55 protein-coding genes and 1 pseudogene (1 of these 56 running past the window's edge) are annotated in these 46,079 nt (G+C 55.3%); 21 read left to right on the top strand and 35 right to left on the bottom strand.

Going from position 1 to position 46,079, the window contains the following annotated elements; genetic code table 11:
• Nucleotides 1-343: 343 nt before the first annotated feature.
• The 8 genes from KTE_RS28255 to KTE_RS28225 form a co-directional block, all read right to left on the bottom strand.
• Nucleotides 344-616, bottom strand: coding sequence for a hypothetical protein (locus KTE_RS28255; RefSeq protein ID WP_201386896.1), 273 nt, complete (start codon nucleotides 614-616; stop codon nucleotides 344-346).
• 17 nt (nucleotides 617-633) lie between these two features.
• Nucleotides 634-885, bottom strand: a complete 252-nt coding sequence (locus KTE_RS28250) for a hypothetical protein (protein WP_201386895.1) — start codon at nucleotides 883-885, stop codon at nucleotides 634-636.
• Nucleotides 886-944: 59 nt separating this feature from the next.
• Nucleotides 945-1,262: a protelomerase family protein gene (locus KTE_RS49000; protein WP_201386894.1), complete on the bottom strand. Its 318-nt coding sequence runs from the start codon at nucleotides 1,260-1,262 to the stop codon at nucleotides 945-947.
• Nucleotides 1,263-1,267: 5 nt separating this feature from the next.
• Nucleotides 1,268-1,504, bottom strand: a complete 237-nt coding sequence (locus tag KTE_RS48995; protein WP_201386893.1) for a protelomerase family protein — start codon at nucleotides 1,502-1,504, stop codon at nucleotides 1,268-1,270.
• Nucleotides 1,420-1,890 carry a hypothetical protein gene (locus KTE_RS28235; RefSeq protein WP_201386892.1) on the bottom strand — a complete coding sequence of 157 codons (471 nt, stop codon included), beginning with the start codon at nucleotides 1,888-1,890 and terminating at the stop codon, nucleotides 1,420-1,422. Before KTE_RS28235 ends, KTE_RS48995 begins: the two co-directional genes overlap by 85 nt.
• A gap of 539 nt (nucleotides 1,891-2,429) precedes the next feature.
• Nucleotides 2,430-2,774 (bottom strand): hypothetical protein, encoded by a 345-nt coding sequence (locus KTE_RS47935; protein ID WP_236600624.1) that lies wholly within the window; start codon nucleotides 2,772-2,774, stop codon nucleotides 2,430-2,432.
• Nucleotides 2,765-3,052, bottom strand: coding sequence for a hypothetical protein (locus KTE_RS47930; RefSeq protein WP_236600623.1), 288 nt, complete (start codon nucleotides 3,050-3,052; stop codon nucleotides 2,765-2,767). Before KTE_RS47930 ends, KTE_RS47935 begins: the two co-directional genes overlap by 10 nt.
• Nucleotides 3,053-4,350: 1,298 nt before the next feature.
• The gene (locus tag KTE_RS28225) at nucleotides 4,351-4,620 is read right to left on the bottom strand and encodes a hypothetical protein (RefSeq protein WP_201377114.1); all 270 of its coding nucleotides are present in this window, start codon (nucleotides 4,618-4,620) and stop codon (nucleotides 4,351-4,353) included.
• A 17-nt stretch (nucleotides 4,621-4,637) separates the two neighbouring features.
• On the opposite strand from KTE_RS28225, the gene KTE_RS28220 reads away from it, so the two are divergent.
• Nucleotides 4,638-4,844, top strand: a complete 207-nt coding sequence (locus tag KTE_RS28220; RefSeq protein ID WP_201377115.1) for a hypothetical protein — start codon at nucleotides 4,638-4,640, stop codon at nucleotides 4,842-4,844.
• Nucleotides 4,845-4,912: 68 nt separating this feature from the next.
• On the opposite strand, the gene KTE_RS28215 is transcribed toward KTE_RS28220, so the two are convergent.
• The 5 genes and pseudogenes from KTE_RS28215 to KTE_RS28195 all read right to left on the bottom strand — a co-directional run bounded on the left by KTE_RS28215 (nucleotide 4,913) and on the right by KTE_RS28195 (nucleotide 6,688).
• Nucleotides 4,913-5,170 (bottom strand): hypothetical protein, encoded by a 258-nt coding sequence (locus KTE_RS28215; protein WP_201377116.1) that lies wholly within the window; start codon nucleotides 5,168-5,170, stop codon nucleotides 4,913-4,915.
• The gene (locus tag KTE_RS28210) at nucleotides 5,163-5,309 is read right to left on the bottom strand and encodes a hypothetical protein (RefSeq protein ID WP_201377117.1); all 147 of its coding nucleotides are present in this window, start codon (nucleotides 5,307-5,309) and stop codon (nucleotides 5,163-5,165) included. Before KTE_RS28210 ends, KTE_RS28215 begins: the two co-directional genes overlap by 8 nt.
• Before the next feature lie 204 nt (nucleotides 5,310-5,513).
• Nucleotides 5,514-5,795 (bottom strand): annotated as a pseudogene (locus KTE_RS28205) (transposase); the annotation flags it as partial.
• A gap of 185 nt (nucleotides 5,796-5,980) precedes the next feature.
• A complete protein-coding gene (locus KTE_RS28200; protein WP_201377118.1) occupies nucleotides 5,981-6,169 on the bottom strand; it encodes a hypothetical protein in 189 nt (62 codons plus the stop codon).
• A gap of 234 nt (nucleotides 6,170-6,403) precedes the next feature.
• On the bottom strand, nucleotides 6,404-6,688 hold the full coding sequence (locus tag KTE_RS28195) for a hypothetical protein (RefSeq protein ID WP_201386891.1): 285 nt from the start codon (nucleotides 6,686-6,688) through the stop codon (nucleotides 6,404-6,406).
• Between the two features lie 68 nt (nucleotides 6,689-6,756).
• Between KTE_RS28195 and KTE_RS28190 the strand changes: the two genes are divergently transcribed.
• On the top strand, nucleotides 6,757-7,767 hold the full coding sequence (locus KTE_RS28190) for an integrase core domain-containing protein (RefSeq protein WP_201386890.1): 1,011 nt from the start codon (nucleotides 6,757-6,759) through the stop codon (nucleotides 7,765-7,767).
• A 66-nt stretch (nucleotides 7,768-7,833) separates the two neighbouring features.
• Here the strand turns inward: KTE_RS28190 and KTE_RS28185 are convergent, their stop codons facing one another.
• The 4 genes from KTE_RS28185 to KTE_RS28170 all read right to left on the bottom strand — a co-directional run bounded on the left by KTE_RS28185 (nucleotide 7,834) and on the right by KTE_RS28170 (nucleotide 9,555).
• The gene (locus tag KTE_RS28185) at nucleotides 7,834-8,025 is read right to left on the bottom strand and encodes an NAD(P)/FAD-dependent oxidoreductase (RefSeq protein ID WP_201377121.1); all 192 of its coding nucleotides are present in this window, start codon (nucleotides 8,023-8,025) and stop codon (nucleotides 7,834-7,836) included.
• 117 nt (nucleotides 8,026-8,142) lie between these two features.
• Nucleotides 8,143-8,370, bottom strand: coding sequence for a hypothetical protein (locus tag KTE_RS28180; protein ID WP_201377122.1), 228 nt, complete (start codon nucleotides 8,368-8,370; stop codon nucleotides 8,143-8,145).
• Between the two features lie 118 nt (nucleotides 8,371-8,488).
• Nucleotides 8,489-8,749, bottom strand: a complete 261-nt coding sequence (locus tag KTE_RS28175) for a response regulator transcription factor (protein WP_236600622.1) — start codon at nucleotides 8,747-8,749, stop codon at nucleotides 8,489-8,491.
• On the bottom strand, nucleotides 8,746-9,555 hold the full coding sequence (locus tag KTE_RS28170; RefSeq protein ID WP_201386889.1) for a hypothetical protein: 810 nt from the start codon (nucleotides 9,553-9,555) through the stop codon (nucleotides 8,746-8,748). The genes KTE_RS28175 and KTE_RS28170 overlap by 4 nt, the downstream gene beginning before the upstream one ends.
• A gap of 44 nt (nucleotides 9,556-9,599) precedes the next feature.
• Here KTE_RS28170 and KTE_RS28165 point away from each other — a divergent pair, with 44 nt between their 5' ends.
• On the top strand, nucleotides 9,600-9,854 hold the full coding sequence (locus tag KTE_RS28165) for a transposase (protein WP_236600621.1): 255 nt from the start codon (nucleotides 9,600-9,602) through the stop codon (nucleotides 9,852-9,854).
• 86 nt (nucleotides 9,855-9,940) lie between these two features.
• Complete coding sequence (locus KTE_RS28160) at nucleotides 9,941-10,084, top strand: hypothetical protein (protein ID WP_236600620.1); 144 nt, start codon at nucleotides 9,941-9,943, stop codon at nucleotides 10,082-10,084.
• Between the two features lie 121 nt (nucleotides 10,085-10,205).
• Here KTE_RS28160 and KTE_RS48990 read toward each other — a convergent pair whose 3' ends face one another.
• From KTE_RS48990 to KTE_RS28140, 4 genes are all read right to left on the bottom strand, one after another.
• Entirely contained in the window at nucleotides 10,206-10,397 is a 192-nt protein-coding gene (locus KTE_RS48990) for a zinc-binding dehydrogenase (RefSeq protein WP_201386888.1), read from the bottom strand.
• The gene (locus KTE_RS28150) at nucleotides 10,394-11,020 is read right to left on the bottom strand and encodes an NADP-dependent oxidoreductase (RefSeq protein ID WP_201386887.1); all 627 of its coding nucleotides are present in this window, start codon (nucleotides 11,018-11,020) and stop codon (nucleotides 10,394-10,396) included. Before KTE_RS28150 ends, KTE_RS48990 begins: the two co-directional genes overlap by 4 nt.
• A protein-coding gene (locus tag KTE_RS28145) for an IS1 family transposase (RefSeq protein WP_201386885.1) occupies nucleotides 11,017-11,756 on the bottom strand; the annotation gives its coding sequence in 2 pieces (ribosomal slippage) (nucleotides 11,017-11,501 and nucleotides 11,501-11,756; 741 coding nt in all). The genes KTE_RS28150 and KTE_RS28145 overlap by 4 nt, the downstream gene beginning before the upstream one ends.
• Before the next feature lie 134 nt (nucleotides 11,757-11,890).
• Nucleotides 11,891-12,328: a CU044_2847 family protein gene (locus tag KTE_RS28140; RefSeq protein ID WP_201386884.1), complete on the bottom strand. Its 438-nt coding sequence runs from the start codon at nucleotides 12,326-12,328 to the stop codon at nucleotides 11,891-11,893.
• 221 nt (nucleotides 12,329-12,549) lie between these two features.
• Between KTE_RS28140 and KTE_RS28135 the strand changes: the two genes are divergently transcribed.
• Both KTE_RS28135 and KTE_RS28130 read left to right on the top strand, forming a co-directional pair.
• Nucleotides 12,550-15,393, top strand: coding sequence for a tetratricopeptide repeat protein (locus tag KTE_RS28135; protein ID WP_201386883.1), 2,844 nt, complete (start codon nucleotides 12,550-12,552; stop codon nucleotides 15,391-15,393).
• Nucleotides 15,394-15,466: 73 nt separating this feature from the next.
• Complete coding sequence (locus KTE_RS28130; RefSeq protein ID WP_201386882.1) at nucleotides 15,467-16,021, top strand: GNAT family N-acetyltransferase; 555 nt, start codon at nucleotides 15,467-15,469, stop codon at nucleotides 16,019-16,021.
• Nucleotides 16,022-16,075: 54 nt separating this feature from the next.
• Here KTE_RS28130 and KTE_RS28125 read toward each other — a convergent pair whose 3' ends face one another.
• A complete protein-coding gene (locus KTE_RS28125; RefSeq protein WP_201386881.1) occupies nucleotides 16,076-16,297 on the bottom strand; it encodes a hypothetical protein in 222 nt (73 codons plus the stop codon).
• Nucleotides 16,298-16,390: 93 nt separating this feature from the next.
• On the opposite strand from KTE_RS28125, the gene KTE_RS28120 reads away from it, so the two are divergent.
• The 4 genes from KTE_RS28120 to KTE_RS28105 all read left to right on the top strand — a co-directional run bounded on the left by KTE_RS28120 (nucleotide 16,391) and on the right by KTE_RS28105 (nucleotide 20,670).
• Nucleotides 16,391-16,693 (top strand): hypothetical protein, encoded by a 303-nt coding sequence (locus KTE_RS28120; RefSeq protein ID WP_201386880.1) that lies wholly within the window; start codon nucleotides 16,391-16,393, stop codon nucleotides 16,691-16,693.
• Between the two features lie 258 nt (nucleotides 16,694-16,951).
• Nucleotides 16,952-18,403, top strand: a complete 1,452-nt coding sequence (atpD, locus tag KTE_RS28115) for a F0F1 ATP synthase subunit beta (RefSeq protein WP_201386879.1) — start codon at nucleotides 16,952-16,954, stop codon at nucleotides 18,401-18,403.
• Between the two features lie 54 nt (nucleotides 18,404-18,457).
• Nucleotides 18,458-19,813, top strand: coding sequence for a cytochrome P450 (locus KTE_RS28110; protein ID WP_201386877.1), 1,356 nt, complete (start codon nucleotides 18,458-18,460; stop codon nucleotides 19,811-19,813).
• Between the two features lie 68 nt (nucleotides 19,814-19,881).
• The gene (locus KTE_RS28105; protein ID WP_201386869.1) at nucleotides 19,882-20,670 is read left to right on the top strand and encodes a hypothetical protein; all 789 of its coding nucleotides are present in this window, start codon (nucleotides 19,882-19,884) and stop codon (nucleotides 20,668-20,670) included.
• A 98-nt stretch (nucleotides 20,671-20,768) separates the two neighbouring features.
• Here the strand turns inward: KTE_RS28105 and KTE_RS28100 are convergent, their stop codons facing one another.
• Together KTE_RS28100 and KTE_RS28095 are read right to left on the bottom strand one after the other, a co-directional pair.
• Nucleotides 20,769-21,407: a DinB family protein gene (locus KTE_RS28100; protein WP_201386868.1), complete on the bottom strand. Its 639-nt coding sequence runs from the start codon at nucleotides 21,405-21,407 to the stop codon at nucleotides 20,769-20,771.
• Between the two features lie 15 nt (nucleotides 21,408-21,422).
• Nucleotides 21,423-21,812, bottom strand: a complete 390-nt coding sequence (locus KTE_RS28095; RefSeq protein WP_201386867.1) for a VOC family protein — start codon at nucleotides 21,810-21,812, stop codon at nucleotides 21,423-21,425.
• 312 nt (nucleotides 21,813-22,124) lie between these two features.
• Between KTE_RS28095 and KTE_RS28090 the strand changes: the two genes are divergently transcribed.
• The 7 genes from KTE_RS28090 to KTE_RS28060 all read left to right on the top strand — a co-directional run bounded on the left by KTE_RS28090 (nucleotide 22,125) and on the right by KTE_RS28060 (nucleotide 26,773).
• Nucleotides 22,125-22,271, top strand: a complete 147-nt coding sequence (locus KTE_RS28090; RefSeq protein WP_201386866.1) for a hypothetical protein — start codon at nucleotides 22,125-22,127, stop codon at nucleotides 22,269-22,271.
• Entirely contained in the window at nucleotides 22,268-22,363 is a 96-nt protein-coding gene (locus KTE_RS49835; RefSeq protein ID WP_201386865.1) for a WD40 repeat domain-containing protein, read from the top strand. Before KTE_RS28090 ends, KTE_RS49835 begins: the two co-directional genes overlap by 4 nt.
• A gap of 277 nt (nucleotides 22,364-22,640) precedes the next feature.
• Entirely contained in the window at nucleotides 22,641-23,879 is a 1,239-nt protein-coding gene (locus tag KTE_RS28080; protein ID WP_201386864.1) for a PLP-dependent aminotransferase family protein, read from the top strand.
• Between the two features lie 77 nt (nucleotides 23,880-23,956).
• Nucleotides 23,957-24,415 carry a hypothetical protein gene (locus KTE_RS28075; protein ID WP_201386862.1) on the top strand — a complete coding sequence of 153 codons (459 nt, stop codon included), beginning with the start codon at nucleotides 23,957-23,959 and terminating at the stop codon, nucleotides 24,413-24,415.
• Nucleotides 24,416-24,441: 26 nt separating this feature from the next.
• Nucleotides 24,442-25,065 carry an IS607 family transposase gene (locus KTE_RS28070; protein WP_201386861.1) on the top strand — a complete coding sequence of 208 codons (624 nt, stop codon included), beginning with the start codon at nucleotides 24,442-24,444 and terminating at the stop codon, nucleotides 25,063-25,065.
• Entirely contained in the window at nucleotides 25,028-26,272 is a 1,245-nt protein-coding gene (locus KTE_RS28065) for an RNA-guided endonuclease TnpB family protein (protein WP_201386860.1), read from the top strand. Before KTE_RS28070 ends, KTE_RS28065 begins: the two co-directional genes overlap by 38 nt.
• Nucleotides 26,273-26,305: 33 nt before the next feature.
• Nucleotides 26,306-26,773 carry a phosphotransferase family protein gene (locus KTE_RS28060; protein ID WP_201386859.1) on the top strand — a complete coding sequence of 156 codons (468 nt, stop codon included), beginning with the start codon at nucleotides 26,306-26,308 and terminating at the stop codon, nucleotides 26,771-26,773.
• A 120-nt stretch (nucleotides 26,774-26,893) separates the two neighbouring features.
• On the opposite strand, the gene KTE_RS28055 is transcribed toward KTE_RS28060, so the two are convergent.
• Nucleotides 26,894-27,394 carry a MarR family winged helix-turn-helix transcriptional regulator gene (locus tag KTE_RS28055; RefSeq protein ID WP_201386858.1) on the bottom strand — a complete coding sequence of 167 codons (501 nt, stop codon included), beginning with the start codon at nucleotides 27,392-27,394 and terminating at the stop codon, nucleotides 26,894-26,896.
• A 135-nt stretch (nucleotides 27,395-27,529) separates the two neighbouring features.
• Between KTE_RS28055 and KTE_RS28050 the strand changes: the two genes are divergently transcribed.
• Both KTE_RS28050 and KTE_RS28045 read left to right on the top strand, forming a co-directional pair.
• Complete coding sequence (locus KTE_RS28050; protein WP_201386857.1) at nucleotides 27,530-28,063, top strand: cupin domain-containing protein; 534 nt, start codon at nucleotides 27,530-27,532, stop codon at nucleotides 28,061-28,063.
• Between the two features lie 91 nt (nucleotides 28,064-28,154).
• Nucleotides 28,155-28,670 carry a tetratricopeptide repeat protein gene (locus KTE_RS28045; RefSeq protein WP_201386855.1) on the top strand — a complete coding sequence of 172 codons (516 nt, stop codon included), beginning with the start codon at nucleotides 28,155-28,157 and terminating at the stop codon, nucleotides 28,668-28,670.
• Nucleotides 28,671-28,738: 68 nt separating this feature from the next.
• Here KTE_RS28045 and KTE_RS28040 read toward each other — a convergent pair whose 3' ends face one another.
• The 5 genes from KTE_RS28040 to KTE_RS28020 form a co-directional block, all read right to left on the bottom strand.
• The gene (locus tag KTE_RS28040; RefSeq protein ID WP_201386853.1) at nucleotides 28,739-29,929 is read right to left on the bottom strand and encodes an NAD(P)/FAD-dependent oxidoreductase; all 1,191 of its coding nucleotides are present in this window, start codon (nucleotides 29,927-29,929) and stop codon (nucleotides 28,739-28,741) included.
• Nucleotides 29,930-30,079: 150 nt separating this feature from the next.
• Complete coding sequence (locus KTE_RS28035) at nucleotides 30,080-31,309, bottom strand: RNA-guided endonuclease TnpB family protein (protein WP_201386851.1); 1,230 nt, start codon at nucleotides 31,307-31,309, stop codon at nucleotides 30,080-30,082.
• Nucleotides 31,310-31,518: 209 nt separating this feature from the next.
• Complete coding sequence (locus KTE_RS28030; RefSeq protein ID WP_201386850.1) at nucleotides 31,519-32,337, bottom strand: ABC transporter permease; 819 nt, start codon at nucleotides 32,335-32,337, stop codon at nucleotides 31,519-31,521.
• Between the two features lie 14 nt (nucleotides 32,338-32,351).
• Nucleotides 32,352-33,338 carry an ATP-binding cassette domain-containing protein gene (locus tag KTE_RS28025; protein WP_201386847.1) on the bottom strand — a complete coding sequence of 329 codons (987 nt, stop codon included), beginning with the start codon at nucleotides 33,336-33,338 and terminating at the stop codon, nucleotides 32,352-32,354.
• Nucleotides 33,322-33,825, bottom strand: a complete 504-nt coding sequence (locus tag KTE_RS28020; RefSeq protein ID WP_201386844.1) for a MarR family transcriptional regulator — start codon at nucleotides 33,823-33,825, stop codon at nucleotides 33,322-33,324. The genes KTE_RS28025 and KTE_RS28020 overlap by 17 nt, the downstream gene beginning before the upstream one ends.
• A 282-nt stretch (nucleotides 33,826-34,107) precedes the next feature.
• Between KTE_RS28020 and KTE_RS28015 the strand changes: the two genes are divergently transcribed.
• A complete protein-coding gene (locus KTE_RS28015; protein ID WP_201386842.1) occupies nucleotides 34,108-34,761 on the top strand; it encodes a hypothetical protein in 654 nt (217 codons plus the stop codon).
• A gap of 131 nt (nucleotides 34,762-34,892) precedes the next feature.
• On the opposite strand, the gene KTE_RS28010 is transcribed toward KTE_RS28015, so the two are convergent.
• The 5 genes from KTE_RS28010 to KTE_RS27990 all read right to left on the bottom strand — a co-directional run bounded on the left by KTE_RS28010 (nucleotide 34,893) and on the right by KTE_RS27990 (nucleotide 44,910).
• The gene (locus KTE_RS28010) at nucleotides 34,893-37,361 is read right to left on the bottom strand and encodes a glycoside hydrolase family 31 protein (RefSeq protein WP_201386840.1); all 2,469 of its coding nucleotides are present in this window, start codon (nucleotides 37,359-37,361) and stop codon (nucleotides 34,893-34,895) included.
• 176 nt (nucleotides 37,362-37,537) lie between these two features.
• Nucleotides 37,538-41,008, bottom strand: coding sequence for a malectin domain-containing carbohydrate-binding protein (locus tag KTE_RS28005; protein ID WP_201386838.1), 3,471 nt, complete (start codon nucleotides 41,006-41,008; stop codon nucleotides 37,538-37,540).
• A gap of 455 nt (nucleotides 41,009-41,463) precedes the next feature.
• Nucleotides 41,464-42,435 (bottom strand): carbohydrate ABC transporter permease, encoded by a 972-nt coding sequence (locus KTE_RS28000; protein ID WP_201386836.1) that lies wholly within the window; start codon nucleotides 42,433-42,435, stop codon nucleotides 41,464-41,466.
• 3 nt (nucleotides 42,436-42,438) lie between these two features.
• A complete protein-coding gene (locus KTE_RS27995) occupies nucleotides 42,439-43,437 on the bottom strand; it encodes a carbohydrate ABC transporter permease (protein ID WP_201386834.1) in 999 nt (332 codons plus the stop codon).
• A 93-nt stretch (nucleotides 43,438-43,530) separates the two neighbouring features.
• Nucleotides 43,531-44,910 carry a substrate-binding domain-containing protein gene (locus KTE_RS27990; protein ID WP_201386831.1) on the bottom strand — a complete coding sequence of 460 codons (1,380 nt, stop codon included), beginning with the start codon at nucleotides 44,908-44,910 and terminating at the stop codon, nucleotides 43,531-43,533.
• Nucleotides 44,911-45,542: 632 nt separating this feature from the next.
• On the opposite strand from KTE_RS27990, the gene KTE_RS27985 reads away from it, so the two are divergent.
• Nucleotides 45,543-46,079 carry the 5' portion of a LacI family DNA-binding transcriptional regulator gene (locus tag KTE_RS27985; protein ID WP_201386823.1) on the top strand. Its footprint extends 510 nt past the window's final position, so only the first 537 of its 1,047 coding nucleotides appear in the window; its start codon is at nucleotides 45,543-45,545; the stop codon falls past the right edge of the window.

The following is a 46,079-nucleotide window of genomic DNA, read 5'->3' as shown; positions in this document are numbered from 1 at the left end:
TTACAAGCCAGAGAGCAGATTTCCTCTGGCTTGCTCCTTCTCTCGCTCTTTGCCAACCAGGTCACGACTCCCCAACGGGTTGAGCTTGCCCCCAGGGGAAAGCTTCCGGCTCCTCAGCAATATGAATCATCTCCGTGATGGGTTCAGGCTTTCGGTTGAAGGAAGGCTTGATCTCCAGACGCTCATGATGGGCCTTGATCTCATCCTCATGCGTCTCGAGATAGCGTTAATGGCTTCCTTGCGACCACCGACCAGTTTCTGGATCGCCAGAGTCGTAATATACCAGCGCTCTAACGGACGGTGTGCCTCGTTCCATTGCGTTAAGGTATACACCGCACGACGATTAGCGCTCATTGCCCGCTTCAGGTGCCTTCATCCCTGCGAGTTTGGAGGTGGGCAGAGCAGCATAGCGTTCACTGTCATGTCGTCTCGCCTGACTGCGCAATTGGCGCGCCTCCCGCTCGCCTGCTGCCAGGAGATAGGTCAACACATCGGAGGCACCCGTCTGAGCCATCCCTTCCCGTAACAAGGCCGTCGTCTCTGCGGGAGGTTGAGCTGCTCCAAGGAGAGCGAGACCTTCCCATCCTGTCGCACCACACTCCCTGTACCTGGTCACCCAGGTGTTCCTGCTTCTCATACGCCGCAAAGGCCGCGCAAAAGTTCATCGTCCTTGACTTCGCGCTTGACATGACGCGCGATCTCTTCCCGCAGATCATCTCCCCAGGCTCGCGTCTGGATGGTCGGCTTGAAGTCGAATACCCGTTTTGTTCTCTTTGGCCGCTTTCTTTCGCCCTTCTTCAGCACAGACGTGGGCTGAATCTGGTCTGGATGCGCCTTCTCCACCCACTGCTCATACTCCTTGCGAAAGACATCGAGGACCGTCACGCCAGGCTGCCCCAGGCGCGCGCCCTGGCGCCGTCAATGTTACCGTCTTATCAGCAATCTTATAATCCGCAGTAATTGGCATGACTGGCATAGTTGAGGCGGATCTTCTCCACCTCTTCCTCTGCCATCCCAGCTTCCACGCGCGGCTCCAGCACAAACCGATGCCCTTGAATCTGCGCCATGTAGGAGATGTCGGCCACCGTCGGCGGCGCATACCAGAAACAGGCAATGCGAGCATACATCCCACGGAAGTTATGCACGCTCACTTTCTCGCGCGTGGCACGCACCAGCTCCTCCAGATCGCCATAGCGGCGCTCAACTGCCTCGTTCACCGCCTTGCCATACTTCTGGCTCACCTGCTCGATCTCCAGGCCCATGGTGTCTACCAGCCACGCAAACGCTGCGCCGCCTCCACCACCAGGAACGCCCGCACCAGCGTCGGGATCTCATAGCGCTCTGGCTCGCGCCCTCTTCCCTTCACCTGCCCCTCAAACCACACCGTCGACGCCTCCTTCACCGTGAAGCGTCCCGTCTTCATGATCTCGGCCAGCCGACGACCCGTACACACCGCGATGCCCACGACCAGGTCGGACCACTCCGGCGAAAATAATAACGACAAGGCCCGCTCGACCAACGCATCTGGGTCTTCAGTAACACCTGCTGCGTGAGTCGATCCTGCGTCACGCCCTGCGTACGCGCATTCATCTGCACCCACTCCCCCTCCGAGAGGTTGAACACCCGCAGCCCGATATGCTCTGGCTCCCCCGTCCGCGGATTCTCCCAGCTATTCTCCTCCGTGACAGGCAGCCCTTTGATCAAGTGCCGCACCTGCGTGATCGGTTTGCGCAACGAATCGCCCGCCAGCCCCCGCTCGTGCTTCCACCAGTCCAGTTCACGTTCCCACACCTCGCGCAACTGTGCCTCCTGGTCCACCGTTGCACGGCTCACCACTGGTTCCAAGACCTCGTTCCAGCGCCGCTGCACCCAGCCTAAGATCGCCGCCATCTGCCGACCTCCTTCTTCGCCATCACGGCATCATCTTCTTCTCTCCTTAGTATAAAATGTTCCTCCGTTACTGTCAAGGAGGAACGAAGGAACATACGCTCCCTCCGCAAGAGCGGAACGCAGAAAAAGAGGCATGGAGATGCTACGGCGAGAAGACGTAGGAGACTGAGCGGAAGACCCCTGCCTTGAGGCATGACACGTATACACAAATATGAACGTTTGCAGAAGATCCTCAGCATGGTGCGAGGGAAAGGTGTTGAAAAAAAACGCCCCTTGATGCACAATGATGTGCTTTCAGCTTGACGAGACAAGCGACTTTTTCACCAAAAGTGTGTCACCTCTCGTATGGGGGAAAACGAGGCACCTGCAGCGCATCGCTTCCGTGTTCTTTCTCAAGATCACATATTTGTGTATACGTGCCAGCCTTGAGGCATGGGGAGACAGAGGAAACTGGAAACGTGCGTTTCGAAGGCACCACACTCCACGATGACCGTGAGGGGCAAGACCCTGCTGGTGTGGTGCCGATTGTCCTCCTTTCTCTACCGCATTGGCGCATAGCTCGTTCCTGTGTTGTGAAACAGCACCTGCAACCCATTGACCGTCACCACCAGATCAGGATGCGTTGCATCGCCTGAGAAGGTCAGCAGAACCGGGGCCAGATCCGCGCCAGTCCCAACAAGATGAGGCCCTTGCAGAAGACGAGCCTGTGCGCCATCGCCGCCGGGCACCTCAAAGATCAACACCTGCCCCTTGAGATTGAGAGCGGTAAAATGGGTTGGCACATGGGGATCCAACTCATGGCCCACGAGGTGATCTACCTGCGTCGTTCGCGGATAGCCATAGCGAACGGTGTCAATGAGCGTGCCACTCCAATTCATCGCCACAGATCGACAAGCGCCAGAAGCAACGCACACAACATGCCTAGCCCAAGGGGCAGGAGCCAGCTCCCTCCTCGCCACGTTTTCGGCTCTGCCGCCGCCTCCCGCACGAACTCTGGCACCTCTTCGGGGGTCGTGGGACGCCGCGCTCGCGCTTTGGCCAACTGAGAGGCGCGCGCCGTCTGAACCGCTGGCGCTTTGGCCGGCGAGGGCCTCGGACGCCGACGGACAACAAGACTGCGTGGAGCCAGACGAGGCTCCTCTCCCCCGATGGTTGTAGGCATGATGGTTCCCTCCTTTGACAAGCAAAACACAACAAGGACACAGAAGAAATAGAGAGGCCTGAGCCATCGCGAAGAGGGGGGAACAGCATTCGTTCACACAAAGCATACCTGAGCCAGAGGCAAACGCACAACCCCTTTTTCCACGAAGTTTTCCAGGGGGGGGTGCACCAATTGTGCAGAGCTTCGCCAACGTTGGAGACAACAGCAGTCAGGACATCAACCAGGAAAGGATGGATATCGACTCATCCTGTCTCACTCCCAACCCCATACAGAAACAGCTCTTCCACACATTTCCGCGCTTTTCTCTCGGGATTGCACATCGCGGCATTTCATGCTACAGTAAAGATGAAAAGAGGCATTCGTCCATGGTGTGAATGCCTGCCCCAGGCGTCAAAGCAAGCAGGCGCCATTTTCCAAGGGGACAGAGAGAGAGCCCCGCAAACAGACACGCAACTGACGAGAGAAGCAGATGATTTCTCTCGTCAGTTGCGGACCAGACACGGCTGATCATGCCAACACTGATCATGTCGAGCATCCCTTTTGCTCTTTCCCCGGATCCGCGCCTTGCCCCCCAAAAGCACCAGAGCACACAGAAATGGTTGTGCCCCCGTCCCTCCATGCTGCGCCAGAATCTGTGACTATATGAAGCACTTGACTCTTCTCCGCTCTTCAGGTACACTTACTAGGTCAGCTTTTTTGAGAGACCAGTTGGGCTCTCTCTTTTTTTCCCTCTTTTCCCTCTCCTTGCGCAAGAACACCCCCTCCCATGCTCTTTTTGCGCGACGCACGGCTTTTCGCCCTCCTCGCGTGAACCGTTGGCAGCAGTACCAGCAACAGCCGGTACACCCGATTCCAAGGTCATCACCTCCGCGCACACGCTCCCCCCTCCCGTAAGCACACCGTGACCAATTCCGCCACACTGCCGCGAAGATGCGCGCAAGCCATGCCGGATAAACTCATACAAAACTGGCGTGAGTCCCTGATGACGCAGGCAAGAGGCAATGACACTATGAGCAAATTGAGGGAACCCATCTTTGGGCAAGTTCTCTTCGCGTCAAAAAAGATAAAGGCAGGGTTTCTGGGAAAAAGGCCGCCCAAAGACGAGGTTGCTGGACGCGCAGGCCACCTTTGAGGAATCTTTTGAAGGATCTGACCCCTGTCCAGGACCTGATTTTTGGGATTTTATGGCTGAAGTCAGATTCCCTTTCCAAAGACCAGGTGTTCGCGCGCGACTTCCACGACCTCCTTACTCACCAATTCGACCTCCGGGTTCAGCACAAGAATCCGCTTCATTTGCGTCAGCAACCGCTCCATCTGCGCGATCCGTTTCCCCCAGTCATCCGCAGGATCTGGGCCAGCGCTTCCTTCTCGATCGTACGCTCGGCACCGCTTGGGCTGGGAAACTGCTGCATCTGCTGGGCAATGATCTCTTGCTGTTCGGCTCGGTCCAGCGTCCGATACTGATGCACAAACCCCACGCGGGAATACAATTGGGGATACCGCGCCAGCCGTTTCTCTAGCCCTGGCATCCCCACCAGAATCACCCCCATCGGGCTCCGGTCGTACACGTCGCGCACCACCTCTCATGCCTGCGGTTTCAGCCGATCTGCCTCATCCACGATCAGCAGTTCCACCTGCCCCGGACGCACCAGGCCCTCCACCGTCTCCACCGGCCTCTCGGCACCGAGCGCGCGGCCTCTCCAATCACCCGCAAACTCCAGCGCAACAGCGCCAGGTCACGCTCGATCTGCCGGGCCGTCACCGTCGCCGTCGGGGGAGAGAAGGCCGCTGACGGGCGCGGATTCGTCTTTTGACAAACGTGGTTGCACCACCCCATGCCAGGACAAGAGCGGCTCAACCTCATCGAAGCCGCGCATACGCTCGACCTGCTTCCGTCTTGCCCACCCCTGCCGCTCCATAACACAGTCCGATGAGCTGGGAACGGCGACATTCCTCGCACATCTCCACAAAGCGTCGATACTCCTTCGTCTCCACAAACGTCATTCCTGGCCGACGCTCCCCGACCAGGAGGTCTGACTCTTCCCTCCCGCTGCGGAACTGCGCCACCGCTGCTTCTGCCAGCCCCATCACCTCCCTCGTCTGCGCCATTTTACTCATCACGATACCTCCGCAGCCGTTTGGGAGCCACCTCCGCCTCTTGCTCAAGCGAGGTCACCAATGGCGGATCTGCAGCTTCCGATCGCTGCGTCTCCTTCCCCATCTCTGCTTCCGGCCTCACGGTTCGGTCTACCCTCATGCTCTCCTTCACGTAGCGTTTGACCAGCGCCTCTCTCTCCACAATTTCCCCTCGCAGTTGCCTTCTCTGGGCCTGACGCGCCGCTACAATGCGCCTTCAAGCTCACCGTCTGCCCAGACAATTCTGGGCAAATCGCCCGACACACAAAACGATCCTCGAAAAAGACCCGGATTTCTGCGAGATCTAAGAGCTTGTTTGAAAAGGTCATTTTCTCGCCAAACGTCGGATCATCAAGCGAGTCATAGCAAGGTAGATCATAGCTTCGCTGCTTTCTGTCAACGTCTCGTAATCCTTTCCCAAGCGACGACATTGGGTAATCCAGGCAAAGGTTCGTTCGACGACCCAGCGTCTGGGCAGGACAACAAAGCCTTTCTGATCATCGCTACGTAGCACGGGTTGGAGAACAAAGTGAAAATGCAGGATCACCCATTCAAGCAACTGGCCGCGATAGCCACCATCAACCCAGATCCGGCGGAGCTGTTTGCACGGCAATCCCAAGCAGTTCGGCCAGTTCCACCGTCGCTCGCATTAGGTATTGAGTAACTTCGGGCTGCATCAGACGAAATGCACGTATCCTTCTTCATCTCTGGTGGCAGCAGGAGTACAGGTCAGTTTTTATCTGGCTGCCTTCTGGAAGGCGTGCAGCAGATGCTCATCAATGCCAGCGTCCTTCATTTTCTTGGATCAGCTTCAGCAAGAAGAGTCCGACCACGTCGAGCGGCAACGCGCAGGCGAAAGCGGCGATCGAGACCAGGGCAGCAGGATGAACCGGCCCGACGGTCGAGAGCCGATGCGACCACCAGCAAGTTGAAGGCGATCAATCCCCCAAAGATCCAACCCATCGAGCTTTTGCCACGCACCGCCTCTCCAGCAAACACTCAATGCTGGCTGATCCGTTTGGGATAGCACACCTGCAGCGGGGTGGAGTCGATGAAATGGAAGAGACCCCTCCGGTGGGAGAGAAGAGAGGTGGTACAACACCTCTCTTCTCTCCCACCGGAGGGGATCGGCTGAGCCAGGACTCGCGTTCAATACGAATGCGATATCCTTGCTGGCGTTCATGGCGCGTGACACATTGAGGGCGAGAAGGTGGATTATTTCGCCGTTTCTATGGGGGTCCCCCATTCCAGCGGATAATCGTAGACCCAGCGCATCCCTTTCTCGTTGGCGAAAAAGGTCAGGAAGAAACTCGTCATCGCATCACGCATCCAGACCTGGAAGTCGCCTTTCGAGAATTTCCCTGAATCGCCCTTGAGGCCCAGATCCAGGATTTTCTCCACACGCTTCGCTCGCAGCCGCTCAAAGGTGGAGAATGCTTCCTCTGTCTGCGGGATATCGCGCAGACATTTCGCCATGATCAGCGCATCCTCCATCGCCATTGAGGCCCCTGACCAGAACTTGACGAGACGGCATGGGCGGCATCTCCAATCAGAGAGACTTTGCTCGTATGCCAGCGCGGCTTCTGCTTGATGATATAGGTCGGGAAATCGGGGAACATCTCCTGAGTGGCGTTGATCATCTGGTGAATGATCGGCATTTCATTCGGGAACAGCCCACGAGCTTCTGCTTTCGCTCCGTCGTGACCTCTTGCAGCGTCGAGCCGCGCACTGATTTCACGGCAGAGACCTTGCTCGCATCCCTCGCACAAGCGATCGAACGCTACGGGGTGCCCCGCCGCATCATGCTGGATCGCGATCCACGCTCGGTTGGTGCTCCGCAAGGCAGTGATTTCCCTTCGGCCCTCTTGCGCTTTGGAGCGTGCCTGGGCATTGAGATGCATGTGTGCCCTCCTCGTCACCCCCAAGACAATGGGTTTGTCGAGCGGTATCATCGAACGTATCAGCAGGAATGTGTGAGCGTGGAACGGCCTTCGACCCTGGAGCAGGCCCGGACTGCCACGCAAGCCTTCAGGGACCATTACAATGCCGAGCGTCCCAACCAAGCACGTTCCTGTGAGAACCGTCCTCCACTGGTGGCCTTTCCGGACCTCGTGCCCTTGCCTCGGCCTCCCAAGCAGGTGGAGGTCGATGGCTGGTTGAAGCAATTTGAGGGGTTTCATGTGGAGCGCAAAGTCGATACTCACGGGCAAGTGCATCTGGACCTGCGGGGGTACTACGTGGACGTGCATCGAGCAGGCCAACGCGTGACACTGCAAATTGAGGTGGCAAGCCGTTCCTTGCTCATCTGGCACGAAGGGTCATTGCTCAAAACGGTGCCGTTACGCGGCTTCTCTGGAGGCTCATGCTCCTTTGCCCGCTTTGTGGAGTACATGGTTCAGCAAGCACGGGCGCTGCACCGCTTGCGTTCCTTGCAAGAGCGCACAAAGCGCGTGTCCTCAGTCGCTTCCTCTGCAGTCCAAAGCCTCCCTGCACAAGGCGGACAGCGCCTGCTTCTTCCAACTGCATCTTTTCTTCCTGTATCAAGAACATTGCATTATTTCTCTCTTCTAAAGAGATAATGAATGAATCAGAATAATAACAGCTCTCTTCTCGCTTGTTTGAAAGAAACAGGAGGCAGATGCGGTTCAAGCTTCTGCCAGACCAAGTTCTTCTAGGACCTTCAATCCGTTGCTGGCGAGCGACAGGCCATACCCTTCTGGCTGTGTGCGTGCTTCGTAGATTTCAACGTCAAAATGCGCTCGTTTGAGGAAAAGCGCGAGTGCAGGGCCAGTGAGGCCACAACCAATAAGAATGGCTTTTTTCTGAAGATTTGACATACGTCGTGTATCCTCCACTCTGTGTACGACATGAATCGGGGGTGAGCCGTGCCATCCAACAACAGGGCCGGCTCATGGCTCGATCGCGTTTTCAATCGTGTTGTCCATAGGACCTCCTCATACTTTTGGTCTTTCATCCCCATGGGAGACGTCATGCGTTTCCAGGGAAAGAAGGCTGAGATTCAAACGGCGGAGTGTGACCAGGACCCCGTGCAGCGCTGCCTGATCGGGCAGTGTGCCCGTGAGCAGCGTGGTGCCTGCGTCCTGGTGGAGAACGGTCAATCCCGCAAGCCATTCTTGCCAGGATGGGTCCAGATGCCCTTTCAGATAGATTCGGCAGTACACCTCTTGCAGCCTCCCTGTTCCGTTTGTTGAGCCTCAAGAAGGAGTATAGAGGGCCGCTGGGTGATTGGGCATCACTAAACAGGATGATTCTGGAGGGTGATTGCAACGTGGAGGAAGATCAGAGCAGGCGCAACTCGCGCGCGGCGGCACTGGCAGCCATGCGATTCTTCACACCGAGCTTGCGATAGATGCTTTGAATCTGGGTCTTGACCGTGTTGACCGGGACCACCAGCTCACTGGCAATCTCCGGGTTCGAGCGCCCTGCAACGAGCAGATACAAGACCCGCAACTCCTGGCGACTCAGGGGTTCAACCAGCGAAGAGGCTCCTGGCAGTAGCAACGTCCTTTGAGGAGTGGCTGGAGTGGCTTCTGCTCTCACACCACGCCTCTGCTTCTCCTGCTCGAACGCTGCCAGGAGCCTCGAGAGAAATGAACGCGACACCCCCGATGGACCTGTTCATCTGCCGCGAATGCGTCGAGGAAGCGCTGAAGCAGTCGTCGCATTGGCTCACCCTCATCCAGAAAGAGCCGGACATACCCTTCATGCTCAGACATGGAGAGGAGGCGCACAACCGTCTCCTGCGCTCTTCTTCGCTCATCTGCCTGCTCCAACGCAACCGCAAGAAGCGCCAGAAATCGAAGCATCCCAGCGATATCTCCTGGCTGATCCAGTGCCCCATTGAAACGTTCCAGGATCTTGACTGCGTCCTGGTATTGCTGCTGAGCAAGATGGACGCGCACCCACATCAGCACTTCATCTTTGCGAGCGGGATGCCAAGCCGCCGAGAAATCCACGTGCTTGGCCCAGGTGCTTGCCGCTTGCAACTCGCCCGCCGCCAGCCAATACCACACACGCTGCACTGTCATCGTGCTCTCCCATTCCTTGTTGCCTTGGTGTAAAACCATGTGCTCCGTCTCTTGCAAGATTCGATGGGCGGTCTCCAGATCATTGCTCTTCAACTGGAGCAGAGCAACGAAGATCCATCCGTTGATGCGCAGATCAACCTGCTCCCAGTCCTGCATGAAGTGCTGTGCTCGCTCCAGGGCGTTGATCGCTTCTTCCAACCGGTTCTGCTGATAATAGATCCCAGCGAACACCTGATGCAAATAACCCACGAGGGAAATCGCTCTCCCCTGCTGCTCGACAAGAATGAGTCCCTCCAGGTATGTTTGCTCCGCCAGCACCAAGCGCCGCCTGATCAGCTTTCACTCCCAACGGGCAGATCTTCATGCAAACGCAAGAGCGAGAGTACAAAGCGGTGGATGTGGTCCGGTTTTTGCAAATGCTCTTGCGCAAGATTCCTGGTCGCTTGCTCGTCGTTTGGGATGGATCGCCGATTCACCGTGCGGATGTGATCAAGCAATTTCTGGCCAGTCCGATGGAGAGACGAGTGCATTTGGAACGCTTACCCGGCTATGCGCCGGAACTCAATCCCCAGATATCTGTAGCGCGTAAGCGTAAACGTAGGCAGGAAGCCAATTGATATAACGCTTAAACGTTCTTCAACGTTGTTTACGTTATAGAAACGATTTTTTCTGGTACAGATTACCACAAGAAGGGGTATGGAACTTGCTCAAACGTCTTGAACTCAAAAACCTGTATTGCCGGGACCTTACTCACCTGCGCCAGGAACTGGTCCACGCCAAAGAGCGCCTGCGCCATCGGCAGACCATCCTGCAGCATTGTTTCTCCCATGCTCTTGCTGAGGTTTAGTTGTCAGCCACGAAATCAATAAACATCAATCTCTACACAGGAGTTTATGCACGAAAGGAGCGGAGAATGTTGCATCTCCGCTCCTTCACTATTCCTCTGCATACAGGCGAGAGGCAAGATGTTACTCTGCGATGCGCAGGACAACTTTCCCGCGTATCTGGCCACTTTCGATCAGTTCGTGTGCTTTGCGTGCCTCTGCAAGCGGAAGAACTGCCTCGATATGAATGCGGACATGCCCCATACCAATGAGCCTGCCAATCTCGTCCAGTTGTGCCGCATTTGGCTGCACCCACGCGATATCCTGAATAGTCACAGAAGCCGCAGCCGCCTGTTCAACAGAGTATTCCCCCAGAAAATGGGGACTAATGAGCCCCCAGGCTTGAGTACCTGGAGCAGGTGGTTACCATGTTTGCCGCCTACGGCGTCAAAGACCAGATCAACATTCTGAGCAGTGTGCGCTACCTGAGTTGTCGTATAATCGATAAACTGATCAACGCCCAGCTCACGCAAAAATGCCGCGTTACGCCCCGATGCCACGCCAATGACTCTTGCTCCTCTCATCTTCGCAAACTGCACCGCGAAGTGTCCTACTCCTCCAGAGGCGCCATTAATCAAGACCACCTGGCCCGCTTCCAAATGCCCGTGATCAAAAAGGGCCTGCCAGGCAGTAAGGGCCGCGAGTGGCATGCCTGCCGCCTGGATATGATCCATAAAGGAGGGTTTTTGAGCCAATTGTGAAGCATCGGCCACGGTATATTCTGCATAGGTCGCGCCGTTCATCGTGAGCCCATAGACCAAATCGCCCACCTGAAATGCCGTGACATCAGGCCCAACCGCTGCAATCTCTCCTGAAAGGTCATTGCCTGGAATAAAGGGAAATGGGATGGTAAGTCCGAATTGCTTGTTGGCAATCCCCGCACGGAGGTAGTGGCTCACTTGAGAAGGATAGTGTTGTCTAAATTATAGCGATGAAGAAAGAGGAGCAGGCAAGCCTCGTGCATGACCTCGGACTTGGAAAACGACAACGTCATGCGGACAAAACGGGCCAACCGCTGCCGCAGGGTGTTATTCCAACGTTCGATGTGAGCAGTTTCTCCGGTCTCTTTGCCCACTGCTGTGTGCTGCTCCTCAGGGATCACTGCCCTGTATGTTGCCCAAAAGTCTGTAAAACAATGTCCCTGGCGGTAGGCTGGTGGAATGGCTTCCCACAACCGTTGACACGTCTTTTTGCTCCGATCACCCAACGCATAGGCAACCACTTGACGCGTCTGGCGGCAGAAAGCGATCCAAATCCAAGAGTCGTTTGCTTTTTTCAGCACAAACGACCAGAGTTCGTCCAATTCCAGTATCGTGGAAGTGGGATCTTTCAAGTCTGGGGTGACCAAGGTGGTACGTAAAGGAGGAAGCTGAGCTACTTTTTTTTGATCCAACTGGACACGGTTGCGCGAGAGACCCCGAAGGTACGGCTGAGGCCACGCAAACTGCTGCGTTCTTGGTAGGCGTGCAAAATCTCTTCGCGGCGAACTTCTGGATAGACATTGGGGGTCGGGTTCTCACGGCTTCGACGCCCACAGGCATGACAGCGAAACTTCTGTTTTCCGTTGGGGGCATGCCCATCACGCACCAGCGCCTCGCTTCCACAATGGGGACAGTGAAGGGTGATCGTCACCATGAAATACTCCTCATTCATATTCTTTGTCATTGGCCATCATAGTCTACTATATCCTTCTCACTTAGACCACTACCTCCTCTCCGTCCATTGGGACAGAAAGCGCTTACGTAGCCTCCTGTCCCAATGGGCAGGCTCTATTCCTTCGGGTCCGTCACCGGGTTCACTATTGAGTTCATCATGGCGCTACAAAAGGCGCCACCATGCATCATTCCTGGCTGCCACCTGAGGGTGACCTCGAGTTGCGCCTCGCCCTGCGACTTCGCCAGAATGGCGTTGAGCTCCGAGTTAAATTTGATACCAATCTGGACCTCCCACTCGCTCGGGCGTGTTTTCTCCGTCATCTTCAATACGGCCTCGCTTACATTCGAGGCACAGGCTCCAATCAAATCCCGGGCGCTGGCAAAGGCATTCTTCACCTGGTGGACACCCCCTTGCACCGCGCCCAATGGATCAGGAGGGAATGCCGCATCATGCCTCGACAGAAGGGTCTGTGTATCCACCGGGTCCCCCACCTCGATAAAGACCTCAATCTCCTGCCCATTACATTGCACTGTATCACGAATGATAGCCATACATCCTCCACCCAGCATCTCACTTGTACCTGCATTAGCGCACAGGTCACACGACAACAAACATTGCTCTCTGCTGCTATTACCACAATTATATGCTTCTCTTCGTGAACAATACAACTACATTGATTTTTGTCATACCTCTACCTCTTGCATATGCCCCACCTCTCTCAGCTATAATTTGTATAGAACAATAAGCGAAAAACGATGCGGGATATGCGCATATGGATAGAAATGGCCACGCCAACCTCAAATTGATAGCGTCTCCACGCTTGCCTTTGCAAATGACGGTTACCATTGGCAGGGAGCAAGAAATTTGTGCCGTCAGCCGCCAGATGTGCATGGAGAACACACGCCTGGTGACGCTGACTGGCCCTGGGGGCGTGGGGAAGACGCGCCTGAGCCTGGAGGTTGCGCGCACCCTGCACGACGCCTTCCCTGACGCGATCTTCTTCGTCTCGCTCGCCCCTCTCCGCGAGCGCACACAGATTCTACTAGCAATTGCCAGCGCTATTGGCGTCCATGAGGGGGGCAAGGAGGCGCTAACGGAACGCATGGAGTCCTACCTGCACGAACGCCGCTGTCTCCTGATCCTCGATAACTTTGAGCACCTCCTTGAGGCCGCTGACCTCGTTGCCGAGCTATTGACTGCGGCTCCTCAGCTTAAAATCCTGGTGACCAGCCGCGAATCGCTCCATCTATATGGTGAACAAGAGATAGAGGTACTTCCACTGCCACTACCACGCCAGTCGGAGAGTGTATCTGTACCGGGAGAAGAAAGCGCTGCCCTGCACCTCTTCGTTGAGCGGGCGAGGGCCGTTAAGCCCTCCTTCACACTAACTGAGGAGAACTATGCTGTCGTGGCCAAGATTTGCCAGCGCCTCGATGGCCTGCCTTTGGCGCTTGAGCTGGCAGCGGCCCGCATCAAGATTCTGAGTCCCCAGGCCCTCCTCACCCGCCTGAGCAGTCGCCTTACACTACTGATCGGGGGACCACGCAACCTGCCACAGCGCCAGCAAACCCTGCGCAATGCCCTTGACTGGAGCTATGACCTGCTCACAGAGGATGAACAGCGCGCTTTTCGCCGCCTGGGCAGCCTGGTCGGCACCTGGGATCTGGGGGCAGCGACGGCATGCATGACTATAGGCAAAGAGAGTGTGGCCCTGGATATGCTCTCCTCCCTGGTGGATAAGAGCCTCGTACGCCCCCTGACGTCAGAAGAGGACGAGCCGCGCTTTATGCTGCTAGAAACCCTCCACGAATACGCCTTTGCTTCTCTCCAGCGGAGTGGAGAACAGGAAGAGAGCGAACGCAGGCACGCCAACTATTATCTGCGGATGGCGGAGGAGGCCGACTCCAACCTGCGCGGTCCAGAGCAACAACGCTGGCTGGCAAAACTGGATCAGGAGTCACCCAACTTGCTCCTGACCCTGCGCCGCGTCCTTACCTGGCAGGATGCGCAGTTAGCTCTGCGCCTTGGGAGCGCCCTGAGTGACTACCTCCTCTTGCGCCATACACAGAATACACAGCATAACTGGCTGGAAGAGATCCTGGTCCTCGACGTGAGCGCGGAGCTACTCCCCTACCGGGTGCGCATCCTTTATAGCGCGGGCTGCCAAGCGCGCTTACAAGGAGACACCGCTCGCGCCAATCAGCTCCTGGAAGATTGCCTTAAGCTTGCCAAACAGATTAGCGATCTGCGTATACAGGCACTGGCTCTGGGCGAGATGGGCATGCTCGCCATGCAGCGGGGAGATTACGTCCAGGCACGTGAACTGGCCATGAAGGGCATACAGGCACTCAGCACGACTAGCGACAAATGGGGTAAATCCGCCCTGCACCGTATCTACGGCAATATCGCTAGTAAACAGGGCGATGTCGACGCAGCCCAGACGCACTACCTGCTGAGCCTGATGCTACTGCGCGAGGTAGGAGAAAAACGCGGGCTAGCCGAGATCTACATCAGCCTGGCTACGATCATGCACCTGCGTGGCAAGCTACGCAGCGCACATTACCTCTATCAACGTGGATTGGCCTACTTTGAAGCCCTGGAGGATCGCTGGGGACAAGTACGCTGTCTCAATGGAATGGGAGCCGCCTACAGCGCACAAGGGGCCTACACCGAAGCCGAGCAATACCTGGGGCAGGCACTCACGCTTGCCCAGCAATTAGGCGACCGCGAAGGGCAGGCCAGCGCCCTGAGCTACCTGGCTATGACCCGGCTTAACCAGTGGCAGGAAGGGGCGGAGCAACTGAGTGAGATCGCAGCCACCTTGAAAGAGAGCCTGCACCTCGCCAACCAGCTCAAGAATTTGCCCGGCAAAGCCTACTTGCTCCTGGCCCTGGGCGAGGTTGAACGCCTGCACGGCAACCGCCAAGGCGCTCAGACATATTACAGCCAATGCCTGGAGTTGGCCCAACGTATGAACGATAAGCTCACGCGTACACGTATCCTTTGCGCGCAAGGGAGGCTGGCTCTTGAACAACAGGAATATCAGCTCGCCTGCACACTGCTTCAGGAGAGTATTCAGCTCGCGTGGCAGACTGGCAACCATGTCGCCCTCGCGGGCGAGCTAGAGAGCGTGGCCCAGCTCTGCCTCGACACGCGCCAGCCCGAGTTGGGAGTCCAGCTTCTCGCCAGCGCTCATAGCCTGCGCGAGAAGCTCCAGACCCCACTCCCACCCATTCACCAGGCAATGCACCAGCAGCTCTATACCCACCTGGAAAAAGAGATCAGCCCGGAGACATGGAGCGAGTCCTGGAATGTCGGCTGCGCCCTCCTGCTGGCCCAGGTCGTTAACCTCGTCTCGCACATTACCATTTCCGCGCAAGACACCACGAAAACGCCATCCCTCACACCTCCTGCCACCAATGCCTTCCATCTCACGGCCCGCGAGTGTGAGGTCCTGCATCTACTGGCCCAAGGGCATCCCGACGCACGCATCGCCCATGAACTGGTGCTCAGCCGTCGCACCGTCAACACGCACCTGCGCTCCATCTACGCCAAACTCGGCGTCACCACACGTACTGCCGCCGCCCGCGTGGCCTTCGAGCAACAACTGACATAGCGCTCACACATCAAAAATGTGCGATACTAAGCAAGCAGTAAAAACAGATATTTATTTTAAGGAGGGAAGCCTTATGTTTACATATGATTTAGGTGACGGAGCTTCCTTGCAGATTCTTGAGATGCGTCACGCTCCTGAGTTCCTTGAATTTGTGGATGAGAATCGTGCCTACCTTGGTGAATGGATGAGCTGGGACACAACTATGCAGACACTAGAGGATGCACAAAATTTCATTAAACGAGGCCTCTCGCGCTTCAGCGATGACGGCATTCCCTGGGTGGGGATCTGGCTCAACGGGCGTATGGTTGGTGGTATTCACTTTTCTCCCATCGATCCCCGCGTCCACTCAACTGAGGTCGGTTACTGGCTTGGTCAAAGTGCCACAGGGCGTGGTTTGATGACACGGGCGCTTAAGGCAATGCTACATTATGCCTTTGATCTCCTCCACGTCAACCGTGTAGGTCTTCAAGCTGATGTGCGCAACAGCCGCTCGCGTGCCGTCGCGGAGCGGCTGGGCTTTACCTTTGAAGGCATCCGTCGCCAAAGTTTGGAGTATAAGGGCCAACTTATCGACATCGCGACCTATTCCTTGCTAGCACAGGAATGGCGCGAGCAAACTCCCCAATAAAAGCGCACTCTTCGAAAGGATCAGGGAGGTGCTCCTGCACCTTCCCAAAGAGGCTCAAACATATTTCCCAGTTTCCTCCTCCAGTACATATTCGATTAGTTTCAGGCACAATTTGACATTGGCTATATGACGGAGAGAAACCACGGCCCAGAGCGCCTCTAGACCTTTGCGCTCAATAATGAGCGTGTTTCTTTGCTCATCAAGCCAAGGTGTATCCAGTTGGCTCCACGCACTAAAACGCTCTGTATGGCTCGACGCTACTGGCGTCGCACCCATTACAACACCTTGTGTCGAACATATGATCCATGATAGACTGACAGAAGAGACATTTATGGTTATTTACACACATTGAAGGCGGAGGAAAGAGTTATGCCATTTCTTTCTATTCATACTCTTCCTGGTAATCCAGATGATTTACTGCAAAAGAAGCAGGAGCATATGGACCCGGTCGTCAGCCAGATCGCTCCTGAGTATGGCGCAATTATGAGCATCACGGCAAAGGGGCCAGAGGGGCTGATTACCGTCAATCTCTGGAAATCGGCTGAAGGCGCACAAGCCTTCACGCAGCGAGCAGAAGTACAACAAGCGCAAGCTCGCTCAGGCCTTCCCCGACCTGCTACATTTGAGCGCTACACTGAAGTCTATGTCGAGGAATATCAGCGGACGAAATAAATCATTTCCGCTATGTACGACCGACGCTGCAAAAGCACGCGTCTACATATAGAACCATTATATGTAGATGCGTGCTTTTGCAGTATCGGTCCTCACATGGCTCCATCTCCTACGTTATATTGCCTACCTTCATATAATTTAGCTCCTTACAAAACTGTGCTAAAGATACGTTATTTGTGTCAGGTGCGTGGGCGCTTTCTGGCCTAAAGTAGTGGTGTACAGAAAAACACGATAAGAGAGCCAGAAGGAGGCCAGAATATGGCACAGACGACGAACAATACCCAGGCACAGACAGAGAACATCCAGGCAGCAGGCACAGGCAAGGTTGTGCAGGTCCTGGGACCTGTGATCGATATCGAATTTGCCGCCGAGCACCTGCCGCAGATCTATAACGAGCTAAGACTGACCAATCCCAGCAATGGCAAGGAGCTTTCATGCGAGGTAGAGCAACATATTGGCAATAACTGGGTGCGCTGTGTGGCAATGGGTCCAACGGAGGGCCTGATGCGTGGCATAAAGGTGCGCGATATGGGGCGGCCTATCACGGTTCCCGTAGGAGAGAAGACCCTGGGACGCATCTTCAACGTACTGGGAGAGCCTATCGATAATAAAGAGGCCGTGGTGGACTCGCCTACGCTGCCCATTCACCGGCCCGCTCCCTCGCTGGAGGACCAGGTGAAGGATAGCGAGATCCTCGAAACCGGCATCAAGGTCATCGACCTGATCTGCCCCTTTATGAAGGGTGGCAAGGTTGGGGCCTTCGGCGGCGCAGGCACAGGCAAGACGCTAATCATCCAGGAACTGATCAACAATATCGCCATCAATCACGGTGGCTATAGCGTCTTCGCGGGCGTGGGCGAGCGCACACGTGAGGGCAATGACCTCTATCACGAGATGATTGAGCGCGGGGTGATTGATCGCGTCGCTATGATCTTCGGCCAGATGAACGAGCCTCCTGGTGCACGCCTGCGCGTGGCCCTGACTGGGCTGACCATGGCCGAGTACTTCCGCGACCAGGAAGGGAAAGACGTGCTGCTCTTCATCGATAATATCTTCCGCTTTACCCAGGCGGGCGCGGAGGTCTCCGCCCTGCTGGGACGCATGCCCTCAGCCGTTGGCTACCAGCCCAACCTGGCGGAGGAGATGGGCGAGTTGCAGGAGCGCATTACCTCCACGAAAAAGGGGTCGATCACATCGCTTCAGGCCGTCTTCGTTCCAGCGGACGACTATACCGATCCCGCGCCTGTGACGACCTTCGCCCACCTGGATTCGACCGTGGTACTCGATCGGGCCATCGCCGAGCAGGCTCTCTTTCCCGCGGTGGACCCGCTGGCCTCGGCCAGTCGCATCCTGGACCCTCAGATCGTGGGGGAGGAGCACTATAACACGGCCCGTGGCGTACGGCGTACCCTCCAGCGCTATAACGAACTCGAGGACATCATCACCATCCTGGGCATCGATGACCTGAGCGAGGAGGATAAGCTCACTATCTCACGAGCGCGCAAGCTCAAGCAATTCCTTTCGCAGCCATTCGCGGTCGCGGAAGTCTTCACGGGGCGTGAGGGGCGCTATGTGTCCCTGCGCGAAACAGTTCGCAGCGTGCGCGAGATTCTTGAGGGCAAGCACGACGCCATCCCTGAGAGCCTCTTCTACATGGCAGGCAACATCGACGAGGTTGTCGCACGCTATGAGCAGGAAGGGAGTAAATAATATGATATAATCGCATATTGATGTCTTTATTAGGAAGCGCTTCAGGGAGGATAAGTGAGCACAGTAACAGAAATCGAGCAACTCTCTCCCCCACCACTGGCACCAGGATGGCCGGTGGTGGGGAACGCATTGGCTATGCAGCAGGATCTCGTGGCCTTTCTCGTTAAACAGTATCAGCAATTGGGACCTATTTTCCGCATACGTGCTCTCAACCAGGAATTTGTCATCCTGGCGGGGCCAGAGGCCAACATCTTTGTTACACAGCAGGGGGCCGATAAATTTCGCTCGCATGAAGTCTGGGACAGCTTTGGTTGCGAGTTTGGCGCAAAAAACAGCATGTTGGCCATCGATGGGCCACCTCACTTGCAGATGCGTAAGCTCCTAAAACCTGCTTATTCAGTTGGCAATTTGCTGGCGGATATTCCTTTGTTGGTTGATATCGCTCAGACAGTCGTCAAGCGTTTTCAGGTTGGCGAAGAAGTTGAGGCGCTCACGCTCTTCCGCTTAATTGTCACTGAACAGCTGGGTCGAGCCCTGGCCAACCATGCACCTGGCACCAATCTCCAGAACATCATTACCACGATCAGGGTTGGGCTCAACGTGCATATGACAAAGCAAATGCCCACTTTTATGCTGAAGCTGCCATCCTACAAGCGCGCCAAACAGCACTATCTCGCAATGGGAAAGGAGATTGTGGAGGAGCATCGGGCGACTGAGCGCGACAGAAAGGACCTGGTAGACAATATCCTGGAGGCGAGCCAGAAACCTGAATATCATGACATATTAGGCAGTGAGGAGCAAATTATCTTTGCCTCGCTGGGTCCTTTCGTCGCCGGGCTTGACACTGTCGCCAACGAATGTACATTTATGCTGTATGAGCTACTCAATCATCCCGAGATCCTTGCGCAATGTATAGAGGTGGCAGATCAGCTCTTCTCCGAAGGACTGCCAACTCAGGAGCAGATTCGCACACGTGATGTGTTACACGACGCGATGATGGAGACGCTCCGGCTACACTCAATTGCCCCGGTTGTCACGCGAACAGCGGCTAAAGATTTTGCCTTTGCTGGCCATTCGGTCAAAGAGGGACAAAATGTCATGATTGCCAACACCGTCAGCCATTTCCTGCCCAAATTCTATCCTGATCCTTATAAGTTCGATATTGGACGCTACAGTGAAGAGCGCAAGGAACACAAGCAGCGAGGGGCCTATAACCCCTTCGGCATTGGCACGCATCTCTGCCTGGGAGCTGGTGCCGCCGAGGCCCAGATCGTGCTGGTAATCGCCACTCTTCTGCACCTGGCACGCCTGGAACAGGTTTCTCCTCAGAGCAAGCTGCGTGTGAAGAATGATCCTACGCCTACCTTTGGCTCCGCCTTCCGCGTACGCTTCAGCGAACATCGACATTAAAGTTTCTAGCATCTCAATAAAAAAGGCGCTTGTTTGCGAGCAAACAAGCGCCTACCAGGAATCACGCTATGCATTATCTGCGCTCGACGCTTCCACCACTGCGCGACCCGGTCTGGTTGCTTTTTCTCCCGCCACTGCTTGGCCGCGCCTGGCTGCTCTATCGACTCAACGTCTTCGGCTCGCCAGTATCGCTAACGATCACACTTCTGCTCATACTACTCCTCGCGGCGCTGGGCTGGTGTAGCGCGGCCCTCCTTGCCAGGCAAGCGGCGCTCTCCGAGCGTCCCCGCGAGCGTTTCCTGGTCATGAGCGCTCTGGGTATGCTGGCGGCTCCCCTCCCCCTGGCCCTCCTGGAGAGCTCAGGATGGGACATAAATTTCTCATGGATCACACTTCTCCTGCCAGACTTATCTACGCCCTGGCTCCTTAACTTTGCGCATCTCTGCGTTCTGCTTGTTCCTCTTCTCGCACTGGCATTCATCATCAGAAGCTGGCTGATAAGCCTCATCGATCCTAAACATCCTATCCTTACCTGCCTGCGCAGGCTGACCGCGCTTCCCCTGGCCTTGGGCGGGGCCATGTTCCTGCTGGCGCTCACCCTGTATAGATTACATGCTGCCACCATGTTCACTCACGGCGCACTTGCCCTGGCCATGCTCGCGCTGTCCTTCCTTCTTGCCGCGCTCTTCATCCTCCCCTACCTGCTTACAGAATGGAGTGAGAAGCGAGGCCAGATCTTCACACCTCGTATACGCGTTACACTCCATGTCGCAATGCTCGTCATCATTGCCCTATACTTCCTCAGTCAGCTCTATATTTATTTATCTGAGGCCCTTAGCAGAGGTATAACATCATGAGGTCTTCATCGTGTCCAATACTCAAACGCTCTTCAGAAGCGCGACTTTCCCCTCCCCACCTATGCAGGTGGGGAGGAATTAGATTTAGATAATGCACTTTATTCGCGGCGGTCTTCAATCTCCCAGATGTGATCGATAACGTGCCAGGCGATGCGGCGTAGGGCGTAGACCGAGGGCCAGCCGCCAGGTGCCAGAGGCGAACCATCGGAGAGCTGGCTCAGGGCTGAGGCGATATCCTCGCGCATGGCAGTCAGGGCGTTGCGGTCACCAGGCGGGAAGGGCTTGTGGCGTACGCTGATCTTGCGTGCGTAGGTGCGCTCGGCCTCGACAACGTGGCGATAAACTTCGTCGCGCTCGCGTCCACCACCACGTGGCCCTTTGCGTAGCGTATTGGGCGAGGCGGCAACCACCTCATCTAAAATCGCCCACGCAGCCCGCAGCAACGCGACGCCCCGCTCGGCCGTCGCGGCATCAGGTGGAGCGGTGTCGCTGGCAACGATGATAGATGGGGCGCCAAAGCTGGTGGTCATATCGCCAGGCACGCGCTCGACAACCACCAGTTCGCCGGGATTGAACTCCAGCCCGGCCCTGAGCGCGATCACCTGATAACGCGGGCCATATTCAGTAAGCGCCTGTATCGCCTCGGCCTCGGTCTTCGCGAAACGGCACCAGCCAGGCCACTCCAGGGCACAGGCTGCAACTTTTTTCTCGCCTACTTCCAGATAAATGTTTGTCATACGCTTACATCTTTCTCAGGCTTTGGGAAATGGGGTATAGAGCTCGACCAGGTGGCCATCAGGATCAGTGACGTGAGCCTGGCGTGCCTGCATATGTGGAAAATCTCGCGGCTCATAGACTGATGTGGCTCCGCCCGCGATCAGATCAGCATAGGTGGCATCAATGTTATCCACTTGGAAAGAGAGATACATGGAATGGTTCTGTTCCTGGGCTGGCGTCACCACCTCATTTGCGCTGGCAAATGCCTTTCGGCTTACAAGGAGCAAGGTGGTGCTGCCCGTATCAAACGAGGCAAAGCTGGTTGCCTCATCACTATATGTCAGGGGCAACTTTGCCACGTCGCGCCAGAAGCGAAGTGCCACTGGAAAGTCGGCAACGATCAGGGGAATATAGGTCAATTTCATCTTTAGCTCTTTCTTTTCTTGCTAGAAACTCTCTTCCTTGCACATACAAGTTCGTCACTCATACTCACCACAGGCCCGTTCATCCTCACCTCACGAGCAGTATACCCTGAATAACGGACAAAATTGATCCTATACTTCATCACAAATTTTAAAAACTACTTGTCTGCTCTTACGCTGAATACCATTTTTGTGTAGATACCCAATAACTGTGGCAAAAGTTCCCTGCAACATCTCTAGACAGCGACTGCTTGCTATCATATACTGCTGAGAATAAGGGGAAACATAGCGCCTTGCTCAAGGAGGGCATCCATCATGCAAAGTTCTACAACAGGGAAGAAACACAGCTTCACACGCCGGAAGATACTGGGGGCAACAGGACTGGGCCTCGTTGGGCTAACTGGCGCAGGTGGCGCCTGGTTATCTTTACCTATTCTGGACATACACGGTTTTGGGATATGAAATGGATAATGGCCGTTGCATGGTCGCCCGATGGCAGGTACATTGCTTCAGGGGGCGCCGATAACACAGTTCAGGTGTGGAAGCCAATGTGAGGATATTTGGCCCGACGCTACTAAAGTACGCATCTATATATAACGAGCATATGTAGACGCGTACTTTAGTAGCGTCGGGCTCACACATTCCTACGCAACCACAACCAGGCAGGAGCGCCCAAAAAGGTGATATCTTGTGCATCGAAGGGAGCCAATTGCTATACTTTAACCCAACATTGACTGCCATTGGCTGTAGACATGCTATCCATCACGCTCTACACTAATCTTTATCTCCAGTAAAAAATACAGCAAAAGCAAATACAAAAGGAGCCTATCCATGCCAGACTTTTGGGACCAGCACTACGCGCAACGTGTCCAACTGATGAAGAGTTCCGCCATTCGCGACCTCCTCAAGCTTACCGAGCAACCTGAGGTGATCTCCTTCGCGGGCGGTCTGCCTGCCGCTGAGATCTTTCCGGTAGAGAAGGTAGCATCCGCCACACAGAAGGTACTTCAGGAGCGTGGTGTGCAAGCCCTCCAGTATGGCCCCTCGGAAGGCTACCGCCCCCTGCTTGAGCTGATCGCGCAGACCTCCTCCCGCGATGGGCTAACGGTCACACCTGAGAATATCTTTATCGTCTCAGGCTCGCAGCAGGGTCTGGACTTCGTCGGGCGCCTGCTAATCAATCCCGGTGATCGCGTCCTGGTGGAGTCGCCAACCTATATGGGTGCCTTACAGGCTATGGCCCCCTATGGCGCTGACTATATCACCGTCCCTTCCGACGAAAATGGTCTGTGCACCGATGTCCTGGAGGAGATGCTGGCCCTCAAGCCCAAGCTGATGTATGTCCTGCCCAATTTCCAGAACCCCTCGGGCGTGACGCTCTCCCTGGAGCGCCGCAAGCAACTGGTCGAGCTGGCCAACCGCTATGGCGTCCCGGTCGTTGAGGATGATCCCTACTCACAACTGCGCTTCGAGGGTGAGCCTCTCCCCTCCCTGCTCACGCTGGATAGCCAACAGCGCAAGAGCGAGGGCGAGCCATACCGGGGCAACATCATCCAGCTCAATACCTTCTCCAAGGTGCTGACACCCGGCCTGCGCGTGGCCTGGGTCGTCGCCTCCCCAGAACTAATACGCAAGCTTGTCCAGACTAAGCAGGGCGCAGACCTCCATACAGCCTCGCTCAACCAACTTATCGTCCATGAATTGCTGCACGAGGGCTTCATTGAGCAGCATATCCCACTCATCCGCCGCACCTATGGCGAGCGGCGCAACATCATGTTGCAGGCCATGGAGGAGCACTTCCCGGCAGGCATTCGCTGGACACGCCCCCAGGGCGGCATGTTCCTCTGGGTAGTCCTCCCAGAAGGCCTGAACTCGACCGAACTGCTACGCGAGGCGGTCAAAGAGAACGTGGCCTTTGTGCCTGGAACGTCCTTCCACGCACAAGGTGGTGGCGACAACACCTTGCGCCTGAGCTTCTCCAACGCCAACCCTGAGCAGATCCGCGAGGGCATCGCTCGCCTGGGCCGCGTCTTCCACAAAGCCCTGGCCGAGATCGCGGTCAAGGCTTAGCGCGGTAGGATTGAGAATGGGGACAACGCATGCTTCAGCAGCGTCGTCCCCCTCACGCATAGTGTATACTTCTGCGTATGAGTAAACAGAAGACGACACTAGATCTGGAAGCGATAAAAACCTTTCTTCGTGATTACTATAGAAGTGAAGTAGACACTCTCCAGCAGATGATTGAAGGCGAAGAGTCGCAAGCCTTTTCCTTCAAGTGGGGTAACGCCGAGTACGTCATTCGCATCAACTCCTCTATCTCGAGCTTTCAAAAAGATGCCTACGCTTATCACCATTTCCATTCCGAGCAAGTCCCTATTCCATATGTCATCCAGACAGGATATATTGATGCGCAACATGCCTTCTGTATAAGCGAAAAAATGCCAGGCATCACACTTCAGGATGTCGATAGTGCTACGCTTCAACGACTCCTGAAGCCAACTGCTGATGTCTGGCTGGCATTGAGCAAATTTGATCCGGATGAGACAACGGGCTTTGGCGATTTTGACGCATCTGGACAGGGAGATACTGAAACAGTTTTGACATAAGCGCTCAATTGTGTTAAAATGTGTTTATGCAGAACACATATGATATTCAAGCGTTTGGAAAACGTATTGGGAAGTCTACCAAAACGCTGCAAAAATGGGATCGTGAAGGCAAGCTCGTCGCCCATCGTTCTCCACAATCAAATAGGCGCTATTATACTCACGACCAGTATCTTGAGTATCGTGGGCTAAAAGCACCGGAGCAGGGACTTACCATTGCCTACTCACGCGTCTCTGGAATTACTCAAAAGCCTGATTTAGTCAACCAAACAAAAGCGTTAGAAGCCTATTGTCATCAGCATTCGCTCAAGGTCGATGAATGGATGTCGGATATTGGCAGTGGGCTAAACTACAAACGCAAACAATTCAATCGGCTTATGGAGATGGTTGAACTTGGTCAGGTACGGCGTGTCATTCTTGCTCATCGAGATCGGTTGGTTCGTTTTGGATATGAATACTTTGAAGCCTTTTGTGAGCGACATCATACCCAACTTATCGTCATCAATGGCGAAAATCATTCTCCTGAACAAGAATTGGTACGTGACCTCATTGCTATCGTGACAGTCTTCTCTGCCAGATTACATGGACTGCGTTCCTACAAGAAAGCGATTAAGGATGCTGCTTTGCAAAAAGATCAGAATGAACGTTTCTGAGCAAGACGCGGCAACCCTTGAATTTATGCAAGGCAAGTGCAGGGGACTCTACAACTGGTGGGTGCTCAAGCTCAGGAATGGTGAGAAATGGGATCTCTACGATGCTAAGAAAAACCTACAAGAGAGCAAACAACATGATCCCGAGCTTGTTCAGGTGTATGGAAAGCTTTTACAAGAGGTCTACTATCGCCTCGATGGAGCCATGAAAGCTTTCTTTCGCAGAGTCAAAGCCGGAGAAGCACCGGGATTCCCACGGGTACGCCCACGGCATTCCTTTTTTACGCTTTGCTATCCCGCTATGTACCTCAAAATTGAAGGCGACAAGCTCATTTTGCCCACCGGAGGCAAGGGCAAAAACAAGCAATACTCCAACATCGTTGCACGCTTGACTGAGATACCGCCTGAACAGTTTAAAGAAGTGGCGATCAGTCGAGATGGTAAGGGAAACTACTTCGCGTCATTTGTGAGAGAGTGCCAAGAGAAACAGCATGAGATAGATGGAATCGTTGCCTTTGATCTTGGCATCAAAACACTGGCAACTGGCGTAAATGAGCAAGGCAGAATCTACACGGTTGGCGGCTTTAAAGGATCACGCTGGTACAACAAACAACTCGACAAGATTCGATCCAAGCGTGATAAGTGTAAGAAAAAATCACGTCGGTATATCCATCTCAGTAAGGTTTACAAGCGCGTTTCCCAGAAGAAACGCAACAAACAACAGGATAGCTTGCATAAAGCATCCCATCTTATCAGCCACAACTTGGTTGAAAGAACTATTGTGGTTGGTGACCTTTCACAGAGGCAAATGGTTACGAAACAGCATGTAGAGCGCAATAAACATCTGAATCGAGCGGTCTATAACGAGTGGGGCTTGTACGCCTTTCTCGAAATGCTGAAGTACAAATGTGTCCTCTATGGGAAAGAGTTGCATTTCTTAGATGAGCGCAACACGTCCAAGCAGTGTAGTGGCTGTGGCAATCTACAAGCCATGCCATTGTGGAAGAGAACGTATTGTTGCGTCGAATGTGGACTCGTCATGGATCGAGATGAGAACAGTGCACACAATATCCTGACGAGGTTCTTTGCGCGGCGAGCGCCACACACCGAAAGGTGCGGTGTGCTGCATACGCCCCAAAGCGGCGTAGATGTCACGATGGCATCCTGTGAGGGGCAAGTGCAGCAATTGAATTTGTTTGAGAGTGCGTAAGCACTTTTGAGTAGATTTAGAAAGGCAGTCTATGTGACATGGCGGGAGTTTCTTCTGGAGCCACAGACCTATGCTTGGGAACGCGCACTACCCACGAAAGAACTTGCTGTATGCCAGGAAGTGCTCAAGACGTTTCTCGCTCTCGTAAAGCTGTGTCCGGAGGAGCGCGCCCTGGTTCACGGTGATTTCGGATCGAATAATGTACTCACTGATGGAGAGCGCATCACCGCCGTACTCGATTGGGAGAATGCTAAGTATGGCGATCCCCTGTTTGATGTCGCGACCGCCTATTTCTGGAGCCCCTGGCTAGAGTGTATGAGGGAACAGGCCACCTACTTTGGGGATCACCTCCCAAGCCTCCCTACTTATCAGGATCGGATTCATTGTTATCAATTACGCATTGGCCTGACCGAAGTCTATGAAACAGCTCTCCAGCAGGAATGGAACATCGCTCAATGGGCAATCAAACGCTGTGTAGAAATTGCGCGCGATCTTTGCTAAGATCTTATTCCGAAACCCAACGTCACTCACGTGACTAGCGCTTCGCGCTCAGAGTTTTCGGATAAGTAGTAAATGGGCGCATGTGGAAAAAGAGAGGGCAGCGTTGCCCCACACTGCCGCTCACTCCAGGGAGGTATCCCCAAAGGACTCCAGCAGGATGCGGAGCATATTCGCAAGCTGTTCACATTCTTCTCGGTCCAAGGGCTGGAGTATGCGCTCCATGTTCGCGGCATGAAGACTGAAGATTCTGTCCAAAACTTCGCGTCCATGCGGTGTGAGTCGGATACGGACAGAACGTCGATCATCGAGATCTCGCACCCGCTCGACGAAGCCTCTGGCCTCCATACGATCAATACGATTTGTGATGGCCCCGGAGGTCACCAATGCTGCCTTGAGTAAGGCAGAGGCAGTGAGTTCATATGGCTCTCCTGATCGACGCAGTGTCGTGAGCACATCAAACTCAAACGCCTCCAACCCGTGCTCGCTGAAAAACTTCTTGTACGCCCTTTCCAGCACACGTGAGAGCCGCGCGACCCGACCGAGAACGCCCATCGACCAGAGGTCAACGTCGGGACGCTCCCCGTGCCATTGATCCATTACCTTGTCAATTGCATCAGCCATGCATTCCTCCCAGCTACACAAATTCCTTAACGTTAAAATACTTGACGTTAACATTTATTTCGTTTATTATCTTAACATTGTGATAATAACACGTCCCCTGTTGGGTGTCAAGAAAAGGAAAGGAACCAGAGAGATATGACCATGCTTGTACCGAATTTTGCGGAAGCTCTCATTGTACGGGAGAGTGAGGCGGAAACTTTTGGGTTCGCGCAACTCATGACGCGTTTGCTCGCTGATGGCAGTGACACTGGAGGAGCGCTTAGCGCTATGCGAACGACCATGGGAGCGGGAGTTGAGGGGGCGAAGCCGCATACCCATAATCAATCGGCTGAACTCTTCTACGTCATAGATGGAGAACTCCAAATGCTTGCTGGTGAGAAGGTGATCACGGCTAGGAAAGGAGATATGGTCGTCGTTCCACCTAATATGGCCCATGCATTCGCAACCACCCCCACTCATACTGCGGATTTTCTGATTGTCCAGGCCCCAGGCTTGGATCGGTTCGGATACTTCCGGTTGGCCGAGCGTGTCATGAAAGGGGAAGCAACACAAGCAGATCTCATAGCATCCCAGGAGTTGTACGACAACCACTTTGTGGATAGCCCCGCCTGGCGAGCAGCCCGTGATAATGCGAACTCACCAAAAATTGTGGCTGAGGGCGAAATCTAAACAACCCTTACTCCTATGCCAAGCACCAAAGAGTGTGATACCATTGAATGGTTAAGCAAACAGACAGAGAAAGGATTCGAAGAAGATAAAAATGGAACGAGAACGTTTAGCTGAAGCCATCCAATTGCGCGAAGAGGGGCGCGCCAAACAGGATCAGACCATTCTGAGACAGGCCAAGGCGCTCCTTATGGAGTTGAACGCAGCCTACCCCGATGATGCCGAGATCACCTACCAGAATGCTGTGGTGAATGATAACCTGGGGCTTGAAGATGAGTCTGTTCCCTTCTACTTACGCGCCCTCGAGCAGGGGCTCGCGGGCCCTAGCCTGGAGCGTGCCTTGATGGGCCTGGGAAGCACCTATCGTGGGCTGGGCGAGTATGAGAAGGCGGTCGCGACACTACGGCGCGGCATGCGGGAGTTTCCACAGAACCGGGCCATCCAGATCTTTCTCTCGATGTCTCTCTACAACTCGCAGCAGTATAAAGAGGCGATGGAACTCGCTTTGACTAATCTGCTGGAGACCACCACCGACGAGAAGCTTCTGTACTTTAAGCGCGGTCTTGAGTACTACTCCACTCACCTCGATGAGAAGTGGAACGAGGAATAGACACCTTTAAGATTTTAAGGTCGTGCGACGCTACTAAACGCGCCGCACAACATACAGCTCAATGTCCCTTACCGGCGTAAAACCCCTCCTCTAGCCGAGAAGCGGACGGCCTCAAAACCCTCCTCCAGCATTACTGCTTCATAGTCATGGATGGCGGAAATGAGAGGCCGTTCGCCATAGGCGGCTGCCTTCAGGGCCTGGCAGAGAGTGTGTGCATCACGCAAGGCCATGTTCGCTCCCGAACCACCCGCGGGACTCATGGCATGAATGGCGTCTCCCAGCAGGGTGATCGAGGTGCTCTTCCAGGGCTGGCAGGGAACTGCCGTCCGCACAGCAATAGGGAAGGTCTCCTCAGGCTCGCCAGCGGCAAGCAATGCGCGCAGGGCGGGATGCCAGCGCTTCGTCTTTAGCAAGGCAAACTGTAGCAGTTGTGCTCCATCCAGACCAAACAGCTTGTCATCAGACATCCCCATATGCCTGCGTTTCGCGTTCAATGACCACATCAAGTAGCTGCCAGTGGTATGGAAACATGCGTCGGGCACGAACTTACGCGCGGCCTCAGCAGGGAGTTGCTGAAAGTCGACAACACCAAGGGCCAGGCTAAAGCGGAAGCCAACTACCTGGGCAAAACCACGATAGAGAAAATCTGGGATAAGGGAATGTGTGGCCTCGGTCAGGAGCGTCTTGCCATAAATGCAGCGTACATCTGTCTCCTCAATGGAAGCGTGGGGGAGGAACTGCTGGCGCACACGCGAGTTGACGCCATCAGCCGCGATAAGCACATCTCCACACGCCTCGGTCCCATCGCTGAAGAATGCTCGCACCCTGCCATCCGATAGGTACTCATATCGAAGAAACTCTTTACCGAAATGCACAATGTCATCAAGGCCGATAAGAAGAATCTCGCGCAGCGTCAGCCGGTCGACTGAAGTGCTTACTGGCACAATTGTGGGCGAGTCTTCCCGAGAAAAACCAATCACCTTTATTGGCTTAAGCTGCTTTGTGACAATCGTGACCTGGCTTCCTGGGCGAGATGCGGTTGCCATACACAGATCGAACAGGTGCGGAGGGAGGCAAGAATGCAGGGCATCTATTCCTCGCCGATCAATATGCAGACGATAGCCCTGCTTCCTCGTGTATGGCGAGGCATCCCGCTCATAAAGCGCTACGTCTATCCCCACACGCCGTAATCCTTGGGCGAGGCACAGGCCTCCAAGTCCGCCACCTATAATGACTACATGCAAGGACGATGTTGACACGCTTCCCTCTCTTTTCGCCTTCAGCCAGGTAGCCGCTCACTGCCTGGTAGACATCGAGTTCTCTGTCCTAAAGAGATAGACGTCTTCACCTGCCAATCATCCAACAGTATCGACAACCCATGACAAATATGACATTCGCATGAGTGTTGTTTAGACGGCAAGCCGCCTGGGCCTCACTGCCACGGCCTCTATCCCCTGCCCGAAGGAGTCGGGGAATGCTTTGCGCAAAATATTGTAGCTCGCGTTCACATCGGCGTGGATCCGCCTTCCACTCGCCGCCCGGTACAAGCCACGTCGCTCTCGTTTCCCACTGAAGCTCGGTTTCTCGGTTCGCTTCGGATCGTAGGTGGGGAGTGCGTCCAGGTCCAGGAAGGACGCCTTGCTGGTATAGCTTTCCTCCACCAGCACCACCTCGATGCCTATGAGCCTCGCCTTGTAGGTGAGCATCTCGATGAAGCGAGCGTGAGGGATCTGCACGAAGGTCTGGTTGGTTCGGCGTCCGAGGTTCACCTCTTGTTTCCAGAGGGGGGTCTTGCCCACCACCAGCGTCCCAATGCCCTCCTCGACCAGGTGATTGATGATCCGACGGCTTGCCGTGTGCAGGTAGGCCTGCACGCGGCGATGGCGCTTCGCCGTGATCTGATCCAGTCGGTGTGACGTGAAGCGATTGGCCTTGGCGAGCTGGCGTTGGGCATGGGCACGCCGTTTGTTATAGTACTGATTGAGGCTTTTGAGCGGGCGGCCGTTGATGAGCAGGGGCTGGAACCCGGGCTTGGTGCTGGTACAAGCGGCCAGCGTGTCCACTCCCAGATCGAGTGCCGCGATCAAGGTGGGATCGACTTCGGCTGGCGCGGCCGCTTGCTGGTAGACGACTTCGACGACGTAGCCATCGGTGCGCGGCACGATGCGCACCTGATCGAGCGCCTCCCAAGGGACGGCGGTGTCGATCTCGATGGGCAGCCCCGAGGGCACCAGCTTCCCCGTCTGTTTGAAGGCTCGCTTGCCCAGGGCTTGCTTGTCGTAGATGAGGAGGAAGCGGCCCTTTTCCTTGTGTTTGTACTTTGGGATCTTGGGCTTGCCGGTGAACGTCTCGGGATGCTCTCGCCACGCCTCGAGGGCCTTGCGAAACGCCTTCCAGTTCTGGTCGATCTGGATCAAGATAGAGTTGGAGACCTTGCGGGGGAGGGCTTGATAGCATTCCAGGTGCTTGACGCGATGGTAGATTGCTGCGTAGGGCAGGTATGTCCCACTCTGGAAGAAGGCTTGCCGGATGTGGTAGGTCGCCTGATTGTACAGGTTTTTCGAGGCGAAGGCGGCCTGGTCAATGCAGCCATAGCGAGAATTGGTGGTGCGGATCAGATGTTGTTCAACCAGTTGCATCCCTTGTGTCCCTCCTTCAACATGGCTTCTCGGAAGCAAGTATAGCACATTTGTTCGAAAGCTGCAAGGAAAAAGCAGATGTCACATGACAAGAGAAAAACCCATTTGTCATTATTTTGAGATACTAGTTTCAACACTTCACCTGGCAGAAGTCAAAAAGAAGTGAGTCGGCTGGCAAGCCTGCCAGCCGACTCACTTCTTTTTGACTTTCACACCTCTTTGCGTGACATAAAGATGGCGATGCCAACCATAACGACGGTGAAGAGAAGCAGGATGCCCAGGTTAAAAGGGATACTACTGGCTTCGTATCCAAGTAGTGATCCACGAATGGCATTGACGCCATAGCTCAAAGGGTTGAGCAGTAGTACGGTATGCAGCCAGCCGGGTACCTGGCGTGTGGGGAAGATGGCGCCCGAGAACATGTAAAGAGGCAGGGTGATAAAGTTCTGGATCGTGCCAAAGTTCTCAAAATCGGTGATCCACATGGCGATCACGACCCCCAGACCAGAGATGGCCAGGGCCGTGACGAAGGTCGCCACGAAGGTCGCCAGGATGTTCAAAGGCGTGAGATGAACGGCGGCAAAGGGCGCGAAGATCAGGATAATCAGGGCCTGGATCGTTGAGCTAGAAGCGCCACCCAGGCACTTGCCGATGACGAGGGTTGAGCGCGGCGTGGGCGCGACCTGCACCTCTTTAAGAAAGCCAAACTCACGGTCATACACAATCGAGATCGCTGATTGCAGGCCACTGAAGATGACCGTCATAGCGATCACACCGGGGAAGACAAACTGCTCGTAGCTAAAGCCCGCGATAGAGCCGAGCGAGCCGCGCAGGCCGAAGCCGAGCGCGAAGAGCCAGACCAGAGCACGCGCCACAGCGCCTAGCAGACGCGAACGCTGGCGCCAGAGGCGCACCATGTCGCGTCGCCAGATCATGGCGATGCCTTCCAGGTCGATAAAACGCGCATTGGCGGAGATACTCTCGGGGGCAATCTCAGGCATGGTAACCGGTTCAGTCATTTTTAGCATTGCAGCATCCCTCTCTAGCGGCGCAAACGGCCACGACTGCGCAGGCGCGAACCCATGCGGTCCTTCGCGCTCGCCAACTCTTCGCGAATGGCGCGACCCGTCAGATGAACAAAGACATCCTCCAGCGTGGGCGAGCTAACGCTCACATCAAGCACATCGATATCCGCCAGGGTCAGTTCGCGGATGACACGCGCCGCCAGGATCTGCCCGTTATCACCCTCGACGATGATGTCGTCCCCATCTCGGTGTGCGTTATAGGCTGGCTGCTGGGCGAGGAGTGCTTCAGAGCGCTCGGGCGAGGAGACCGTCAGGCGCACGATATCTCGTCCAACCATCCGTTTGAGCGCATCTGGCGTGTCGACGGCCACAATCTGCCCATGATCCATGATGGCGATCCGGTCGCAATATTCAGACTCTTCCATATAGTGCGTGGTCATAAAGATGGTCAGACCCGTACTCTCGCGAAGCTTCAGGACATGCTCCCAGACACTGCGCCGGGTCTGGGGGTCCAGGCCCACCGTGGGTTCATCGAGGAAGAGGGTCTGCGGTTCATGCAACAAGCCACGTGCGACCTCCAGGCGGCGCTTCATGCCTCCGGAAAAGGTTTTGACCACGTCCTTGCGCCGCTCCTCCAGGCCAACCAGACGCAACACGTCGCTTATGCGCGCCTCGCGCGTCTTCGGGGGAGTGTGATAGATCATGCAATGATAATACAGGTTCTGCTCTGCCGTCAGATACTCGTCGAGAGTAGGGTCCTGGAAGACAATGCCGATACTCCGGCGTACCTGGGAGGACTGACGCTCGACATCATAGCCATTGATGACCGCGTGTCCACTTGTCGGGCGCAAGAGGGTCGAGAACATCTTCATAGTGGTGCTTTTACCAGCCCCATTGGGACCTAGAAAACCAAAGGTCTCGCCACGCTCAACATGCAGGTCAATACCCCTGACCGCGTGGATCTCCCCAAAGGAGCGCGAAAGTTTCTCAGCCGTGATTGTCATGCTTCACCTCGATTAAACGCCGAAGGACCGGCAAGGCCGCGCGCAATTGCATAAGTTCATTCACCTGGAGCAGAGACAGGCGGCGACGCAGATTCTCACGCCGCAACTGGTCATACGCCCTGAAGGCGTTCATCCCGCGCTCGGTTGGCGAGATCCAGACCACGCGCCAGTCCTGTTCATCACGCACACGCTCAACAAAGCCCTGGGCCAGTAGCCTTTTGACCATCGCGGTTACGGTTGGCGCGGCGACCCCCAGGTGCTCAGCCAACTCCTGCATCGTGCAACGCTGCCGCGTACTCAAGATACGTAGCAGGCGCACCTGCCCATTGGTTGCGCGCAGCTCCGAGATATCACGCCACTCTGGACTCTCCTGCTCAGGGCTCCCCTCGGCAGGCAGATCCACACGCAACTGGCGCAATAACTCTGGCAGCAGATCGAGCAACTCGTCCGCAATATTCAGTTCATCAAAAGAAGAAGAATCTGTCATCGATCACACTTATGCCTATTACTTAGGCATACTAGTACTTAGCTTTCCTATTACTTAGCCTATCTAAGTATATGATAATCTATGTATGTATCCTCTGTCAAGGCTAAAAAGTATCAATAACATCGTCGCACCTCTCACCCCCCTTACCCATAATAGAGATAACGAGCATGCAAATTTCTTTTATCCCTTGCTTTTCGTGAAAAGATTGAGTAAAATCTTTTGCTCTAGCAACTTCACAAAATGAGCATATTTCTTAAAAAGAAAGCAAAGGGACATAACAGAATGAATGAAGAACTTACTTCCCCCGTTGTACACCAGGAGACACAACAGCCTGAGCAAGATAAGCTGTTACTGCAACGTCAGCGTCTCTTGCAAGATGAAGCGCAAAGCGTACTGAAGGAACTGAACTTGATCGAATTACTCAGTGCAGAGGGCGTCGTCAGGCAAACGGGCAGCACTGTTCTAGGATTGATGGTCTGGCGCGACATCGACCTGCAAGTTTCTAGTCCGAGATTGAGCATTGAGCGCGCATTCGAGATCATGCATCCACTGTTGACACATCCACGCGTCAAGCAAGTGCGCTACTTGCATCAGAGCGATCACTTCAAGCTCGCTGACTTAGATGAGCGTTATTTTTTTATGGTGTACTATGAGCGCCCTGGAGAGCCTGAATGGAAGCTTGATATCTCCTTCTGGCTTGACGAAGGAGTTCGCCCAGAACCGCTTCATGACGCTATTGAGCAACAACTGACGCCAGAAACCCGGCTCACCATTCTTCGGATCAAGGATGTGTGGTATCAACTCCCCACCTACCGGGTCGAAGTAGCCAGCACAGATATCTATGACGCTGTCTTACAGCATGGGGTACGCACCCTCAACGAATTTGATCAGTACCTCGTCGAACGCGGAAAACCCGCGCGTCCCAAAGGCCTCTAGTTTTTCCCTGGCAGATATCTGGCAAAGTGCCCACCTGGAAGATTCGTTTGGTCGTTAGTGACCAGGCGCATCTTCCAGGTGGGCATTTGTTTGGGAGATTCTGCCAATTTCCCGCCCCCGGATACAATCAGTTACGCAAACAACACTTCGATTGTCTGCTCATTAGCGGTGGCGGCGAGGTTGATGCTGACTCGGCGCTGTTCGTGATCGTAATACCAGGCAATAGGCTGGTCGCCTAGATTGATCTCTGCTGGCGCGGTGGGGACTTCGCGCAGTTCGAGATGCAGGCGCTGGCGCGTGGGGGCAAAGGTTCCTTCCTGTTCTCCCAGGATGACGCGAATTTGCTTTTCATCACACTCGCAGAGAATGGTACGCCGGGCATATTCGCCTTCGATGTAGGCATATCCATCACCTGTATCTTCATAGAGCGCGGCGTTCCCGCTGCCAGATGCGGGATAGAGGATGAGTGTCAGGGAGTCGGCTGGGGCCTGGCCGACGTAGTTCATGGCGGGCCAGAATGGAATAGCGGTGTTGGCCCGGACATAGAGGGCGGGTTGACCAAGGGGGGCGTGCGCGAGGATATGCATTGGACCCTCGAAGCGCTCACCGGTCCAGTAGTGGAACCAGGTGCCTGTGGGGAGATAAACATGGCGATACTCGGCGCCAGGGCGCGTGATGGGCGCGACGAGGAGGACATCACCGCAGAGGAACTGATCGCTCGCACCATAGGCATCCATGTCCTCGGGACAGTGCCAGAAGAGGGGACGCAATAGGGGAGCGCCCGTGCGGTGGCACTCCTCGAAGAGAGTGTAGAGATAGGGCAACAGGCGCTGGCGCAACTTGAGCAGGTCACGAATAGTAGAGGTGTAGGGTTCGCCAAAGACCCAGGGCTCCTGGTGACGCGTCTGCTTCTCCGAGTGGTTGCGACAGAAGGGTTGGAAGATGCCGAACTCCGTCCAGCGTGTCAGCAGTTCCCCGCTGGTGTCACCATAGAAGCCGCCGACATCGGCTCCGGCCCAGCCCACACCCGAGAGGCCCAGGTTTAGCAACTGCGTGACGCTCATTGCCAGGTGTTCCCAGGTCGAGGAGTTATCGCCCGTCCAGATCAGGGCGTGGCGCTGCACGCCCGCGTAGCCGGAGCGCGAAATAATAAAGGGTCGTTGCTGGGGCCGCAGGCGTAAGAGTCCTTCGCGCGTGGCCTGCACCATCAAGGAGCCATAGGCGTTATGCACCTGTGTGTGTAGCCGCGCCTTCCCGCCGCCTGGGTGAATCACATCTGACGGCATGGTTGAATTGAGGGGAATAAAGAGCGCAGGCTCGTTCATGTCGGACCAGATACCCGTGATACCAGCGTCGAGCAGGCCCTGGTGGAGGTCGCCCCACCACGCACGCGCCTGCGGGTTAGTAAAATCGGGGAAGACACAGACGCCCGGCCAGACGGCATTCTGGTAGTCGTCTCCCTGGGGAGTCTTACAGTAGAGATCACGCTCGCGGCCCTCGGTATAGACCTCGTAGTTCGCATCGACTTTGACGCCCGCATCGACAATGCAGACGACGTGGAAACCCATCTCACACAACTCAGAGAGCAGGCCCTCGGGATCGGGGAAACGCGTATTATCCCAGGTGAAGACGCGATAGCCATCGAGGCAATCAATATCGAGGTAGAGCGTATCGCAGGGAATATCGCGCTCACGGAAGGCGCGCGCCAGGGCGCGTACCTCCTCGGCGGTCTCATAGCTAAAGCGGCTCTGCCCATTGCCCAGGGACCAGAGCGGGGGAAGCGGCGTGCGGCCTGTAAGCTCAGTATAGCGCTCCAGAACGGCCTGCGGCGTGGGCCCACAGAAGACATAGTAGACCAGGTCGCCGTTCTCCGCGCCAAACCACGAGCGCTGAGAATCCTCATGCGCCAGGTCAAACTCGACGCGCGCCGGGCTGTCCAGGAAGAGTCCCCAGGCCTGTCCATCGGCCACCACCATGGTAAAGGGGATCGAGACATACAGGTTATTTTGCAGAGCGGTATGACCACGCGGTGGATCAATATTCCAGAAGAGCTGGTGCGTCCCTGTTTTCTCCAGTTCGCCTGTGCGCTCGCCACAGCCAAAGTAGCGCGCTCTCGGCTGATGCTGCTTATAGACGCGTGTGGGTGTGCCAAGGATGGCGAGCGGATTGACCATGTCGAGAGATGGCGCCTGCTCGGGGATCAGCCAGCCCATGCCAAGCTCTGGATCATCGGTCGCGAAGGCGCGACCAGCCTGGTCGGTAAAGCCGATGCGCAGAGGATCTAGCGAGAGATGTGCGGTCGCAACAGAAGTAGCGATAGTTACTTCGCCCTCTCCCTCCCTGATCGTCACGGGACCGGGTTCCCAATCCCGAGATACCACAGCCTCGGAGCCATAGCTCGCGGGGCGACCATGCGGGAAGAAGCCTACGCGAAACAGGTCCGGAGCTAGCGCAGTAACTTCGACTGTTGCTGAGCCAGCGCGCAAGCACACCTTCGAGGCGGTGGTTTCGAGCATGGACGCGGTCCCCAGGACATGGTAGCCCAGGGGGGAGAGAGAGATGAGATGAGCGCTTGTGGTGGCTGGCGTTGCCATCTCCATAAAAGTGTTTTCCTTTCAAAGCGCATTAGAAAGCCGTGATAATCCGACGCTGCGAAAGCACGCGTCTACATATAATGCCCCATATGTAGACGCGTGCTTTCGCAGCGTCGGCTATGAGCAAGGGGCTGGTCTTTCTCCATCCCAGATCAGGAGGGATAGAGAAAGACCGTCGTTCACTAGGCGCTGTAGAGTTCGATACCGTTGATAAAGGGATTGTCCGCGCCGCCCTGGGTAAAGGCAATCACGACCTGCCCACTGCTATTAGCTGTGACGGCAAACGACTTCTGTACCGCCGTTTTGTAGCCCGCCGTAGCATAGACATCAAAGGAACTGAGAACCTGGCTGCCATTAACGGCAACATTGAACTTGCGCTGCCCCGCCGCCTGGAAAGAGAGTTCTGCCCAATCGAGCTTGAGCGTATAAGACTTACCAGCCGTGAGGCCGCTCAGAGTATAGGTAAAGGAACTGTTCCAGCGGCAAGTCTGCCAGACCCCCTGTGGGGCGGCATTGCTCACGCCACTGGTATTGATCGAAGTCGAGGTATCCGAGAACTGATTGCCCTGGTCATAACCGGTATCGGCCACGAAACTGCCCGAGGCCGATCCGCCCGCGTTAATGGCGCTCACCAGCGTTCCTGTGGGAGGCGGGTTGCCCGAGGGTTTCCAGATAGCAATGCCGTTGATAAAGGGGTTGTCCGCGCCCCCCTGGGTAAAGGCGATTACGATCTGCCCACTGCTATTGGCCGTGGTACTGAATTGCCTGACGAGCGCCTTCTTGTAACCAGCCGTGGCGTAGACATCAAAGCTGCTCAAGACCTGGGTGCCATTAATGGCGACATTGAACTTGCGCTGTCCAGCCGCCTGGAAGGAGAGTTCTGCCCAATCCAGTTCCACCGTATATGTGTTCCCAGCAGTCAAACCAGGAATGGTATAGGTGAAGGCACTGTACCAACGCACATTCTGCCAGACCGCCTGCGGCGCGGGGTTACTCACGCCACTGGTGTCGATGGAGGTTGAGGTATCCGAGAACTGGTTCCCCTGGTTAAAATCCGTGTCGGCCACATAGCTTCCGCTAGCACTACCACCCGCGTTAATCGCCGTCACCAGAGTTGGCGGGGTCGGCGTGGGCGTTGGAGTCGACGGAATTGGCGTGGGCGTATTCGTAGGCGCCGGGGTTGGCGTATTGGTCGGAACCGGCGTTGGAGTTGGTGTACCGCCGCCTGGATTCCAGATCTCAATGCCGTTGATAAAGGGATTATCCGCACCACCCTGGGTAAAGGCGATCACGATCTGTCCGCTGCCATTAGCCGTAGCCGCGTACTGCCTGGCAATCGCCTTCTTGTACCCAGCCGTAGCGTAGACGTCGAAGGCGCTCAAGACCTGGCTACCATTGATGGCTACGTTGAACTTACGCTGTCCAGCCGCCTGGAAGGAGAGTTCCGCCCAGTCCAGCCTGACGGTGTAAGAGGCATTGGGCGTCAGACCAGGAATGGTATAGGTAAAGGAACTGAACCAGCGCACAGTCTGCCAGACTGCCTGCGGCGCGGGACTGCCGACACCACTGGTATCGATAGAGGTTGAGGTATCTGAGAACTGATTCCCCTGATTGAAATCAGTATCGGCCACATAGCTGCCACTGGCACCGCCGCCCGCGTTAATCGCTGTCACCAGAGTGCCGGAAGGAGGCGGGATAGGCGTTGGTGTGGGCGTGGGCGTCGACGGAATTGGCGTGGGCGTATTCGTGGGTACTGGAGTTGGGGTCACGTTTGGCGGAGGGAAACCACAGGTCTGCGGCGTCGGACTCCAGCCGGTGTTACCCGTGCCCATAGTTACATTCCACGAGCCCGAGCTCTCGCAGCTCTCCATGCCGCCAATACTCAGGTTGCTAGCCGTGACGTTTGTAGCCGAACCTGTGACGGTATTGACCTTGTTGGAGAAGGCAAACATGGCCCCGTTGATATTCACATTGGACATGGCAACGTTGCTCACAGAGTTGCCACCGTCAAAGGAGATCGCGGCAAAGTTGCTGTTATCGATCTCATCTCCTGAGACCGTGAAGGGGGCATTGATCGCCCCATTGTCGGCCCAGAACATCAGCGCACCAAATTGCTGAATGCCCTGGTCGCCCCAACCCGCGACCTGATTTATAGTATTGTTAGAAACAGTGGTAGTGCCGCTAAAGTTCACGGTCGGATTGCCGAAATTTTCGTAATCCAGCATGATGCCACCGCCGCGATACTGTGAGCCAGTGACCACGTTGTTGGTCACGCTATTGCCCACACCACCATAGAGGGCGATACCATTAGCGACATAGTTCGACTGGATCGTGTTGTGATCGAAGCTATCGTTGCTATCACCAGTAGCTGGCACGTTATCCGAGGACGACCACATCGCCAGGCCATCATCGCCCGTACCACGGATAATGGTCTGCGAGACGCTGGAATTGGTAATGTTGCGATGGAAATTAATGCCATCGGCAAGCGTGCTATCGATGCGACTACCACTGACTGTCAGGCCACTAAAGGGGCCATCGAACCACATACCAACCTTGGTGTGCTCGATCCAGACATTAGCGATACTAGAATTATTGAGGGAACCGCCCATGCCGTTATCCTGGACACAGTCGACGCGGTTCGAGATCTGGCCCTCAACGGCGAAGTTTGAGAGGTGGACATTGGAGCTGGTACTGCCGTCATAGGCATCGTTACCATAGACGCCAACACCCGTGCCAGTGCTACCATTGGGTGGCCCCTCCAGGACCGAGTACCAGGAGCCCGCACCCGCCAGGGTAACGTTATTCACCAGGATATGGCTGGTAACCAGGAAGGTTCCCTGGGGAATCCAGACGCCTTTGCCCTGGGACGCGCCAGCATTGACAGCGTTCTGGATGGCCGTCGTGGCGTCCACCGCACCCGTGGGATCGGCATTATATGGCGCATCGGTAACCGAGATATAGCCCGCAGGCTCGCTCAGCGGGGCTGCCACCTGCTGGAAGTCGGCGACATCGATGGCATACCAGGGGGCAGTATTCTCGGAGTCGACCTGCAGCTTGACATTGGTGCCAGCCGCCATCTGGGGCAAGAGCACATGCACCTCGTCAAACATGTGGTGCGGCGTGCCGCCAGGGCTCTTGGACCAAACATTGCCATTACAATTCGAGAAATCGGGGGCACCATACAGCCAGGTATACTTTGAGGTCAATTGCAGATCTTTCGACTGCTTGACACCATTAATATATAGGCTGAGTGAGGCATTGATCCCCCCACCACCAGGTGCATCAGGGATACTATAGCGCAGATTGATTGAATTGGCCGTGACCGACTGGGGCAGGGTAAACTGCACATACTGTCCCTGAGTTAAACGCACGGCCTGGTGATCCACGGCGTCGGAGGCCAGGCTCCCCAGCGTAAAGTCGGGGCCGAGAATGCTTCCATTCGTGGTGGCGCTATGGGCCTCCATCTCGACATAGGGCAGCGTGGCCCCCGTGCCACCAGTCGCATTTGGCACCGCGCTATTTGCGCTCTTCGTGCTCTGTAAGGTGGAGGCGTAGGCCGCGGACGAGAGTATCCCCATGGTACTGAGGAATAAAATGCAGAGAGTAAACGTCCCTATAAACTTCGTGCGCCTTCTTCGCTTTGCATCCTGCATTGCGCGCATTCCTTTCCAGGCTTCTTGCTCACACATACCGCCAGCCTGAGAGACGGTATGGCTGTGTACAACGATGTAACATCCTGTCAACAAATGCCTCCAGCCTGTGTTTTTCTTGACAAGACTCACTGTCAAGCGTACAGGTAAAGAGCACAGCAGTGTTGACGCCTGCTTCTAGCGGGTGCAATCCTCCTTTCAATGACTAACTGCCCCCTTCAAGGGGGAAACGCCCCCTCGGTAGGGGCCCGGTTTACCGCGTCCAAATGCCATTCATGGCAGTGCGGCATAAGCCTCTTTTTGTGGAAGAAAGAGTAACCCATCACGCGACGTGGTGCATGAAAACGCTTTGGGCTGCGCCCAAAGCCGATTAATCGCCTGTGAACGCGGTAAACCGGGTCCCTACCGAAGGCAGCACACGTTAGCAGAATATAAATCGGGCACCAATAGGAGGAAGGTTATCCCTTCAGGCCGGTCAGGTTGATGCCGCGAATAATCTGTCGCTGGAATACCAGGAACAGGATAATCGGAGGGACGCTTGCCAGCGCCAGGCCAGCAATCAGATAGGTAAAAGGCAGGGGTAAATTAGAGTTGATCCCCGATTGGCGAAAGATGGCCACACTTAACGGCTGTAGATTACTATCGGTCAGCACGAGTAGAGGCCAGAGGAAATCCTTCCATGAGGCCACCACGGTAAAGATTGTCACCACGGCCAGGGCCGGGCGCGAGAGCGGGAGCATAATGCGTGTAAAGAGTTGCCAGGCATTGGCACCATCCAGGCGCGCGGCGTCCGTCAACTCGGCGGGAATGCTATCAAAGAAGCTCTTGAGCACCAGGATATTGAAGGCACTGGCCGCAGAGGGGAGCCAGACCCCGGCCCAGTTGTTGATCAGCGAGATATGTAACAAGGGCAGGTCGCTGATATTGACGAATTGCGGGATCAAGTAGGCCACTGGCGGTACCATCAGCGTGCAGAAGAAGCTAAACTGGATAATGCCCTTACCTGCCGGGCGCAGCTTGGAGAGCGAGTAAGCGGCTGTCGCCGATACCACGAGCTGCAATATTACGGCTCCCACCGCCAGGGCAAGGGTATTGCCAAAATAGAGGGGGAAGCTCAGCACGTCCCAGGCATTGCTATAGTTGTCCCACAGGGGATGCGCGGGCCAGAGCGTAGGCGGAGTCTGAAAAATCTCAATGCTCGACTTGAGCGCCCCAGTATACATCCAGTAGATCGGACCCAGCGTAATCACCGTCGTGCCCAAGAGCAGCACAAAAATCAGCCAGTAGAGCGCGCGTCCAGTCGGGCGCCTCAAGGAAAGCGGCGAGACCAGCGTACGCTCGCTCATCTCCTCAGTGGAGCGTTCCCGGCGAAACCAGCTCTTTTTCGCCGGAGCAGGCGTCAATGATGGATTCTGGATAGGCAGGGCCATGGCTTAATCTCCTTGCATCAAACGATTGGTCATCCGCATATAGATCACTGCGAAGATGGCCAGTACCAGGAAGAGGAGCACCCCTAACGCACTTGCGCTACCAAAGTCGGCGTCCTGGAAAGCATAGTTATAGATTAAGAGGAGCACACTCACCGTCGCGTGCTGCGGGCCACCACCCGTGATTGTAAATGGCTCAGTAAAGACCTGCATCGTACCAATAACCTGCAAGACTAGCATGAGAAGCATAATAGGGCGAATGGCGGGCAGCGTCACATGCCAGAGCCGGCGCCAGATGCTCGCGCCATCAATCTCAGACGCCTCGTAGAGCGTGGCCGAGACTCCCTGAAGCGCCGCCAGGTAGATCAGCATGGTGGAACCAGCATTACTCCAGGTCGCGATCACCATCAAGGCGGGGAGTGCGCTTCCTGGCGTCTCCAGCCAGAGACCACCGGGAAGATGTGCCAGGCTGAGCAAAGCATTCAAGAGGCCAGAATCGGGATTATAAATCCAGCGCCAGAGAAAGACCGTTACAATTGGCGGCAGCATCACTGGCAGGTAGAAGGCCAGGCGGAAAAAGCCCTTACCATGGCGCATCTCGTTAATCAGCAGCGCCAGCACGATGGGAATCACATAGCCGAAGAGCAGCGCGTAGAACGTAAAGGCGACAGTATTGCGCCAGGCCACGGCAAAGAGTGGATCAGTGAGCACATGGTGATAATTCGCCCATCCTACCCAGGCAGGGGGATTGATCATATCGATGCTCTGAAAGCTGATCGCGAACCCTAGCACGATGGGATACCAGACAAAGAATGCGAAGACCAGTAGCGCGGGCAGCAGAAAAAGATAGCCGCTGAGATTACGCCGAAAGACTAGCAGTAACTTCCGTCCCGCCTGTCGCTCCTGCCCAGAAGCCGGGGCACGTTTGGGTGTCAGCATATTGCGCGGTGGCAATGCGGGCTTACGGAGAGACAAGGGGGACGGCGAAGACGATGGCAGCCCCATAACATAGCTCCTTCCAGGATTTTAGCGACCAGGCGGGAGGAAAAACGCCTCACCCCGCGAAGCGGCAGAGACGCTCTCCTCTCGCCTATCAAACTAGGATGCCGACTGATCGAGAACCTGCTGGAACTGCTGTGCAGCCTGGTCGAGCAGTTTCTGTGGATCAGCACTCGCGTTCGTCAGCACAGCCTGTACCACCGGGTCGAGCGCGGCGTACATTTTCTGTGTCTCTTTGCGTGGCTCAGGACGCAGCGTGGCAGTCGATTTGTTGAAAGACTGGTAGTTCTGCAAGGGCGCATTGGCATATTTAGTCGTAAGCTCATTTACCTTCTGTTGGAATTCGCCGGTAAAGAGCACGTTAGCAGGACCACCCACAACCTGTCCAGAGGCCGACTGAGTCGCCAGATTGCTCTCCATCACACTCAGGTCGAAATTGTTGTAGATGACGTAGTCGAAGCCAGCCTTAATCTTCTCCTTCGACGACTTGGGATTGAAGATGAAGATGTTGCCTCCGGTCAGGGCCGCATTACCACCGTTCTGTGGCATGGGGCCAATACCAAAGTCATCCAGGTTCGCCTGGTACTGCGACTTCAGGGTATTGAGCTGATCGGGAGCCATGACAACCATCGCTACCTTGTTTGTAGCCAGCAGCTGGAGCGTATCGGCCTGGGTAAAGAGCTGCTGCTTCGTCAAGGACTGATCAGTAAAGCGCATGTCCTTGAGCATTTGCAGTACACTTACACCCTTGGCACTGTTGAAAGTGGCCTTCGTCCCATCAGCAGACTGCATGTCCCCGCCCGCGGTATACATCCAGTTGGTAAAGTGCCAGCCGCCCTGGTTGCTCGTGCTCGTCTCGGCATAGCCCGCCACAGAAGAGCTCTTCAACTGCTTGGCGTAGCCACGGAACTCCTCCCAGGTCATGGGAGGCTTATCAGGATCGAGCCCAGCGGCCTTAAACATCTTGCGGTTGTAATAGATGCCCAATGCGTAGCCAGTGACAGGAACCCCATAGATCTTGCCCGTCGCGGCATCGGTGGCAATAGACGCGATACCGGGGTTATAGCTGCTCCAGTACTGCCAGCCCTTCGCCAGGCTGGTAATATCCGCCACAGCGTGCTTGCTAATCAAGAGCGGCGGCTCAGTAAACCAGCTCTCCTTAACGTCTTCCGACTGTCCAGCAGCCAGGCGCGCAAAGTAGGTGGTAGGATCGTAGGGATCGTTCTTGCCAACGATTTTCTCACCCGGGTGGGTCTGCTCAAATTGCTTGACACCCTGGTTAAATACGTAGACAGCGCCCTTATTGGCGGTAGGGGGTAAGGTGTCGATGGTCGCCGTCACCGTCGAGTCCGCGCTTGAGGTTGTCGTTCCACAAGAAGCCAGGAACTCCAGGCCAAGCGCGCCCGCACCAACGGCGGCAGAACCCTGCAAGAAACTCCGGCGATTGAGAGAGGAGCGGAAGTTGAGCTTCGTGCCCATGAAGAGACCTCCTTGAAAAAGAGCATGTCATATCTACGTCATGTTGTAAGCATGTATTAAAGAATGCTTCAGCATGACCATAGATAAAATGAATAAGAGAAACAGCTACTGCTTAGATTGAGAGAGCCTTGAGAGAGCCAGTGGTAGTCGCAACTAGAGGTGAGGGTGAGCGAAAGACCACCTGTGAGTTGCATGTAGTGTGCAGGAAGCCTGGTAGCCCGAAGGGAGCCTGGTCCCTTTGAAGTGGCGCGGAGATAGTAGTAGCCTCATAGCTTTTTGAACCTCCTCGATGGTAGTATGTTCGTCCACCGTTGACGAAAAATAAGCAACCCACCAGATAAGTGTTCTATGTTCTTATTCCGAAACCCAACGTCACTCTCGTGACTAGCGATCCGTGCTCAGTATTTCGGATAAGTAGTAAGGTAAATCAAGGGTAACGTTTACCTTTTGTTTCCTTGCTGAAAAGGTAACATAGAAAATCTCCAATGTCAATGGTAGAAGTAAAGGAAAATTTTACCCTCCAATTCTCCATTATCCAATTGACACCGATTGACAATTCAGAAAAAAACAGGTACGATTAGCGCAACAAATCAAGGTTATCGTTTACCTAAATCGACGGGAAGGCATGTGTAATGGAGCAGCGACAGATTAAACGTTCAACCATGGCGCAAATCGCAAAGGAGGCGGGAGTCTCGACAACCACAGTTTCCAAAGTGCTCAACCAGCTTCCCGGCGTAGGCGCGCAGACCCGAGCACGTATACAGCAGCTCATCGAACAACATGACTATATTCAGAATCACGCGGCTCGCCATCTTCGCAAGGGGCAGAGTGGACTGATCGACCTGGTAATTATGCGCCTGGAAGGCGGCTATGACCTTGGCATCATGCATGGTGTGCAAGATGTGCTGGAGGAGAGTGGGCATAGGCTTGTGATCTTCGCAACCCATGAGAACGAAGATACCGAGCTTTTATGGTTGCGACGCCTGCTTGACCGCTCCACTGATGGCGTCTTATTGCTCCTACCCTACGAACGGCTCGGCATCGCTAACGCGCTGATGGAACAGGGTATTCCCTTTGTCTCCATCGGGGATCGCAACGAGCCTACCACGGCCTTCCCCACCATCGGGTCCACGATCTGGCTGGGAGGCTATACCGCGACCGAATATCTT

The sequence above is a fragment of the Ktedonobacter sp. SOSP1-85 genome, assembly GCF_016587415.1.
Lineage (GTDB): Bacteria > Chloroflexota > Ktedonobacteria > Ktedonobacterales > Ktedonobacteraceae > Ktedonobacter.
The sequence above is the reverse complement of the archived record's forward strand: the minus strand, read 5'-3'. Positions and strand labels throughout refer to the sequence as shown.

Coding starts and splice junctions, on each gene's coding strand:
- KTE_RS49000 (WP_201386894.1), bottom strand. CDS start 1,262: ATGGGCCTGGAGATCGAGCAGGTGAGCCAGAAGTATGGCAAGGCGGTG.
- KTE_RS28235 (WP_201386892.1), bottom strand. CDS start 1,890: ATGGCGGCGATCTTAGGCTGGGTGCAGCGGCGCTGGAACGAGGTCTTG.
- KTE_RS47930 (WP_236600623.1), bottom strand. CDS start 3,052: ATGCCTACAACCATCGGGGGAGAGGAGCCTCGTCTGGCTCCACGCAGT.
- KTE_RS28220 (WP_201377115.1), top strand. CDS start 4,638: ATGCCTGCGGTTTCAGCCGATCTGCCTCATCCACGATCAGCAGTTCCA.
- KTE_RS28215 (WP_201377116.1), bottom strand. CDS start 5,170: ATGAGTAAAATGGCGCAGACGAGGGAGGTGATGGGGCTGGCAGAAGCA.
- KTE_RS28210 (WP_201377117.1), bottom strand. CDS start 5,309: ATGAGGGTAGACCGAACCGTGAGGCCGGAAGCAGAGATGGGGAAGGAG.
- KTE_RS28195 (WP_201386891.1), bottom strand. CDS start 6,688: ATGGCGATGGAGGATGCGCTGATCATGGCGAAATGTCTGCGCGATATC.
- KTE_RS28190 (WP_201386890.1), top strand. CDS start 6,757: ATGCCAGCGCGGCTTCTGCTTGATGATATAGGTCGGGAAATCGGGGAA.
- KTE_RS28185 (WP_201377121.1), bottom strand. CDS start 8,025: ATGTCAAATCTTCAGAAAAAAGCCATTCTTATTGGTTGTGGCCTCACT.
- KTE_RS28165 (WP_236600621.1), top strand. CDS start 9,600: ATGCAAACGCAAGAGCGAGAGTACAAAGCGGTGGATGTGGTCCGGTTT.
- KTE_RS28140 (WP_201386884.1), bottom strand. CDS start 12,328: ATGGCTATCATTCGTGATACAGTGCAATGTAATGGGCAGGAGATTGAG.
- KTE_RS28135 (WP_201386883.1), top strand. CDS start 12,550: ATGGATAGAAATGGCCACGCCAACCTCAAATTGATAGCGTCTCCACGC.
- KTE_RS28130 (WP_201386882.1), top strand. CDS start 15,467: ATGTTTACATATGATTTAGGTGACGGAGCTTCCTTGCAGATTCTTGAG.
- KTE_RS28125 (WP_201386881.1), bottom strand. CDS start 16,297: ATGGGTGCGACGCCAGTAGCGTCGAGCCATACAGAGCGTTTTAGTGCG.
- KTE_RS28120 (WP_201386880.1), top strand. CDS start 16,391: ATGCCATTTCTTTCTATTCATACTCTTCCTGGTAATCCAGATGATTTA.
- atpD (WP_201386879.1), top strand. CDS start 16,952: ATGGCACAGACGACGAACAATACCCAGGCACAGACAGAGAACATCCAG.
- KTE_RS28105 (WP_201386869.1), top strand. CDS start 19,882: ATGCATTATCTGCGCTCGACGCTTCCACCACTGCGCGACCCGGTCTGG.
- KTE_RS28100 (WP_201386868.1), bottom strand. CDS start 21,407: ATGACAAACATTTATCTGGAAGTAGGCGAGAAAAAAGTTGCAGCCTGT.
- KTE_RS28095 (WP_201386867.1), bottom strand. CDS start 21,812: ATGAAATTGACCTATATTCCCCTGATCGTTGCCGACTTTCCAGTGGCA.
- KTE_RS28090 (WP_201386866.1), top strand. CDS start 22,125: ATGCAAAGTTCTACAACAGGGAAGAAACACAGCTTCACACGCCGGAAG.
- KTE_RS49835 (WP_201386865.1), top strand. CDS start 22,268: ATGAAATGGATAATGGCCGTTGCATGGTCGCCCGATGGCAGGTACATT.
- KTE_RS28080 (WP_201386864.1), top strand. CDS start 22,641: ATGCCAGACTTTTGGGACCAGCACTACGCGCAACGTGTCCAACTGATG.
- KTE_RS28075 (WP_201386862.1), top strand. CDS start 23,957: ATGAGTAAACAGAAGACGACACTAGATCTGGAAGCGATAAAAACCTTT.
- KTE_RS28070 (WP_201386861.1), top strand. CDS start 24,442: ATGCAGAACACATATGATATTCAAGCGTTTGGAAAACGTATTGGGAAG.
- KTE_RS28065 (WP_201386860.1), top strand. CDS start 25,028: ATGCTGCTTTGCAAAAAGATCAGAATGAACGTTTCTGAGCAAGACGCG.
- KTE_RS28055 (WP_201386858.1), bottom strand. CDS start 27,394: ATGGCTGATGCAATTGACAAGGTAATGGATCAATGGCACGGGGAGCGT.
- KTE_RS28050 (WP_201386857.1), top strand. CDS start 27,530: ATGACCATGCTTGTACCGAATTTTGCGGAAGCTCTCATTGTACGGGAG.
- KTE_RS28045 (WP_201386855.1), top strand. CDS start 28,155: ATGGAACGAGAACGTTTAGCTGAAGCCATCCAATTGCGCGAAGAGGGG.
- KTE_RS28035 (WP_201386851.1), bottom strand. CDS start 31,309: ATGCAACTGGTTGAACAACATCTGATCCGCACCACCAATTCTCGCTAT.
- KTE_RS28030 (WP_201386850.1), bottom strand. CDS start 32,337: ATGCTAAAAATGACTGAACCGGTTACCATGCCTGAGATTGCCCCCGAG.
- KTE_RS28025 (WP_201386847.1), bottom strand. CDS start 33,338: ATGACAATCACGGCTGAGAAACTTTCGCGCTCCTTTGGGGAGATCCAC.
- KTE_RS28020 (WP_201386844.1), bottom strand. CDS start 33,825: ATGACAGATTCTTCTTCTTTTGATGAACTGAATATTGCGGACGAGTTG.
- KTE_RS28015 (WP_201386842.1), top strand. CDS start 34,108: ATGAATGAAGAACTTACTTCCCCCGTTGTACACCAGGAGACACAACAG.
- KTE_RS28010 (WP_201386840.1), bottom strand. CDS start 37,361: ATGGAGATGGCAACGCCAGCCACCACAAGCGCTCATCTCATCTCTCTC.
- KTE_RS28005 (WP_201386838.1), bottom strand. CDS start 41,008: ATGCAGGATGCAAAGCGAAGAAGGCGCACGAAGTTTATAGGGACGTTT.
- KTE_RS28000 (WP_201386836.1), bottom strand. CDS start 42,435: ATGGCCCTGCCTATCCAGAATCCATCATTGACGCCTGCTCCGGCGAAA.
- KTE_RS27995 (WP_201386834.1), bottom strand. CDS start 43,437: ATGGGGCTGCCATCGTCTTCGCCGTCCCCCTTGTCTCTCCGTAAGCCC.
- KTE_RS27990 (WP_201386831.1), bottom strand. CDS start 44,910: ATGGGCACGAAGCTCAACTTCCGCTCCTCTCTCAATCGCCGGAGTTTC.